Here is a 54768-nt window from a genome sequence, read left to right on the forward strand (position 1 = left end):
TGAAGGAGATGCTCCTGGACGCCAAGGAAGAGCTGACAGCCTTCGCCGACTTCCCCCACCAGCACTGGAAGAAGATCCAGTCGACCAACCCGCTGGAGCGCTTAAATCGTGAGGTCAAACGCCGGGCCGACGTCGTCCAGGTCTTCCCCAACGATGCCGCCGTCGAACGCCTCGCCACCGCCGTCCTGATCGAGATGCACGACGAGTGGATCGCCTTCCCCCGCCGCTACCTCTCCAACGAGAGCATGGACAGCCTCTATCCAGACAAGACCACCCTGCTGCCCGCCACCGACGAATGATCGCCTACACCACACCACGGGGCACGACCTGCGCGGGGCTTCGGCGATGCAACCGCAATGAAGTATCTCCAAGCGGCTCATCATCCGCACCGCTTTAAACAGGACCCAACACAGGCCTGACCAGCGCTGGTCTCCGGCGGCATGCCGCCGGAGAACACAGGACGATCAGACTGTCAGGTGCTTCGCGAGGTCGGTGAGGCTGCTGAAGATCGGAGTGTTGAACTCCTTGTCGAGATGGGCACGGTTGACCGCGGTGTCCCACGCCTTCTTATCCGTGACGACCACGTCGCAGTACGGAATCGCGATCGACAGCGCGGCTATGTCGCGCAGATCGTTGATCGTCCAGTTCCGGTGCACGTCCTTGAGATAGTGGAAGTGCATCATCGTGACGACCTTGCGGGACGGAAGTGCCATCAGGAAACTCGTGAGATCGTCCCGGCTGTGAAACGGACCCTGCTTCACGAAGCCGGCGCTCATGAGCGCACGGGTGTAGTTGTCGATGATGTCGAAGCTGAGCTGGCGGGCGACGATGGCGTCCATCGATCGCTTAGCGATTTCCGGGACGGTGCGCAGTGTGTTGATCATGACGCTGAAACTGGCGAGCTGATCGTCCGCGACGCGCCGGGCCGCATAGGGGTCATAATCCGGGATCGCGGACCGAAGAGTCCCGGGTGGCCCCCTCAGGACCCAGTACTCGGTGGTCGCGTTCGCCGAGGCCTCGAACTCCGACACTGACATCCCCAGGCGGGTCTCCAGCTCTTGGCGGTTCTCCTCCGTGATTCCGTTCAGCACCATCCGCTTGGCCTCGCCGAACGCGAACCCCACGCCGATACCGAATTTCGTCACCTTCTTGGGGAAGGCGGGGCGGCCGAGCCGGCGGTTGAGCTCCAGCGCCAGTTCCTCATCGACGATCTTAGACCTGGGTGCCATGGTCACGAACCTGGACAACAAGGCCATCGCGTCCGCCGCCCGCTCGCGGTGAGCGTCGCGGGGATTCTCGGTCAACTCCATGTAGTGCACGGTCGAGAGGGGAAATATGACCTCTCCCCGCTCGACATGGCCCTGGAACTGCTTCAGAGCCGTGACGTGGTCGGGGTTCTGCGGGTTGCCCGCGAGTGCGTCTCCGAGGGCATACCAGTGGTTCAGGTCGAGATAGACCATCAGCGGAAGGGGTGTTGCCATGCCCGCGATGCTAGGTCGCCCAATCGCCTGATGCATCGGACTTTTCCCGTTGCGCGAAGCCCGTCCGGCAACGAGTGGATCAGCTGGTATATCTCCATCTTGAAAACGGGAACCCGCCGGTCTCTTCGCCCTGAAGAGCTCCGACACCTCCGAGTTCGGCGCGACAGGGCCTCAGGAATCCGCGAACCCGTCGGCTTCCACGGCCGCCGCGCTGGACGACCTCACCGGTGCTACCTGGGGCACGGTGGATGAGCGGCTGCGTTTCCGCCTGGCGAGGGTCGCGGCCTGGGCCGGACATGAACCTCAGCTGACCCACTCCACCCTCTGTACGGAAGGGCCCGCACGGCTTGCCGTGCGGGCCCTTCCGTGTCATCCCTGCTTTGCGGACGCACACGCCCTAGGGGGAGTGCGTCCCGCCTCCCAGGTGGGAGACAAGTGGGAGATGATCATGGCGTGGTGCTGCAATCAGGCGCTAGGAAATGCTAGATAGCGCTACCTGCGCGGCCCTGGTTCAGCCGCCGGATTCGCCCGCGTGCGGGCTCAGCGCACCCATGCTGACCAGCATAATCACCACTATGCCGAGGGCGATGCGGTACCAGACGAAGGGCATGAAGCTCTTGGTCGAGATGAACTTCATGAACCAGGCGATCACCGCGTACCCGACGGCGAAGGCGATCACCGTCGCGAAGAGCGTCGGGCCCCAGGAGACGTGCCCGCCCTCCGCGGCGTCCTTCAGCTCGAACGCCCCGGAGGCCAGCACCGCGGGGACGGCGAGCAGGAAGGAGTAGCGGGCCGCGGCCTCGCGCCGGTAGCCCATGAACAGACCGCCGCTGATGGTGGCGCCGGAGCGGGAGACACCCGGGATGAGGGCCATGGCCTGGCAGATGCCGTAGATCAGGCCGTCCTTGACGCTCAGATCCTTGAGTTCCTTGCGCTGCTTGGCCACACGGTGCCGGCCGCCGCTCTCGCTCCGCGCCGCGAGGCGGTCGGCGACGCCGAGCACGATGCCCATGCCGATCAGCATCGTCGCGGTGAGCCGCAGATCACGGAACGGCCCCTCGATCTGGTCCTTGAGCGTCACCCCGAGCACGCCGATCGGGATCGAGCCGACGATGACGAGCCAGCCCATGCGCGCGTCCTGGTCGCGGCGCATCTCCTTGTTCGTCAGCGAGCGGGTCCAGGCCGACAGGATCCGCCCGATGTCCTTGCGGAAGTAGATCAGGACCGCGGTCTCCGTGCCGATCTGGGTGATCGCGGTGAAGGCCGCGCCCGGGTCCTCCCAGCCGGAGAAGGCCGCGGTCAGCCGCAGGTGCGCGCTGGAGGAGACGGGCAGGAACTCGGTCAGCCCCTGGACGAGTCCGAGGATGAGTGATTCGAACCAAGACATGAGGTAACGGAGTCCAAGTGCCGATCGTGGGACGGGCGACGGCGCACCGCACCGCCGTGAGCGGTGACCAGGGGCGCCGAGGGGGAAGCGTAGCGCCCCAAGATGAACAGCCCCGACACAGGGGCTTCACGGCCCCGCCCCTGACGGAAGGCGACGGCTCAGGCCGCCGTGGGGCCGCCCACCGTCCACCCCGGCGCCTGCGGATGCGAGGTCAGGTCCTCGTGACGCGCCTCGTCGCCACAGGCCCGGCAGGTGACGACCGGGACGAATTCGCTGCCGCAGACGTGCTCGAGCACCATGGGCAGGTCGCCGTCCCGGTGCAGATGGCGGTCGCCCCACTCCTTGAGGGTCAGCAGGACGGGCTCCAGTTCCAGCCCCGCCTGGGTGGGCCGGTACTCGAAGCGCTGCGGGCGCTCGCTGTAGGGGTGCTTGGCCAGGATCCCGGCGTCGACCAGCCGCCGCAGCCGGGCGGCCAGGATGTCGCGCGGAGCGCCGATGTTGCGCACCAGCTGGTCGAAGCGGCCGTTGCCCAGGCACACCTCGCGCAGGACGAGCAGGGAGTACTTCTCGCCGACCAGCGCGAGCGTGTCGGCGATCGAGCAGGGACGCGGGTCTTTGGAGGCGGCCATGCGGCCGAGTCTAGAGGAGGGTTTGTTTTTCCAACTCACAGGGCTATGGTGAGTTCGGATTTCCTACTCACTGGTACGTCGTCCTGAACCGGTCCCGGCCAAGGAGGCCCGCACCATGCGTGACGCAGTCGTCGTCGAAGCCGTACGCACCCCCATCGGCAAGGGCAGGCCGCAGGGCGCCCTCGCCCACGTCCACCCCGTCGAACTCCTCGCCCACACCCTGCGCACCCTCGTCGAGCGCTCCGGTGTGGACCCCGCGCTGATCGACGACGTCATCGGCGGCACCGTCGACCAGGTCGGCGAGCAGGCCATGAACACCACCCGCTACGCCGTCCTGTCCGCCGGCCTGCCCGAGTCCGTCCCGGCCACCACCGTGGACCGCCAGTGCGGCTCCTCCCAGCAGGCCGTGCACTTCGCGGCGCAAGGGGTCATGTCCGGCGCGTACGACCTCGTCGTCGCCTGCGGCGTGGAGTCCATGAGCCGGGTGCCGATGTGGTCCAACGTGCCCGCGGGCAAGGACCCCTTCGGTCCCGGAGTCGCCGAGCGCTACCCGGAAGGGCTCGTCCCGCAGGGCATCGGCGCCGAACTCATCGCCGCCAAGTGGTCGATCACCCGCGAGCAGATGGACGCCTTCGCCGTCTCCTCGCACCGCAAGGCCGCCGGGGCCTGGAGCACCGGGCTGTTCGACGCCGAGGCCGCACCGCTCGACGGCGTCACGCGCGACGAGTGCGTACGGCCGGACAGCACCACCGAGACCCTGGCCGGCCTGCGTCCCGCCTACCACGACCCGGTCTTCGCCGAGCGCTTCCCGCAGATCGAGTGGAACGTCACCGCGGGCAACGCCAGCCCGGTCAACGACGGCGCCTCCGCCGTCCTCATCACGTCGAGCGAGACCGCCGCCCGCCTCGGACTGCGCCCGCTGGCCCGGCTGCACAGCTTCGCCGTCACCGGATCCGATCCGCTGCTGATGCTCACCGGTGTCGTCCCGGCCACCGAGAAGGTGCTGCGCCGCGCCTCCCTGTCGCTCGACGACATCGACCTGTTCGAGGTGAACGAGGCGTTCTCCAGTGTGGTCCTGGCCTGGCAGCAGGAGACCGGCGCCGACCTGGCCCGGGTCAACGTGCACGGCGGCGCCCTCGCCCTCGGCCATCCGCTCGGCGCCAGCGGCACCCGGCTGACAACGACCCTGGTCCACGCGATGCGCGAACGCGGCGCCCGCTACGCCCTGCAGACCATGTGCGAGGCCGGCGGACTCGCCAACGCGATGGTCCTGGAGCGGGTCTGACGTACCGCCGGCCGACTCACCGTCCGCGCAACCGGTGCCGCTTGCGCCACGCCACCACCGCGCCCGCCAGGCCCGGTACGGCGATGCAGGCCAGCGCGATCAGGAAGGCCGGGGACGTCGGCGTCGACGCGCGGGCGCCGGCCACCACGTAGGCGGCGGTGTTCGGGACCGACCCGAGCGCCGTCGCCAGCAGGAACGGCAGCAGGCCCATGCGGGAGACGGCGGCGCAGTAGTTCGAGGCGGCGAACGGGATGCCCGGGAACAGCCGGGCCGCCAGCATCGAGCGGAAGCCGTGCCGGCTGAGCTGCTCGTCCGCGGCCTTCAGCCAGCGTCCGCGCAGCAGTGGACGGAGCGCCTCCTGGCCGAGCGCCCGCCCCAGGCAGAAGGCCAGCCCGGCGCCCAGCACCGTGCCGCCCAGCGCCGCGCCCAGGCCGAGCTGGGAGCCGAACAGCGCGCCCGCGGCGAGGTTCAGCAGCGGGCGCGGCACGAACGCCACCGTGCACACCCCGTAGGCCACCGCGTACGCCACGACCGCCGCGGCCCCGCCGAGCTGTGCGGGCCAGCCGTCGGTCAGCAGCCGCTGTGGCTCGAACGCGAGCACCAGCGACGCGGCGGTGAGGAGCAGGGCGACCAGCAGGGACAGCCGTGACCACGGCGACAGCAGGATTCTGGCGCAGCGGGCGGCGAATCCCGTGGCGGTGGCCGGCGGGAGCGGTACCGCGAGGTCCGTGGCGGTGGCCCGGGGAGAGGCCGTGGCGGCGGTGCCCCCAGAGCGGGTGGTGGCATCGAGCATCCGGTGACACTAACCGACATATGTGTGTGATCGCCGTAGTGTTCGTCTCATGCGCGTCACAGAGGACGGTACGGCGGCACCGCGTGTGCCGGGCAGTCCGCTCGCCGACACCGTGCTGGAACGGCTCACCGCCACGTACGGGCCCGCGGCCGATCCGGAGCGGGCCGTGGCGATGCGCGCCTACATGAAGGACGTCGCCCCCTTCCTCGGCCTGACCGCCCCGGCCCGCCGCGCCCTGTCCCGCACCGTCGTGGAAGGGCTGCCCCGCCCCGACGAGGCCGACTGCGCGGCCGTCGCCCTGCGCTGCTGGGAGCTGCCCGAGCGCGAGTACCAGTACTTCGCCGTGGACTACCTGCGCCGCCACGTACGGCACTGCTCCTCCGGCCTCCTGCCCGTCGCCCGGCACCTCGTCACCACGGTCCCCTGGTGGGACACCGTCGACCCGCTCGCCGCGCACGTCGTCGGGGCGCTGGTCGCCGCCGACCGGAGCCTCACCGCCGAGATGGACGAGTGGATCGGTGACGACGACCTGTGGCTCGGCCGCACCGCGCTGCTCCACCAACTGCGCTACAGGGAACGCACCGACACCGCGCGCCTCTTCGACCACTGCCTGCGCCGCTCCGGACACCAGGACTTCTTCATCCGCAAGGCCATCGGCTGGTGCCTGCGCGAGTACGCCAGGACCGACCCCGACGCCGTACGGGCCTTCCTGGCGCGCGAACAGGGACGGTTCGCGCCGCTGTCGGTACGGGAGGCGCTGAAGAACATCGGCGCGTAGCGGCCCGGCGCGGAAAACCATTCGACGCGGGGCGGACCGTCGGCAAGGATCGACGCCATGTTCCGGTACGCCTTCCACCTCGCAGCATCCGCGGTCGCGGATGCCCCGAAGGCTGCCGTTCCCACCTTCCTCGCCGCAGTCGACGGCGCCCGAAGCTGACCCTCCCCGGATCGTCCGGCGGACCCCCCAGGGGGAGGGTCGGCCAGGTTCCTGGGGTCCCCGTCCCGGCCGCGCGCCGATCCGCCGCGCCCGGGGCCGTCACGCGTCACCGCGCGTCATCACCGAGAGGCTTCGAGGTACCGCCATGTCCAAGACGGCGTACGTCCGCACCAAACCGCATCTGAACATCGGCACGATGGGCCATGTCGACCACGGCAAGACCACCCTGACCGCCGCCATCACCAAGGTCCTCGCCGAGCGCGGCTCCGGCAGTTTCGTCCCGTTCGACCGCATCGACCGGGCGCCGGAGGAGGCCGCGCGCGGCATCACCATCAACATCGCGCACGTCGAGTACGAGACCGACACCCGGCACTACGCCCACGTCGACATGCCCGGCCACGCCGACTACGTCAAGAACATGGTCACCGGCGCCGCGCAGCTCGACGGGGCGATCCTCGTCGTCTCCGCGCTCGACGGGATCATGCCGCAGACCGCCGAGCACGTGCTGCTCGCCCGGCAGGTGGGCGTGGACCACATCGTCGTGGCGATCAACAAGGCCGACGCGGGCGACGAGGAGCTCACCGACCTGGTCGAGCTGGAGGTCCGCGACCTGCTCTCCGCGCACGGTTACGGCGGGGAGTCCGCGCCCGTCGTACGGGTCTCCGGGCTGAAGGCGCTGGAGGGCGACCCGCGCTGGACGGCGTCGATCGACGCGCTGCTCGACGCGGTGGACACGTATGTGCCCATGCCCGAGCGGTACCTGGACGCGCCGTTCCTGCTGCCGGTGGAGAACGTGCTCACCATCACCGGCCGGGGCACCGTCGTGACCGGCGCGGTGGAGCGCGGCACGGTCCGCGTCGGCGACCGGGTCGAGGTGCTCGGCGCCGGGGTGGAGACCGTGGTGACCGGTCTGGAGACCTTCGGCAAGCCCATGGAGGAGGCGCAGGCCGGTGACAACGTGGCGCTGCTGCTGCGCGGGGTGCCGCGCGACGCGGTGCGGCGCGGGCACGTGGTGGCCGCGCCGGGCAGCGTGGTGCCGAGCCGGCGTTTCACCGCGCGGGTGTACGTGCTGTCGGCCCGCGAGGGCGGCCGTACGACACCGGTGTCGACCGGGTACCGCCCGCAGTTCTACATCCGCACGGCGGACGTCGTGGGTGACGTCGACCTCGGCGAGGCGGCGGTGGCGCGGCCCGGGGACACGGTCACGATGACCGTCGAACTGGGACGGGACGTGCCCCTGGAGTCCGGGCTCGGGTTCGCCGTCCGTGAGGGCGGCCGCACCGTGGGGGCGGGGACCGTGACCGCCGTCGGGTGAGGGCGGTGCCCGTGCGCGGGGGACTGCCGGCCGGTGCGTGACCGGTCGCGCGGTGCCCCGCGCCTCCGCCGGCGTCGGCCGCCCGCACAATGAGGGGGTGAACGAAGCCATACCCGTCAGCCGCGTCACCGACCACGGCACCGCGAAACTCATGCCCGACGTGGACCGGGAGCGGGCCTGGCTGCTGACCGTCGACGGGGCACCGCAGTCGTACGTCGACCTCGACGAGCCGACGCATCTGGAGTTCGAGTACGCGCGTCGGCTCGGGCACGTCCTCGACACCGTGGGTGAGCCGGGGCGCCCCCTGGACGCCCTGCACCTCGGCGGCGGCGCGCTCGCCCTGCCCCGCTACCTGGCCGCCACCCGCCCCGGCTCCCGGCAGCACGTCGTGGAGTTCGACCGGGGGCTGCTGGAACTGGTCGCCGAGCACCTGCCCCTCCCCGTCGACGCCGATGTCACCCTGCACGCGGCGGACGCCCGCGCCTGGCTGGAGTCGGCCCCCGACGACAGCGCGGACGTCCTGGTCGCCGACGTCTTCGGCGGCTCACGGGTCCCGGCGCACCTGACGTCCGTCGCCTACGCGCGGGAGGCCGCCCGCGTCCTGCGGCCCGGCGGGGTCTATCTCGCCAACCTCGCGGACGCGGCCCCGTTCGCCTTCCTCCGCTCCCAACTCGCCACCCTGGGAACGCGGTTCGAGGAGCTGGCGCTGATCGCCGAGCCGGGAGTGCTGCGTGGCCGCCGCTTCGGCAACGCGGTCCTGGCCGCCGCCCACCGCCCCCTGGACATCGCCGGCCTGTCCCGCGCCACCGCCGCCGACGCCTTCCCCGCGCGGGTCGAACACGGCGCGGCCCTGCGGGACTTCACACGCGGTGCGCGTCCGGTGCGCGACGAGGACGCCGTACCGTCCCCGGAACCTCCGGAGGGGGCGTTCGGCATCGGCTGACCCGGCGCCCGTACCGATCCCGCGCGCGGCGCACGCCGTCACCGGGGCCCGTCGATGAGCGTCCGGTGTCGGCCGGCGTGGTGCGCGCCCGTCATCCGAGCCCGCCGACGGGGCGTTCGGTGTCGGCCGGCGCGGTGTCCGTGTCCGGGGCCGCGCCGGTGACCCGGAGGGTTCGGCGGCGCAGGTTCCGTACGTCCGGGACGCACAGCACCGCCGCCGTGACGACCACGACCAGCGCGGCGCACCCCCACAGCGCCTCCGGGCGGCCGAAGGCCGTCTCCGCCGGGCCCGCCAGGGCCATCGCCGTCGGCACCAGCGCGACCGAGCCGAACCAGTCGTACGCCGAGACCCGGGACAGCTTCTCCTCCGGTATCTCCTGGTGCAGCGCGGTCATCCAGGAGACGCCGAACACCTCCAGCGACACGCCGGTCACGAACATCACCGCGCACAGCACGGCGACCGGCGCCGGCACGGCGAGCGCGGCGGACGGCAGGGCCAGCGGGAACACGCACAGGGTGCCGACGAACAGCAGACGGCGCGGCTGCCAGCGGGTCATCAGCAGCGCGCCCACCACCGTGCCCCCGCCGAAGAACGCCAGCGCCACGCCCCACGGACCGGCGCCGCCCAGATGGTCCCGGGCGACGAGCGGCCCGTAGACCGCGTCGGCCGCGCCGACGACCGCGTTGGCGACGGAGAACTGGACGACGATGCCCCACAGCCAGGGCCGGCCGATGAACTCCCGCCAGCCCTCCTTCAGATCGGCGAGCATGCCGCCGCCGGGGGCGCGCGGCGGTATGTGCTTCACATCGAGGAACGCCCGCAGCGCCGCCGCGACCGCGAAGGCCGCCGCGTCCGCCGCCAGCACCCAGCCGGGCCCGATCGCGGCGACCATGGCGCCGCCCAGCGCGGCCCCGCCGAGCGTCGCTCCGTGCATCGCCATCCGGAACACCGCGAACGCCCGGCCGGCCTGCTCGCCCTCGACGGAGGACAGCAGCATGCCCTCGGCGGCCGGGTTGAAGAACGCCTGACCGGTACCGCCGAGCGCGCTGAGCAGCATCATCTGCCACAGCTCCGCCTCGCCCGCCAGGACCAGCGCCGCGAACGCGGCCTGCGAGACACAGTTCAGGGCGTTGGCCGCGACCATCACCCGGTGCCGCGGCAGCCGGTCCGCGACGGCACCGCCGATCAGCAGGAACAGCACCAGCGGCAGGGTGCGGGCGGCGGCCACCAGACCCACGTCGCCGCCGTCGCCGCCCGTGCCCAGCACGGCGAACGCGGCGGCGATCAGCGCGCCGTGACTGCCCAGGTTGGTCACCACGGCGGCGGCGGTCAGCAGGGAGTAGTTGCGGCCGGCCCAGGCGGGACGGCGGCGGATGACGGTGGTCGGCACCCCGTGACTATCGCCGGGCCGGGGCCGACTTGCCAAATGGGCCGCCGCCCTCCCGACCTGCTACGACCCCTGCGGCCCGTCCTCCGTCAGACGCACCGTGCTGAGGATCTTCTGCACGGTCGCGTCCGGGATCTCGTCCTTGACGCCCTTGGCGCCGTACAGGTTCCAGGTGACGAAGTCCCCGGCGCCGTTCTTGAAGGCGAACGTGATCGCCTTGCCGTCGCTGTCGCACTTGCCGTTCTGCGGCGTGTTCTCCGAGTGCGCCGTGGCCACGCTGCCCTTGATGCCGGACGCCGTGGTGTACGCCTTCGGCTTCTCGTACTTGATGCTCTTCTTGTCGGGCTGCGTGTACCCGCCGTAGACCCACCACGGCACCCGGGTCTCGGCCGCCATGTCCGTGTCCTTGGCGCCGTTCTCGCCGCGGGTACCGGCGGTGGCGAGGGAGGTGTTCTCCTCGCGGCCGTCCTTGTTGTCGTCGCTCGTGCACCACTCGGACTTCAGATAGGCGGGGGCGGTGACGGTGGTGCGGTCCAGCTCACCGTCCTCCTTCTCCCACTCGAAGCCCACGCTGGTGCCGGGCGTCTCGATCTCCCAGTCGGCCGGGACGTCGAACTTGGTGCCGAAGCGGGTGTTGACGACGACCTGCCAGCCCGGAACGGTCGCCTTCTCCCCCTCGCCGCCGCGCGGGTTGTCGTCCGAGGCGGAGGCGCTCGGTTCGGCGGAGGTGTCCTTGGTCGCCGTCGCGGTCGGCTTGGCGTCCTTCTTGCCGTCGGCCTCGTCGTCCTTGTCGCCGCCGAGCACCAGGAACCCGGTGACACCGGCGGCCACCACCACGGCCGTCGCCGCCACGATCGCCACCAGCTTCGTCCGGTTCCCGCCGCCCCCGCCCTGCGGTGGCTGCGGTCCGCCCGCCACGGTCTGCGCCCCCCAGTCGGACTGCTGCTGGTACGGGTTCGGCTGCTGGTAGCCGGGCTGCTGGTACGGATTCGGCTGTTGGTACCCCGGCTGCTGGTACGGGTTGTTCGACTGCGGGTTCTGCTCGCCCCCGGGCGGCTGCTGTCCTGGCCACATGGGCAGCAACCCTAGCCGTGCCAGGGACACGATTGGGTCACCGCCCTTTGACGGGGACGTAGCGAACCGGATGCCGCGCGGCATGGCGAGTTGAGGCTACTCGTGGGTAACCTGCGGCCATGAGCGCAGACCAGATGTCCATCGGCGAGATGCTCGCCGCCACGGTGCCCATGGCCCGGACCCTCAACCTCCAGTTCCTGGAGACCACGCCCGAGCGGGCCGTGGTGGCCCTGCCGGACCAGGCCGACTACCACAACCACGTGGGCGGTCCGCACGCCGGTGCGATGTTCACCCTCGGTGAGTCGGCGAGCGGCGCGATCGTGCTCGCCGCGTTCGGGGACCAGCTCGCGCGGGCCGTGCCGCTGGCCGTCAGCGCCGAGATCGCCTACAGGAAGCTGGCCATGGGCCCGGTCACCGCCACCGCGACCCTCGGCCGCCCGGCCGCCGAGGTCGTCGCCGAACTCGACGAGGGCGTGCGCCCCGAGTTCCCGGTCTCGATCGCCATCCGCCGCGAGGACGGCGCCGTCACCGGCGAGATGACCGTCGTCTGGACCCTGCGCCCCAACGGCTGACCACCGGCACACCGGCGGGGCCCGGTAGGCTTCCCGTTCGTGCGCCGGTCCCGGCGCACGAACGGCGGACCGGGAGGACGGGGCGTTGCACGTGCAGGAGTGGCTCGAGACCGTACCCGCGGTCGCCGTGTACGCCCTGGTGGGGCTGGTCATCGGGCTGGAGAGCCTGGGCATCCCGCTGCCGGGCGAGATCATCCTGGTCTCCTCCGCGCTGCTCGCCTCCCAGCACGGCGACATCGACCCGGTGGTCCTCGGCGCCTGCGCCACCGCCGGCGCGATCATCGGCGACTCGATCGGCTACGCCATCGGCCGCAAGGGCGGACGGCCACTGCTGGCCTGGCTGGGCGCCAAGTTCCCCCGCCACTTCAGCGAGGGGCACATCGCGGCCGCCGAGCGCTCCTTCAAGAAGTGGGGCATGTGGGCCGTCTTCTTCGGCCGCTTCGTGGCCCTGCTGCGCATCTTCGCCGGCCCGCTCGCGGGCGTGCTGCGGATGCCGTACTGGAAGTTCCTGATCGCCAACGTCCTCGGCGGCATCGTCTGGGCGGGCGGCACCACCGCCGTCATCTACTACGTGGGCATCGTCGCCGAGTCCTGGCTGAAGCGCTTCTCCTGGCTGGGCCTGGTACTGGCGGTACTGATCGGCGCGACATCGATGCTGGTGCTGAAGCGCAAGGCGAAGAGGGCGACAACCCCCGAGCCCGCCATCGCGGGCGACTGAAGCGCGGTCCTCAGGGGCGCGGGGCCGTGCCGACCTGCGGCTCCGCCGCGTGGGCGGGAGAAACCACGGTCGACCCGCAGACCGCCCACGACCGTCACGCCCCGTGCTCTTCCCGGTGAACCTTCGCCAACTCCGCATACATCGTCCCGTTGAGCGTGAGCCCCTCCCGCTCCTCGGAGGTCAGCTCCCGCCGGACCTTCGCCGGCACCCCCGCCACCAACGACCCCGCCGGCACCCGCATCCCCTGCGGCACCAACGCCTGCGCGGCGACAAGGGACCCCGCGCCGATCACGGCGCCGTTCAGCACTGTCGCCCCCATCCCGATCAGACAGTCGTCCTCGACGGTCGCCCCGTGCACCACGGCGTTGTGCCCGATCGACACCCGCTCACCCACGCTGACCGGAAACCCCGGATCGGCGTGCAACGTGCAGTTGTCCTGCACATTGCTGCTCGCCCCGACGGAGATCCGCTCCACGTCACCGCGCAGCACCGCCCCGTACCAGACGCTCGCCCCCGCGTGCAGCGTCACGTCCCCGATCACCGAGGCCGTGGGTGCCACGAAGGCGTCCCCGTCCACCTTCGGCTCCCTGCCTCCGATACCCGTGATCAGCGCGCGGTGCGTCATCGGCCTCTCCTCCACACGACGTCGTAGACACCCCGCACCGTACGCCAACCCGGTAGGGTGAAGATCACAGGGCCACCGGCCCGTCGGTGAGCCGCCCGCCGACTACGGTGAGCGGGTGCCGAAGCGCAAGAACACGTTCTCGTCCCGGCCGCGCCGCCTCGCCCAGCGCGTGGTCCACGCGGGCTGGGCCTGGGTGCAGCGCACGGGCTCGGTGACCGCCGAGCACCCCGGCCGCTTCCGTTTCGGGGCGATGGGAACAGGTACCAGGCTCGCCTTCCCGCTCGGCACGGTCTTCGGCGAGCCCTGGATCCGGATCGGCGCGCACTGCATCGTCGGCGAGCAGGTCACCCTCACCGCCGGCCTGATGCCCGGCCTCGACCTCGGCCCCGAGCCGATCCTGCGCATCGGCGACGGGGTCGTGCTGGGCCGCGGCAGCCATGTCATCGCCGACACGACGGTCACCATCGGCAGCGACTGCTACTTCGGGCCGTACGTCTACGTCACCTCCACCAATCACTCCTACGACGATCCGCACGAGCCCATCGGCAGGCAGTGGCCGCGGATGGAGCCGGTGGAGATCGGCCCCGGCTGCTGGATCGGCACCGGCGCGGTGATCCTGCCGGGGGCGCGCGTCGGGCGGAACGTGGTGGTGGCCGCGGGCGCGGTGGTCCGGGGCACGGTGCCCGACCACGCCGTGGTCGCGGGCGCCCCCGCCCGTGTCGTACGCCGCTGGACCCCCGCCGACGGCTGGCAGCCGCCGCTGCGCACCCCGGCGCCCGTACCGATCCCGGAGGGCGTCACCCCGGAGCAGTTGCGGGCGCTGTCGGAGCTGGACGAGGAGGGCGTCGCGCGGCTCGCGGAACTGGACGAGGAGGACGTGGTCCGGCTCGCGGAGCTGGAGCCCGAGGGCTGAGCGGCCCATTCCGGTCGCAGTACAGTGCGGTGGACGATCGGGTTCACCCCCGCGGGAGCCGGACACATGGAACCCTGTCGCCCATGACGCCGGACGAATTGGACGGAACGTGTCGGACCTCGACCTGCTGACCCAGTCCCTGGCGCGCAACGTCAGACGCTGGCGCACCGAGCGCGGCTTCACACTGGACACGCTCGCCGCGCGGGCCGGTGTCAGCCGCGGCATGCTCATCCAGATCGAACAGGCCCGCACCAACCCGAGCATCGGCACGGTCGTCAAGATCGGCGACGCGCTCGGCGTCAGCGTCCCCACCCTGCTCGACTACGAGCGGGGCCCGAAGGTCCGGATCGTCCCCGCCGACCAGACCGTGCGGCTGTGGCACACCGAGGGCGGCAGCTACAGCCGGCTGCTCGCCGGCACCGAGGCGCCCGGCCCGCTGGAGATGTGGGACTGGCGGCTCATGCCGGGCGAGAGCAGCGACTCCGACCCGCACCCCGCCGGCACGGTCGAACTCGTCCACGTCACGTCCGGGGAACTGACCCTCACCGTCGACGGAGCGGAGCACCGGGTGCCGGCCGGCGCCAGTGCCTCCTTCGAGGCCAACACGCCGCACACGTACGGCAACCGGGGCGATGCCCCGATGGAGATGATCATGACGGTCTCGGTGCCGCCCGTGCACTGAGGCACCCCTGTTACGGTGCGGCCATGCGCGCACCCATCGGAGACTTCGACCACGCCACCCCCACCCCCGACTGCCTCGACGAACTGACCGCCCCGGTCGCCGCCGCCGTCCGCGCCTGGAGCGGCAGCGTCCCCGCGGACCAGATCCTCTACGTCGACACCGACCCGCGCTGGGCGGACACCGCCGTCTTCGTCGAGCACTACGGCCGGGACCTGCTGGAGCGGTCGGCGAACTGCGTGGTGGTGGCGGGCAAGCGGGGCGGAGGGACCACGCTCGCCGCCTGTGTCGTCCTGTCCACCACCCGGCTCGACGTCAACGGCGTCGTACGGCGTCACCTCGGCGCCCGCAAGGCGTCCTTCGCCCCGACGGACACGGCCACGGGGGAGACCGGCATGGAGTACGGCGGCATCACCCCGGTCGGACTGCCCGGCGAGTGGCCGGTGCTGGTGGACGCGGCCGTCGTGGACCTGCCGTACGTGCTCGTCGGCAGCGGCCGGCGGCGCGGCAAGCTGCTGGTGCCGGGCAAGGCGTTCGCGGAGCTGCCCGGAGCGGTCGTACTGGAAGGGCTGGGTGTGGCCTGACGGGTCACCTCACCGCGTGGTGGGCGAGCGGCAGGTGCGGGTCCGCCGCGCCGGGCACCGGTTCCGGGTCGGCGTGGACCAGGGCCGCGGTCAGCCGGGGGACGGCGTGCAGCAGCGCGTGCTCGGCCTCGACGGCGACGCGATGGGCCTCGCGCACCGTCGCCTCGCCGTCCACCACGACCGCCACCTCCGCGCGCAGCCGATGGCCGATCCAGCGCAGCCGCAGCTCACCCACCCCGCGCACACCCGGAACCGCCGTCAGGGCCCGCTCGGCCCGGTCCACCAGCGCGGGGTCGACGGCGTCCATCACCCGCCGGAACACCTCCCGCGCGGCGTCCCGCAGCACGAACACGATCGCCGCCGTGATCGCCAGCCCCACCACCGGGTCGGCGTACCGCCATCCCAGGGCCGAGCCGCCGGCGCCCAGCAGCACCGCCAGTGAGGTGAAGCCGTCCGTACGGGCGTGCAGCCCGTCGGCGACCAGCGCGGCCGAACCGATGCCACGCCCGACCCGGATGCGGTACCGGGCCACCCACTCGTTGCCCGCGAACCCGACCAGCGCCGCGACGGCGACCACCGGGACGTGCGCGACCGGGCGCGGGTCCAGCAGCCGGTCGAACGCCGTCCAGCCGGCGAAGGCCGCGGACGCGGCGATCGTCAGCACGATCGCGATGCCCGCCAGGTCCTCCGCGCGCCCGTAGCCGTAGGTGAAGCGGCGGGTGGCGGCGCGCCGCCCCAGGACGAAGGCGATGCCCAGCGGTACGGCGGTCAGCGCGTCCGCGGCGTTGTGCACCGTGTCGCCGAGCAGCGCCACCGAGCCCGACACGACCACCACGGCCGCCTGCGCCAGCGCCGTCACGCCCAGCACCGCGAGCGAGACCCACAGGGCGCGCATGCCCCGGGCCGAGGACTCCAGCGCGGAGTCGATTTTGTCGGCCGTCTCGTGGGAGTGCGGGGTGAGGAGGTGGGCGAGGCGGTGGAGCGGCGAAGCGCGGTGGTGCTCGTGCTCATGGCCGTGGTGGCGGTCGTTCACGATCGTCCCCTTCCGGTGCGCGAGGTGGACGCGGCGGCGCCCACACCGTCATTATGTGCGTATGAGCGCACGCATGCACCTGTCACCTGCGCACGACGCGCACCCGCGCACACCCGGCGAGGAGCACTTCGCGCTCGCGGCGGAGCTGCTCGCCCTGCTCGGCGACCGCACTCGGCTGACCCTGCTGCACGCCCTGACCGGCGGCGAGGCCGATGTCACCACACTCACCGAGGCCTGCGGCGCGGCCCGGCCGGCGGTCAGCCAGCATCTGGCGCGGCTGCGGCTCGCGGGTCTCGTGGACACCCGCAAGGAGGGACGCCGGGTGGTCTACTCCCTGCGCGACGGCCATCTGCGGCGGCTGGTCGACGAGGCGCTGAACGTGGCCGACCACCGGATCGGCGACCGGCCGCCGCACGACTGACGGGGCCGCGGCCTCGGGCCGATCGCGTGCAGGAGGTCGCCGACGGTGAGCCCGGCGCCCGCCACGACAGCCGGAGAACGTTGCGGAGAAGGGGAGCCGAGGAGGGGAGAGCTCTGGCTCGTCGCGCCATCGTGGCGGCACGGCCCCTGTGCCAGGCCCTAGCCGAGCCGGGGTATCTCGATCGCCGGGCAGCGGTCCATCACCATCTCCAGGCCCGCCGCGCGGGTCCGCTCGTAGGCCGCCTCGTCGATGACGTCGAGCTGGAACCACACCGCCCCGGCGCCCTTGGCCACCGCCTCGTCCGCGACGGCCCCGGCCAGGTCGCTGTTGACGAACACGTCCACGACGTCCACCTCGAAGGGGATGTCCGCGAGGGAGGCGTAGCCCTGCTCGCCGTGTACGGTCTCGGCCTTCGGGTGCACCGGCACCACGCGCTTGCCGAACCGCTGGAGCACCTGGGCGACCCCGTACGCCGCGCGCTGCCGGTTCGACGACAGGCCGACCACGGCCCAGGTGTCACCGAGTCCGGTGAGGATCTTGCGGACCGTCGCCTCGTCGCCGTACACCGTCGGCCTCCCGGGGGTCGTGAAAGAGCTGTCGCCCCGCACAACGAACCGGGATGCCCGGTGATTCCCGGTGCCACCGGTCCTCCCAGGGGGCGGTGGACTGTACCGGCCACTGGGCCGTCCGGCGCCGGGAACCGCACACGGCGACCCGAAAAGCGGCCCGGATACCTGCGTACGACCGCTCACGCGCCTACGCTCGCCTCGTGCTGCGCATCACCGACGCCCGAACCGGCGAACCCGTGGACGCCGCCCCCGCCCGGCGGGGCCTGACCCGGGTCGAGGCCCACACACAGGGGGCCGACCCGACGAACCTGCGTGTGCTGCTCGTCGCCGACCTGCTCGTACGCGCCCTGGAACTCGGCGGCACGCCGGTCTGGGCGCTGCTCACCGGCGATCGGCAGCGGGCGGAACTCCGCGCGGCGGGCGCGGCCCTCGGGGTCCGGCCCTTCGAGGACGGCGGGGACACCGGCACCGGCCTGGGCGAGGCCCAGGTGCTGCACGTGGTGAGCGAGGGCGGCGCGACACCCGACGGGGTGCGCGTCGCCGTGGCCCCCGTGCACGGGGAGGCGGGCGGCGCCGACCCCGCCGCCCTGCGCCTGACCCTGCTCGCCCACCCCAGAAGCGAGGCCGTGACGGTCGGCCCGGCCGCCCTGGACGACGCCGCCGGAACCCTCGACCGCTGGCGCCGCGCGGTCGCCGACTGGGCGCGACGGCCCTCGAAGCCGGTACCCGACGCGGTGCGCGCCGATCTGCGCACCGTGTGGGAGGACGATCTCGACACGGCCGGCGTGCTGGGCGTCCTCCGCGCGGTGGAGGCGGACCCCGGCCTGGCGGACGGCGCCCGCTTCGAGACGTACGCCTACGCCGACCGGCTGCTCGGCCTCGACCTCGTCCGAGACCTGGGAGCCCCGGAATGATCGAGCGTGCCGGGCGGGGACCGCTGCGCCGCCTGGTCGTCCTGCGCCACGCCAAGTCCGCCCGGCCGGAAGGCGTCACCGACCACGAGCGCCCCCTCACCCCGCGCGGCCTCCGGGACGCCCCCGCCGCCGGGCGCGCGCTCGCCGAGGCCGACTGCCTGCCGGGCCTCGCGCTGTGCTCCACCGCCGTCCGGGCCCGCCGCACCTGGGAGCTGGCCGCCGCGCAGTGGGGCACGCCCCCGCCGGTCCGCCACGACCCCCGCCTGTACCACGCCGACGTCCCCGAACTGCTGGACGTGGTGCGCGGGACACCGGCCGAGGTCGAGACGCTGCTGCTGGTCGGACACAACCCGGGCCTCGAGGACCTCGTCCTGACCCTGGCCGGCGACGGCCTGGACGACACCCTGGACCGGGTCCGCGCCAAGTTCCCGACCTCCGCGATCGCCGTACTGTCCTGGCGCGGCGCCGCATGGCGGGACCTCGCCCCGGGAGCAGCCCTCCTGACGTCGCTGACCGTGCCCCGGGGCGGGCGCCGGTAGCCCGCGCGGGGACGCATAGGCTGGCCGGATGCAGGACGAGTACCGCACCATCGCCCGCGCGGGTGTGCACGAGACCGAGATCAACCGCTCCCGCTTCCTGTGCGCCCTCGCCCCGGCGGGCACCGAGCAGGAGGCGCAGGACTTCGTCGCGGCCGTCCGCAAGGAGCACGCCGACGCCACCCACAACTGCTGGGCGTACGTCATCGGCGCCGACGCCTCCACCCAGAAGGCCAGCGACGACGGGGAGCCCGGCGGCACCGCCGGCGTCCCCATGCTCCAGATGCTGCTCCGCCGCGACATGCGGTACGTCGTCGCCGTCGTCACCCGCTACTACGGCGGCGTCAAGCTCGGCGCCGGCGGCCTCATCCGCGCGTACGGCGGCGCCGTCGGCGAGGCACTGGACACCCTCGGCACGATCACCCGGCGCCGCTTCCGGCTGGCCACGGTGACCGTCGGCCACCAGCGGGCCGGCAAGGTCCAGAACGACCTGCGCGCCACCGGACGCGAGGTGCGGGACGTGCGCTACGGCGAGGAGGTCACGATCGAGATCGGCCTCCCGGACGCCGACGTACCCGCCTTCCGCGCGTGGCTCGCCGACGCGACCGCCGGGACGGCCGGGTTCGAGCTGGGCGGGGAGGCGTACGGGGACGCGTGACCGGTACGTATTCGACCTCTTCGGGCGCATGACGGGGGGAATGCGCACCGGGTCATGACGGAGCGATACGGGAGTAACCGCCCGTGCCGTCGGGCCCTCCGGTTACGCTGCGGGGATCATGAGACTGCTGCACACTTCCGACTGGCACCTCGGCCGGTCCTTCCACCGGGTCGGCATGCTCGGTGCCCAGGCCGGGTTCATCGGCCACCTCGTCAGCACCGTGCGTGAGCGCGAGGTGGACGCCGTGGTCGTGTCGGGAGACGTGTACGACCGCGCGGTGCCGCCGCTCGCCGCGGTCGAGCTGTTCGACGACGCCCTGCACCGTCTCGCCGGCCTCGGCGTGCCGACGGTGATGATCTCCGGCAACCACGACTCGGCCCGCCGCCTCGGCGTCGGCGCCGGGCTCATGGGGAGCGCGGGCATCCATCTGCGGACCGACCCGGCCGCGTGCGGCACACCCGTGGTGCTGTCCGACGGGCACGGGGACGTCGCCTTCTACGGGCTGCCGTACCTCGAGCCGGCCCTGGTGAAGGACGAGTTCGCGGTGGAGAAGGCCGGCCACGAGGCGGTGCTCGCCGCCGCCATGGACCGGGTCCGCGCGGACCTCGCCGCCCGCGCGCCCGGCACCCGCTCGGTCGTCCTCGCGCACGCCTTCGTCACCGGCGGCGAACCCAGCGACAGCGAGCGGGACATCACCGTCGGCGGGGTGGCCGCCGTGCCCGCCGGGGTGTTCGACGGCGTCGACTACGTGGCGTTGGGGCACCTGCACGGCTGCCAGACCCTCACCGAGCGGGTGCGCTACTCCGGCTCCCCGCTGCCGTACTCCTTCTCCGAGGCCGCGCACCGCAAGAGCATGTGGCTCGTCGACCTGGCCGCCGACGGGGCGGTCACCGCCGAGCGCGTGGACTGCCCGGTGCCGCGCGCGCTGGCCCGGATCCGCGGCACCCTGGAGGAACTGCTGGCCGACCCCGCGCTGGCGCGGCACGAGGAGGCGTGGGTCGAGGCGACCCTCACCGACCCGGTCCGCCCGGCCGACCCCATGGCCCGGCTCACCGAGCGCTTCCCGCACACCCTCAGCCTCGTCTTCGACCCGGCCCGGACGGCGGACGACCCCGCGGTCTCCTACGCCCGCCGCCTCGCCGGCCGCGACGACCAGCAGATCGCCGAGGACTTCGTCGCCCACGTGCGCGGCGCCGGCCCCGACCCGCACGAACGGGCCGTCCTGCGGGACGCCTTCGACGCGGTCCGCGCGGACGACACGGTGCGGGAGGTGGCGCGGTGAGGCTGCACCGATTGGACATGACGGCCTTCGGACCCTTCGGGAGCGCCCAGAGCGTCGACTTCGGCGAGCTGTCCGCCGCGGGGCTCTTCCTGCTGCACGGCCCCACCGGCGCCGGCAAGACCTCCGTCCTGGACGCCGTCTGCTACGCGCTGTACGGCTCCGTCCCCGGCGCCCGGCAGAGCGGTCAGGGCATGACCCTGCGCAGCGACCACGCCGCCCCGGGCGTCCGCACCGAGGTCACCCTCGAACTCACCGTCGCCGGACGCCGGCTGGAGATCACCCGGCAGCCGCCCTGGGAGCGTCCCAAGAAGGGCCGCCGTGCGGGCACCACGGTGGACAAGGCCCAGACCTGGCTGCGCGAACGCGACGCCGCCTCGGGCACCTGGAAGGACCTCAGCCGCTCGCACCAGGAGGTCGGCGAGGAGATCACCCAGCTCCTCGGCATGAGCCGGGAGCAGTTCTGCCAGGTCGTGCTGTTGCCCCAGGGCGACTTCGCGCGCTTCCTGCGTGCCGACGCCGAGGCCCGCGGCAAGCTGCTGGGCCGCCTCTTCGACACCCGCCGCTTCGCCGACGTGGAGAAGCGCCTCGCCGAACGCCGGCGGGCCGCCGAGTCCCGGGTGCGCGAGGGCGACGCCGGCCTGATCGCCGACGCGCACCGGATGCAGCAGGCCGCGGGCGGCTCCATGGAGCTGCCCGAGCTGACGCCCGGCGAACCGGGACTGGCCGAGGCCGTGCTGGGCGCCGCCGCCGTCGCCCGCAGCACCGCGCGGGAGCAGCTCACCGCCGCCCGCTGCCGCCTCGCCACCGCCGAGTCCGCCCTCGCCGACGCCGACCGCGTCCTGGACGTCGTACGCGAACGGGACCGGCTGCAACGGCGGTTCGCCGAGGCACGGGAGCGGGCGGACCGGCTTCGGGAGCGGTCCGGCGCCCACCACGAGGAACGGACCCGCATGGAGCGGGCCCGCAAGGCCGAGGCCGTCGCCCCCGCCCTGGACCTGCGGGACTCCGCCGGGGCCGAGCACGCACGGGCGGCCGGTGCCGAGCTGCGCGCGCGTGCCCTGCTCCCGGCGTCCCTCGCGGACGCGGGAGCGGCCGGGCTCGCGGCCGCCGCACGCCGGGCCGCCGAGGAACTGGGCGGGCTGGAGTCGGCCCGTCGCGCCGAGCGGCGGCTGACGGAACTCCTCGGTGAGCGTGCCGACCTGGACCGCCGGGAACGCGCCGACGACGAAGCGAGGGAGGACGCGGAGACCTGGCTCGCGGACTGGGAGGAGACCCGCGCGGGTCTGCAGGCCGGCATCGAGTCCGCTCAGCAGGCCGCGACCACGGCCCGTGAACTCGCCGTGCGGCGCGACCCCGCGCGGCAGCGGCTGAACGCCGCGCGGCTGCGCGACCGGCTAGCCCGGGAGACGGAAGCAGCCGAGGAGCAGGCCCGCGCCGCCCGGGAACGGGCGCTCACGGCGCAGCGGCACTGGCTCGACCTCAAGGAACAGCGGCTGAACGGCATCGCCGCCGAACTGGCCGCCGGTCTCACCGACGGCGAACCCTGCGCGGTCTGCGGGGCCACCGAACACCCCGCCCCCGCCCGCAAGGTCGCCGGGCACGTCGACCGCGAGACGGAGGAACGCGCCCTCGCCGGCCACCAGCGCGCCGAGGACCACCGCGCGGAGGCCGAGCAGCGGCTCGGCGCCGTACGGGAGGCGCTGGCCGCCGCGAGCGCCGAAGCCGGGGACACCACCACCGAACAGCTCTCCCGCGAGGCCGACGAGTTGGAGCGGCAGTACGCGCAGGCGCGGGACGCCGCCTCCGTGCTGCACGCCGAGCAGGAACGGCTGCGCCGCGCGGAGGACGAGTACGAGCAGCGGATCACCGCCCAGCGCGAGGCTGCCGTCCGGGCCGCCTCCCGCGTGGGCCACCGCGAGCGGCTGGACCGGGAACACGCGGCGCTGGAGGAGGAGTTGGCGCAGGCGCGGGGGGACGCCACCAGCGTGGCCGCGCGCGCCGCGCAGCTGGAGCGGAGCGTCGGGCTGCTCACGGACGCCGCCGACACCGCCCGCGCCGCCGAGGACGCGGCCCAGCGGCTCAAGGAGGCCGACGCCCGGCTCGCCGACGCCGCCTTCCGCGCGGGCTTCGACACCCCGGGGGCCGCCGCCGAAGCCCTCCTGGACGACGCGGCCCACCGCGAACTCCAGCGGCGCCTGGACGCCTGGCAGCAGGAGGAGGCCGCCGTACGGGCCGTCCTCGCCGAGCCGGAGACCGTCGCCGCCGCACAGCGGCCGCCCGCCGACCTCGGCTCCGCGCAGCGGGCCGCCGAGGACGCGGACCGCAGGGTGCGCGAGGCGGCCTCCGCGCGGGACGCCGCCGACCGGCGCCGCGCCGAACTCGACCGGCTCTCCGCGCGGGCCGCCGCCTCGGTGCGCCGGCTGGGACCCCTGCGCGAGGAGTACGACCGGGTGGCCCGCATGGCGGGACTCACCGCGGGCACCTCGGCGGACAACGAACGGAAGATGCGCCTGGAGTCGTACGTCCTCGCCGCCCGCCTGGAACAGGTCGCCGCCGCCGCGACCGTACGGCTGCACCGCATGTCGTCCGGCCGGTACACCCTCGTCCACTCCGACGACCGCACCGGCCGCGGCCGCAGCGGGCTCGGACTGCACGTCGTCGACGCCTGGACCGGACGGGAGCGCGACACCGCGACCCTCTCGGGCGGTGAGACCTTCTTCGCCTCGCTCGCCCTCGCGCTCGGTCTCGCGGACGTCGTCACCGACGAGGCGGGCGGGGTCCGGCTGGACACCCTCTTCATCGACGAGGGCTTCGGCAGCCTCGACGACCAGACCCTCGACGAGGTCCTGGACGTCCTGGACTCCCTGCGCGAACGCGACCGCAGCGTGGGCATCGTCAGCCATGTCGCCGACCTGCGGCGCCGGATACACGCCCAGCTGGAGGTCGTGAAGGGCCGCTCCGGCTCGGAGCTGCGCCGGCACGGCACCCGCTGAGGGCCGCGGCTCAGCGCCCCAGCGGGCGGCGCGGCAGCGGTGAGGAGTAGACGACGCTGGTGGTCACCGAGCCGAGCGTGCCGATCCGGCCCGCCACCTCCTCCAGGTGCCGCATCGAACGGGCGGCGACCTTGATGACGAAGCAGTCCTCGCCCGTCACATGGTGCGCCTCCAGGATCTCGGGCGTCACGGCGACGAGGTCGTGGAACGGCTTGTAGTTCCCGGTCGGGTAGCGCAGCCGTACGAAGGCCAGGATCGGCAGCCCGATCCGCTCCGGATCCACCACCGCCGCGTAGCCCTGGATGACCCCGGCCTCCTCCATGCGGCGCACTCTCTCGGTGACCGCGCTCGCGGACATCGAGACGGCACGGGCGAGTTCGGCGAAACTGGCACGTCCCTCCCGCTGGAGGACGTCGAGGATGCGCCAGTCGGTGGCGTCCGGGGAATACGCGGTCATGGCTGAGAAGTACCAGGGGAATCCCCGGCCGATCAAGGCAGAGGCCGGGGTTCTCCGCTTCAGGTCCGGATCCCGCGGTCGTAGTTTCTCTCCCATGACCACCACCACCGTGAACTCCGTCCTGCGCGTCGCCCCCGCCTCCCCGGCGGAGGCCGCCGCCCACTTCCGCGCGAGCCTCGCCTTCCACACCGATGTCTCCGACGTGGCCGCCGCGCTCGCGGCCGGCGGCGACCCCGGGTTCGTCCTGGTGGACTCCCGTTCCACCGAGGCATGGGACCAGGGCCATGTCCCCGGCGCGGTGCACCTTCCCACCGCGCTCGTCCCCGAGCAGGCCGCGGAGCTCCTGGATCCGTCGGTCCCGGTCGTCACGTACTGCTGGGGCCCAGGCTGCGACGGCGCCACCCGGGCCGCGCTCGCCCTCGCCGAACTCGGCTACCGGGTCAAGGAGATGCTCGGTGGATTCGAGTACTGGGTGCGTGAGGGCTTCGAGTTCGAGACCTGGCGGGGCCGGGAGCGCCGTACCCCCGACCCGCTGACGGCGCCCGTGGGTTCCGGCGACTGCGGATGCTGAACCCCCGGTTCCGGTAAGGGAGCCGGCCCGGTAGGTTCTGCGCATGGTGCGATACGCGGAGCCGGGCACGGTCGAGTGGGTGGAGTCGGGCGGCGGTCCGCTCGTCGCGGTGCCGGAGACGGTGCTGCCGTTCTGGACGGGCGCCGACGGCGAGGAGACGGCCTCGGACTACGACCGGGCCTGCGAGGTGGACGGACTCGTCGGACTCCTCCCGGTCGGCGACGCGACGGCCCTGGTCCTGGGCGACGAGCCCGCCGCGACCGCCTTCCTCCCCGAGCACGGCACCCTCGTCCGCTGGATCGCCGGTGACTCCGAGGCGGAACTCCTGGCGAGCGTCCCGGCCGCGCTGCACACCGCGCGGTGGCGGCCCGAGGCGCACTGGAAGGTGCCCGGCACGGTCGTCCTGTTCGACGCGGCCTGGCCCGGCACCGGCTCCACGGGCACCGACCATGTGAGCCTCGCACTCACCCCGGGCCGTTACGCGGTCCGCGCGGCGCAGGTCCAGCCGGGCCCGGAAACCTGGCTGGTCCTCGTCCAGCTCCGACCGCTGCCCTGACCCGGCGGCCCGCCGTCACGGCGGTCGCGCCCGTGGGCGGCCGACCCCGCCGGCCTCGGTCCGTGCGCACCGTGGACGGCCACGGCGCGCCCGGACCGAGGCCAGGAGCACGGTGGCGGCCGCACCGCCGCGCGGGCGGGGCGTCCGGCCGATATCCGCGTGCGCCGGCCCGCCCGGCCCCGCATCATGGACGATCATGCCCAAGCTCCCGCACCCCGCGCCCGAAGCACTCCGCCGTGACCCCCTGCCCCTGCGGGGCCGGACCGCGCTGGTCACCGGGGCCAGCCGGCGCGGCGGCATCGGTCATGCCGTGGCCCGGCGTCTCGCCGCCTACGGGGCGAGCGTCTACCTGCACCATCATGTGCCGCACGACGCCGCCATGCCCTGGGGCGCCGACCGGACCGAGGCCGTGACCGCCTCCGTGCGCGACGCCCTCGGCGACCCCGACGCGACCGTGCTCGCCGGTCCCGGCGACCTCACCGACCCCGCGGCCCCCGCCGAGTTGCACGCCCGCGCGGCCGAGGCGCTCGGCGGACGGCTCGACATCCTCGTCGCCAACCACGCCCTCAGCGGCTCCGACGGCGACCTCGACACCGTCGACGCCGCCATGCTCGACGCGCACTGGGCCGTCGACGCCCGCTCGGTGCTGCTGCTCGTCCAGGCCCACGCCCGGCACCGCGCCGCCCTGCCGCCGCGCACCCCGGGCGGGCGTGTGGTGATGATGACCTCCGGGCAGGACATCGCCGGCGGTATGCCGGGCGAGATCGCCTACGCCCTCCAGAAGGGCGCGCTCGCCTCCGTCACCCGCTCCCTGGCGACCACGCTGGCCGAGCACGCGGTCACCGTGAACACCGTCAATCCCGGCCCGGTGGACACGGACTACCTGACCGGCGACACCTACGACGCCATCGCCGCCCTCTTCCCCGCGGGCCGCTGGGGCATGCCCGACGACCCCGCCCGCCTCATCGCGTGGCTGGCCACGGACGAGGCGGACTGGATCACCGGTCAGGTCATCGACTCCGAGGGCGGCTTCCGGCGCTGACGGCGCAGGACCGGCTCACAGCGCCGACAGCTCGTCCACCAGGTCGTCCAGACCCAGCGACCCCTGGGACAGCGCGGCCATGTGCCACGCCTTGAGGTCGAAGGCGTCGCCGTGCCGCTCGCGGGCGTTCTCCCGGCCCAGCAGCCACGCCCGCTCGCCGAGCTTGTAGCCGATCGCCTGGCCCGGGATCGTCAGATAGCGGGTCAGCTCGCTCTCCACGAAGTCCGCCGGGCGGCTGCTGTGCGCCCCGAAGAACTCCTCGGCCAGCTCCGGCGTCCAGCGCTCACCCGGGTGGAACGGCGACTCCGCCGGGATCCGGAGCTCCAGGTGCATGCCGATGTCGACGACGACCCGGGCCGCCCGCATCATCTGCGCGTCCAGGTAGCCCAGCCGCTCCTCCGCGTCCGCGAGGAAACCGAGCTCGTCCATCAGCCGCTCCGCGTACAGCGCCCAGCCCTCGGCGTTGGCGCTGACCATGCCGACGGAGGCCTGGTAGCGGGAGAGGTCCTCGGCCATGTGCACCCACTGCGCGAGCTGGAGGTGATGGCCGGGCACGCCCTCGTGGTACCAGGTGGAGACCAGGTCGTAGACCGGGAAGCGGGTCAGGCCCATCGTGGGCAGCCAGGTGCAGCCCGGCCGGGAGAAGTCCTCCGAGGGCTGCGTGTAGTACGGGGCCGCCGCGCTGCCCGCCGGCGCGATCCGCGACTCCACCTTCCGTACCCGCTCGGCGAGGTCGAAGTGCGTGCCGTCCAGGGACTCGATCGCCCGGTCCATCACGCCCTGCAGCCACGCGCGGACCTCGTCGACGCCCTCGATGTGCCGGCCGTGCTCGTCCAGGTGCGCCAGCGCCACCCACGGGGTCGCGGCCCCGGGCAGGATCTTCTCGGCCTCCTGCTTCATCTCGCCCAGCAGCCGGTGGTACTCGGACCAGCCGTACGCGTACGCCTCGTCCAGGTCGAGATCGGTCCCGTTGTAGTAGCGGGCCCAGCGGGCGTACCGCTCCCGGCCCACCGTGTTCGGCGCGCCCTCGACGGCCGGCGCGTACACGTCGCGCATCCAGTCCCGCAGCTCCACGACGGCCGCGGTCGCCGCGCGGGCGCCCTCGTCCAGCTCCGTGCGCAGCGCGTCCGGTCCCGCGGCGGCGAAGTCCTCGAACCAGCCGCGGCCCTCACCGGTGTCCGCCCACTCGCCGAGCTGCCCGACGAACGTCTCCGTCGGGCGTGGAGCCGCGTACAGCTTGCGCTCCAGGCCCAGCGCGAGGGACTCCCGGTAGCCCGCCAGCGCGGCCGGCACCGCGCGCAGCCGCTCGGCGATCGCCGCCCAGTCCTCCTCCGTCCCGGCCGGCGTCACGGTGAACACCTCGCGCACCGAATGCGCGACCGTGCCCAGGTTGCCGACCGCGCGCAGGCCCTCGTCGGCCTCGTGCACGGCGAGTTCCGCGGTGAGCCGCTCGCGCAGCAGGCGGGCGCAGCGGCGCTCGATGTCGCTGTCCGCGCCGGGCCGCCGCTCGGCCTCGTCGAGCCGCGCGAGGGTGGCCCGCTGGAGTTCGGCGACCGCCTCCTGTCCGGCGGGCGAGAGATCGGGCAGCCGGGAGGAGCTCTCCTTCACTCCGAGGAACGTCCCGGTGACCGGGTCGAGGGCGATGAGCTCGTCGACGTAGGTGTCGGCGACCTGACGGGGAAGCGCGCTGTTGGTCTGAGACATGCGGACCATCCTGGTACGCGGCCCCTCGCACGTCACCCGGTTTGAGCTGTGGGCGAAGGCGGCAGCAGGGGGCCGCAGTCCCACTGCTGGAAGATCAGCCGGGTCTCCACGCGGGCCACCTCCCGCCGGGCGGTGAACTCGTCGAGCACCAGCCGTTGCAGATCCGCCATGTCCGCGACCGCGACATGCACCAGATAGTCGTCGGGGCCGGTCAGGTGGAACACGGTCAGTGATTCCGGCAGCGCCCGGATCCGCTCCACGAACGGCCCCACCAGTTCCCGCCGGTGCGGTCTGACCTGCACCGACAGCAGCGCCTGGAGCCCGCGCCCCAGTTTGGCGGGATCCAGCTCCAGCCGGTGCCCGAGGATCACGCCGGAGCGGCGCAGCCGGGTCACCCGGTCCAGACAGGTCGACGGCGCGACCCCGACCTGCGCGGCGAGATCCCGGTACGTCGTCCGGGCGTCGTTCTGCAACAGCCGCAGCAGATGGAGGTCCACCGGATCCAGTACGACAGATTCGGCCACCGGCCGAACGTAGCACGGGGGTCAGCCATCGGTATCCGCTCAGTGTTCACCCTTCCGTCCATGGACTTGGGCATGGACACGCGACGCACCACACGAGCACTCGCCACCGAGGCCGTGCACGCAGGCCGCGACGACCTCGCCGGACTGGGACTGCACGCCCCGCCGATCGACCTGTCGACCACGTACCCCTCGTACGACAGCCGGGCCGAGGCCGCCCGCATCGACGCCTTCGCCACCACCGGAGCCGAGCCGGAGGGCCCGCCCGTCTACGGGCGGCTCGGCAACCCGACCGTCGCCCGTTTCGAGACCGCTCTCGCCCGCCTGGAGGGGACGGAGTCGGCGGTCGCGTTCGCCAGTGGCATGGCCGCGCTCAGCGCCGTCCTGCTGGTCCGCGGCTCGATGGGGTTGCGGCACGTCGTCGCCGTACGCCCCCTGTACGGGTGCAGCGACCATCTGCTGACCGCCGGACTGCTCGGCTCCGAGGTGACCTGGACCGACCCGGCCGGGGTCGCCGACGCGCTGCGCCCCGACACCGGCCTGGTGCTGGTGGAGACCCCGGCCAACCCCACGCTCGCCGAGATCGACCTGCGGGCCGTCGCCCACGCCTGCGGCTCCGTGCCGCTGCTCGTCGACAACACCTTCGCCACGCCGGTCCTCCAGCGCCCGGCCGAGCACGGGGCGCGCCTTGTGCTGCACAGCGCCACCAAGTACCTCGGCGGGCACGGGGACGTACTGGCGGGCGTGGTGGCCTGCGACGAGGAGTTCGCCGGGCGGCTGCGCCAGGTGCGGTTCGCCACGGGCGGCGTACTGCACCCGCTGGCCGGCTATCTGCTGCTGCGCGGCCTGTCGACCCTGCCGGTACGGGTGCGGGCCGCGTCCGCGAACGCCGCCGGACTCGCCGGCCGGCTCACCGCCGATCCGCGCGTGGCCCGGGTGCACTACCCGCGCATCGGCGGGGCGATGGTCTCCTTCGAGGTGCACGGGGACCCGCACGAGGTGATCGCCGGCGTACGCCTGATCACCCCGGCCGTCAGCCTGGGCAGCGTGGACTCCCTCATCCAGCACCCGGCCTCCATCAGCCACCGCATCGTCGACGCCGAGGACCGCAGGGACGCCGGGGTGAACGACCGGCTGCTGAGGCTCTCGGTCGGCCTGGAGGACGTCGAGGACCTGTGGGCCGATCTGGACGCGGCCCTGGGGGAGCGGGCCGGGACGCCCGCACCGGCGGAGGCGTCGGTCCGGGGCTGAGGCCAGGCACACGGGGAGCGGCCCGCCGGGCCGCTCCCCGGACGCCCGCGCGGTGGCCGGGGTCCCGTGCTCGTGGTGTGCCGGCCGGCACGCTGTGGCCGTCGTCCCGTGGCCGCGTGCTCGTGGTGTGCCGGTCGGCACACTGTGATCGTCGTCCCGTGGCCGCGCGGCGGCCGGAGCCCCGTGTCCATACGCTCGCCGTGTGCCGACTGGCGCGTTGTGACCATCGCCCCCGTGCCCGCGCGGTGGCCATGGCCTCGCGTTCGCGTGTGACGGGCTACGACCGGCCGACCCGTTCGCCGTGCTCCCGCCCCTCCTCCGCGCGGCGGTCCGGTACGGCGTCCAGGCGGGCCGTGACGACCAGCGTGCCCTCCTCGATCTGGTAGTCGAGCGGCAGCCCCAGGCCGCGCATCGCGGCGACCATGCCGGTGTTCGACGCCTGCGTCACGGCGTACACCTGGGCGCAGCCGTCCTCGGCCGCCATCGCCACCAGCCGGGAGAGCAGCTCGGCGCCGATGCCCCGGCGCTGCCAGGCGTCCTCCACGACCAGCGCGACCTCGGTCTCGTCGCCGTCCCACAGCAGATGGCCGAGGCCGACGATGCGGCCCGAGGCGGTCTGCGCGGCGAGCGTGCGGCCGAAGCGCGGGCTGAGCAGGTGGTTCAGATAGCGGTCGGCGTCGCCGACCGGCCCGTGGTACCGCATGCGCAGGGTCTCGGTGGAGCACCGCTCGTGCATCGCCCGCGCGGCCGCCAGATCGCCGGTGTCCGCGCGGCGCACGGAGACGGCACTGCCCTCGGGCAACGTGAGGACGTCACGGCCGCGCGGGATCCGCGGACCGAGCCGGGCGTCCAGCTCCACGAGTGCCCGCGCGCGGGCGAACTCGGTGGGTGTGAACGGCAGATACGGCCGCTCCACGGTGATCACCCCGCCCTCCGGGGCGCGCAGCCGGATCACGGTGTCCTCCAGGGTGCCCTCCTCGGGCACGGTCGTGGCCGCCCGGTGACCGCCGCCCGGCAGGGAGCGGATCGTGCACCGGCCCAGCAGCTGGCGCAGCGCGAGCGGCAGTTCGGCCGCGTCCTGTGCGGTGCGGGCGGCCAGCCCGAGGACCCGGGTCGGCGCGTCCACCAGATCGTGGGCGTCGGCCCGCTCGGTCCAGGTGTCCGCACCTCCGGCGAGCGACACGGCGGTGACGAGGTCCGTCCCCTCCGGCGCCCGCAGCAGGAACTCGTCGATGGTGTCCTCGCCCAGCGGGTGCGTCTGCAGGCTCAGGATGTCGACCCGCAGCTCGGCCAGCGCCGTGCAGAGCGTGGCCAGCGCGCCCGGTTCGTCCTTCACCGTCGTCCGCATCCGCCACAGCACGCTGCCCCCGGCCACGGCGGAGGGCGGCGGGGCATCGCCGGTATCGTGCGCCGGCGGTGCGTGGCCGTGGCGGCGTACCCACCATGCGTGGAACGCCGCCGTGCACCGTGCGGCGAGTCCGGCCGGGTCCCGGCGGCCGTTCGTGGGGCCGCCGTGCGGGGTGTTCGTCACTTCAGACATGTCTCGACTCATACAGCCACTGTGAAGGAACCGTGTTTCGTGATCACGAACGTACTGTGACTGATGGGTAAAGCGCGCTTCTGTCCGTTTTGTTGAGTCGCTGACCGAAGTTACTGACCGACCAGGCCCGGCCGCAGCGTCTTCGTGAACAGCACGGTGCCGTCCTGCTCCCGCATCCGCACCGTCAACTCGCCGCTGTCGCCGTCGATGTCGACCTCGCCGAAGAACTGGTAGCCGCCGGCGGGTGAGACGTTCGAGGCGCTCGGCGCCTTCACCCACACCCGCTCCGGGCCGAAGGTGCCGTCGAGCGCGCTGGCCGGGAAGGCGCCCGCGTTCAGCGGACCGGAGACGAACTCCCAGAACGGCTCGAAGTCGTCGAACGCGGCCCGCGAGGGCTGGTAGTGCTGCGCCGAGGTGTGGTGCACGTCGGCCGTCAGCCACACCGTGCCGGTGATCCGCCGGTGCTTGACGAACCGCAGCAGCTCCGCGATCTGCAGCTCCCGCCCCAGCGGCGCCCCCGGGTCGCCCTGGGCCACCGCTTCGACGTGTCGACTGCCCTCGGTCGTGTCGGGCACGACGAGACCGATCGGCATGTCGGCGGCGATCACCTTCCACACCGCCCGCGACCGCGACAGCTCCCGCTTGAGCCAATCCAGTTGCTCCCGCCCGAGGATGCCCTGCGGGTCCACGGTCTGGTCACCGGAGGAGTTGGCGTTGCGGTACGTCCGCATGTCCAGCACGAACACGTCGAGCAGCGGCCCCTGCCGCAGCACCCGGTACACCCGGCCCTCCCGGGCGCCCGGCCGCAGCGTGGACATCGGGAAGTACTCGCCGAACGCGCGCCGCGCGCGGGCCGCCAGCACGTCGACGCTCTTCTCCGTGTACCGGGCGTCCGTGTCGGCGATCCGCTGGCCCGGGTACCAGTTGTTGCGCACCTCGTGGTCGTCCCACTGCACGATGGACGGCACCTGGGCGTTGAACCGGCGCAGGTTCTCGTCGAGCAGGTTGTAGCGGAAGTTGCCCCGGAACTCGGCCAGGGTCTCGGCGACCTTCGACTTCTCCTCGGTGGTGACGTTCCGCCAGACGCTGCCGTCCGGCAGGGCGGCGGTCGCGGAGACGGGGCCGTCGGCGTAGACGGTGTCCCCGCTGAACAGGAAGAAGTCGGGGTCGAGCCGCGCCATCGCGTCGAAGATGCGGTAGCCGCCGAAGTCGGGATTGATGCCCCAGCCCTGTCCCGCCAGGTCGCCCGACCACAGGAACCGCACACCGTCCCGGCGCCGGGCGGCGACCGTGCGGAACGTGCCGGTGACCGGCTCGCCGGTGCGGCGCGGGTCGTCGGGGTCGGCGAGCAGCACCCGGTAGTGGATCTGCTCGCCGGACGGCAGCCCGCGCAACCGGGTCGTTCCGGTGAAGTCGGTGCCCGCGCCGAGCAGCGGACCGTGCCATCTGCGCGGACGGCGGAACGACTCGGTCGCCGACGTCTCGACGATCATCCGCGCCGGACGGTCGGAGCGCACCCACACCAGCCCCGAGTCACGGGTGACGTCGCCGGTCTGCACGCCCCATTCGGCCCGCGGGCGCCCGGAGAGGGCGAAGGCGGGCGCCGCGCCGAGCGCGGTGGGCAGGGTCAGGGCCGCCGAGGCGGCGAGCGAGCCGCGCAGCACGGCGCGACGGCCGGGGAGCGGACGGTGTGACATGGATGCGCCTCCAGGGACGGGATCCGGCCAGTGTGCGCAACCACACCTACGCGGGCGGCGCGGCGCGCACACCAACCCCGGGTGAACAATCGATCACACGCGCGGGCGAGCGGGTGCCTGTCCGGCGGTGGCCTCCGCCATGAGACGGACACCTTCACGGATCCGCGCGGGCGTCATGTGCGCGTAGCCCAGCACGAGCCGTACGCCCTCCTCCGGCTCCTCGCGGTGGGCGTGGTCCGTGAGCGGGCGCACCGCGACACCGGCGGCCGCCACCCGCGCGAGGAAGCGTTCTCGCGGCCCGTAGCGTCCGGGCAGCGAGACGATGACGTGCAGCCCCGCCGCGATCCCGGAGACCCCGGCGCCCGGGAAGTGCTCCCCGAGCGCGGAGACCAGGGCGTCGCGCCGCTCGCGGTAGGCGCGCTGGCAGCGGCGCAGCTGACGGTCGTAGTCGCCGCGTTCCAGGAGCCGGGCGAACAGCGCCTGGTCCAGGGTGGGGTGGCCGAGGTCCATGGTGCGCTTGCGCTCCACCACCTCCTCGGCCCACCCCTGCGGCACCAGCAGCCAGCCGAGCCGCAGCCCGGGGGCGAGGGACTTGCTGACCGAGCCGGTGTAGGCCACGTGCTCGGGGTCGAGCCCCTGAAGGGCGCCGACGGGCGCCCGGTCGTAGCGGAAGTCGCCGTCGTAGTCGTCCTCCAGGACGATCCCGTCCACGGACCGGGCCCAGTCGAGCAGTTCGGCCCGGCGCCGCGCGGAGTACGCGATGCCGGTGGGGAACTGGTGCGCCGGCGTCACGACGGCCGCCCGCGCCCCGGAGGCCCGCAGCGGCGCCATGACGAGCCCTTCGCCGTCCACCGGTACGGGTACGGCGGTGACCCCGGCGGCGGCGTACAGGGACTCGTGCTGCGGGCTGCCGGGGTCCTCCACGGCGACGGCGCGCAACCCGCGTGCGTGGAGGGCGAATCCGAGCAGCGCCATCGCCTGCGCCACTCCGGATACCACCACGATCCGCTCGGGATCGGCCACCACACCCCGGCGCCGCGCGAGCAGTCCGGCCAGCGCCGTGCGCAGCCGGGGCAGCCCGCGCGGATCGGGATACCCCAGCTCCTGGTGCGGAAGGTCCGCGAGCACGCCGCGCTGCGCCGCCGCCCATGCCGCGCGGGGGAACAGCGACAGATCGGGGGTGCCGGGGACGAAGTCCGCGCGGGTGCCGGGGGTGCGCGGGGCGAGGTCGTGGGCGCGCGGGCGGGCGGCCCGTACCGCCGCCCCCACCCACGTCCCGGCGCCCCGGCCGGAGCGGAGATAACCCTCCGCCGTCAGCTGCTCGTACGCCTCCGTGATCAGCCCCCGCGACACACCGAGGTCGGCGGCCAGGTCACGGCTCGACGGCAGCCGGGTCCCCGGCGCGAGCCGCCCCGACCGCACCGCCTCGCGCAGCGCGGCCTGCAGCGAACGGCCACGCGCGCGGGCCGGTGCGGAGGCGGCGGGCAGCAGCAACTCCCAGGCGGAGGAGGCGGCGGGCCCCTCGGGGCCGGTCTGCGGTGACGTCATGACAGGGCCACACTAGGCCGTCCGGGGGTACGTTCCCGCCCTCAGCGACTGCCGTCGAGGATGACGCGCGCGACCAGCGCCGGGTCGTCGTTCATCGGGACGTGACCGCAGCCGGGCAGCCGGACCAGCCGGGCCCGGGGGATGATCCGCTTGGCGCGGACGCCCTGCCGGGGGATCAGCAGCCGGTCCCGGGCGCCCCAGGCGACGGTCACCGGGATGCCGGGCACGTCGTCGGTGAACCGTACGGCGGTGCCCGCGCGGAGGGTCTCGGCGAAACCGGTGGCCCCGGCGAGCGCGAGCGTCTCGGCGACCACGGCCTCGGGGGAACGGCGCCCGGGACGGGCGTAGATGGTGCTGGTCAGCGCCGCCCGGCCGGCCGCGGAGCGGGCGAGGCGCTCGACCAGCGGAAGCGGCATCCGCTCCGCGATCCGCCGCATGCCGATCAGCACGCCGAAGGCGTACCGCCGCTCGGCCTGCGTCCAGAAACCCGCCGGGGACAGGGCGGTGACGGACCGTACGAGCCGTTTGCGGCCGAGTTCCAGGGCCAGCAGGCCGCCGAGCGAGTTGCCCGCGACATGCGGTCGGTCGAGCTCCAGCTCCTCGCACAGGGCGCCCAGGGCGGCGTTCATGGTCGGCAGGTCGTGGGCGAGGCCGTCGGGCAGCGACGGGGAGGCGCCGAAGCCGGGCAGGTCCACGGCGATCACCTCGCGCTCGGTCGCCAGGATGTCCACCACCGGGTCCCAGGCCTGGCGGTGATGGCCGATGCCGTGCAGCAGGAGCAGCGGTTCGCCGCGGCCCACGCGCGCGTAGGACAGGGTCACGGACTGCGGGCCGAGGGGAGAGGTGACCTTGAAGGAGACGGTCGCGGACATGAGGGTGCTCCTCGTCTGGGACTCGCGGAAACGGACGCCGCCCGGCGTCGTAGACAGCTTGTCAGCAATTGCTACCGACGGGTAGCCCCGCGGTCGGTGTGTCCCGCCGGCCGGCGGCCGGTGCCGCCTGGACACGGCCGCGCGGGTCGGCTGGGATGGTGCCGTGACCACCGACACCGTGACCGATGTCTTCGAGGAACACCGCCCCGTCCTCCTGGGGGTCGCCTACCGCATGCTGGGCCGGGTGGCCGACGCGGAGGACGTGGTGCAGGACGCGTGGCTGCGCTGGTCGGGCGGCGACCGGACCGAGGTGTGCGAACCGCGCGGCTACCTGGTGCGCGTCACCACCCGCCTCGCCATCGACCGGCTGCGCCAGATCAAGGCGCGCGGCGAGACGTACGTCGGCCCGTGGCTTCCCGAGCCCTACGTCACCGACTTCGGCGACACCGTCCCGGACGCCGCCGGGCGGGCCGTCCTCGCCGACTCCGTCTCCCTCGCCGTCCTCGTCGTCATGGAGTCCCTGTCGCCCCTGGAACGCGCGGTGTTCGTACTGCGGGAGGCGTTCGGCTACCCGTACGCCGACATCGCGGCCGTGCTCGACCGCGGCGAACCGGCCGTGCGTCAACTCGCCGGCCGCGCCCGCAGACACGTCGAGGAGCGCCGCCCGCGCTACGAGGTCGACCCCGCCCGGCGCCGCGACCTCACCGAACGCTTCCTGGCCGCGGCGGCCGACGGAGACCTGGAGGGCCTGCTGCGACTGCTCGCCCCCGACGCGCGTCTGGTCGGCGACAGCGGCGGCAAGTCGCGCGCCCCGCTGCGGGTCCTGGAGAGCGCCGACCACGTGGGGCGCTTCCTCCTCGGCGTCGCCCGCAAGGGCGTGCCGGACCTCGCCTTCCGCTTCCTTGAGCTCAACGGCGGCCCCGCGGCGCTCGTCCTGTCCGGTGACAAGCCCGACTCCGTCGTCCAGCTCGACGTCGCCGACGGGCGCGTCCGGACGGTGTACGTCATCCGCAATCCCGACAAGCTGCGTTCGCTCGCCGAGGTCCGGTAGGAGTCCCCGCACCGAAGCCCCCGTCGCGACGAGGGCCCGTCGTCGTGCCCGATTGGTATTGACCAAGGGTGAGGGGCGCCTTATGGTCGCAGATAAGTGAAACAACCTTTAATAAACAAGGGCGCTAAAACGCGGCCGGACACGGCGATCGTGGAGGACAGGGTGGGGACCACGCAGCTGGAAACGGTGCCGGAACCGAAGTACTGGCACCTCAGGACCGTGCTCAGCGAGGCGCTGGACTCGGAGTTCTCCGTGGGCGAGATCCTGCCCAACGAGCGCGACCTCGCCGCCCGCTTCGGCGTCGCCCGCGCCACGCTCCGGCAGGCCCTGGAGCAGCTCGAACTCGAAGGCAGGCTGCAGCGCCGCCGCGGTGTGGGCACGACGGTCGCCCCGCCGCGCATGGGCGTGTCCGTCGGCGCGGCACAGCACGCCTGGCCCGGCGGGCCGCACGACGCCTGGCAGACCCTCGACTGTGCGCCCGAGGTACCGCCCGCCGCCGTCGCCGAGACGCTGGTGACCGGCCGCGACGAGTCCGTGCACGTCGTGCGGCGCTCCCGCGTCTCCCAGGGCCAGCCCGTCGCCGCCGAACTCCTCTACATCCCGGCGGACTCGGTACCGGACCTGTCCGGCATCGACGCGCCGTCCGGTACCGCACGCGCGCGTGCGGTACTGCGGGAACTGCAGCGCCTGGAGCTGGAGCGGCAGGAGAACGCGGTGGAGCTCGGCTCCGCCCGCGCGGACGACGCGCGCGAACTGGACCGCCTGCCCGGCGCGCCCGTCCTCGTCGTCACCACCCGCTTCATCGCCCGCGGCCGCACCGCCGCGCTCTCCGTGGCCACGTACCGCGCGGACACCTGCCGCCTGACCTTCGGTGACTCCGGTGGCGTCGAGATCCACCACGGCCCGGAACGCCACGCGTCCTGACCCCACCCCCCCCATAGCCGCGTGCCGCGGCGCCGCCGTAGCCACCCCGCAGCCGAGGGCAGCCGCACCGCCGTAGCTGCGGGCAGTCGTGCCGCTGGGGCGGCACGGGTGGGCGCAGCGGCACCCCTCCAGCGGGGCGAGCGCAAACCCACCCCCGCTCAGCCGCCGCCGGGGTGTCCACTGGGCGGGGGTGTCACGCAGCCCGGCGTTCGCGGGGTGCCGTCGCGCCCACCCGTGCCGCCCTGCGGCACGACTGCCCGCGGGAGCGGGGACGCGGGGACGGGGAGCCGGCCCCCCGGGCGCTGGGCGCCGATGCGGCGTGCCCGCTACCGGCGGGCCGTCACCGTGCCGTCCACCGCGAAGAGTTGGCCCTCCACGTGGTCGAGGGCCAGGCGCACCGCACCCGTGGCGACCACCGCCTCACCGAGGTGGGACAGGGTGACCTTCGGCGGGCGCAGACAGTAGCGGGCCAGTTCGCGGCGCAGCGGCTCCAGGACGCCGTCCAGGCCGGCCGCCCAGCCGCCGATCACGACCAGTTCCGGGTCGAGGGCCAGCACCAGCGCCGCCACGTCGTGGACGAGCCGGCGGATGAACCGGTCCATGGCCGCCAGCGCCCGCTGGTCGCCCTCGCGGGCCTGCGCGAACACCTCGGCGACCGCCTGCTCGTCGAGCGGGTGCAGCGGCTCGTCCGTGGTGGACAGCAACGTCTCGGGGGTCGCCTCCCGGCCCAGCAGATGCAGCGCCCCGATCTCCCCGGCCGCCCCGCCGTACCCCCGGTGCAGCCGCCCGCCGATCAGCGATCCGGCGCCCGGACTCAGCCCGGCCAGCACGAACACCACGTCGTCGGTCCCCCGGGCGGCGCCCTTCCAGTGCTCGGCGACGACCGCCGCGTTGGCGTCGTTCTCCACCAGCACCGGACACTTGAAGGACCGGCTCAGCCGCTCGCCGAGGCCGAGGCCCGTCCAGCCGGGCAGCGCCGTGCCCAGCCGCACCGTGCCGTCCGCCTCCACGATCCCCGGCGTGCCCACGCCCACGGCCCGCAGCGAGCCGCGCGGGACACCGGCCCGCCGCAGCAGCTCCGCGACGGCCGTGCTGATCCGCTCCAGCCGCTCGTCGGCGTCGACCGTCTCGTCGACGTCCCGCGCCTGCGCGCCGATCACCCGGCCGTCCAGATCGGCCAGCAGCGCGGCCACCCGGTGCGCGCCGATCTCCAGACCGAGCAGATGCCCGGCCTCCGCCCGGAACCGGAACCGCCGCGCCGGCCGCCCCTGCCGCCGCGCGGCACCCTCCTCGGCCGCCGTCTCCACCACGAGACCCGCCTCGACGAGCCCCTCCACGACGCCCTCGACGGTCGGCCGGGACAGCCCCGTCACCCGGGTCACCTCGGTCAGCGTCGCGCAGTCCGTCGCCCGCAACGCGTGCAGCACCACCGCGGAGTTGATCCTTCGCAGCAGCGAGGGGTCCCCGCCGGTCAGCCGACCCACCGTCCGTCCTCCCAGCTCGTGCGCGTGTTGGGCGGATCGTACTCGGCGCCGCGGACCCCGGCGACCTCCGGGCACGGCCGCCCCGGGGGCGCGGGTTCAGCCCGGCGCCACGAAGCCCGACTCGTAGGCCGCGATCACCGCCTGGGTCCGGTCGCGCGCCCCCAGCTTCGCCAGCACGGCGCTCACATGGGACTTCACGGTCTCCGTCCCCACCACCAGTCGCGCGGCGATCTCCGCGTTGGTCAGGCCCCGCGCCATCAGCCGCAGTACCTCCCCCTCGCGGTCGGTCAGCCGCGCCCGCTCCAGCACGTCGCGCGCCGCGCGGTTGCCGTCGCCGTCGGCGTACTCGGCCGCGAGCCGGCGCACCGAGGCGGGGAAGAGCAGCGACTCGCCCTCGGCGACCAGCCGCACCGCGTGCACGATCTCCGCGGGCCGTGCCCGCTTCAGCAGGAACCCGTCGGCGCCCGCGCGCAGCGCCCCGTACACGTACTCGTCGTTCTCGAACGTCGTCACGACGAGGATCTTCGGCGGCGCGTCGACCGTCCGCAGCAGCGCCCGCGTGGCCTCGATCCCGTCCAGCAGCGGCATGCGTACGTCCATGGCGACCACGTCCGGCCGCAGTTGCCGTACGAGCGGAATGACCGCCGCACCGTCGGCCGCCTCCCCGACGACCTCGATGTCCGGCTGCGCCTCCAACACGGCCCGCAGACCCGCGCGTACGAGGGGTTCGTCGTCGACGAGCAGAACGGTGACCGGCATGCGGCCAGCGTAGATCAGCGCAACGGCAGCTCCACCCGCACCCGCCAGTCACCCCGGTCGGGACCGGTCTGCGCCCGCCCGCCCAGCAGCGCCGCGCGCTCGCGTATGCCGCGCAGACCGCTGCCCCGGCCGGGCCCGGGTACCGCCCCGGTGAGCGGATTGCGGACCTCCAGGCCGAGCGAGCCGTCGTCGACCGCGATACGGACCCGCACGGGGACGGCGCCCGCGTGCCGCAGCACATTGGTCAGGGCCTCCTGGAGGATGCGGTACCCCTCGCGGGAGACCGGCCCGGGCACGGTGTCCAGGGGCCCGGTCACGGCGACGTCGACCTCCGCGCCGGAAGCCCGCGCGGACTCCAGCAGCCGGTCGGCGTCCGTGAGGGCAGGCCGGCCGCCGGCCGGCCTCCCGGACTCGCGCAGGACGCCGAGGACCCGCTCCAGGTCCTCCAGCGCGGCCCGGCCGGTCTCCTCGATGGCGTCCAGCGCCCGCTCGGTGAAGGCGGGATCGCCGGCCGCGCGGGCGGCGCCCGCCTGCACGACGGCCACGGTCAGGGCGTGACCGATGGAGTCGTGGAGCTCCCGGGCGATACGGGTGCGCTCCAGGAGCCGCTCGGTGCGTTCCTCCATGGCGGCCAGCCGCTCGGCGGGGGAGGGGCCGAGCAGACGGCGGGCCAGCGCCGTGATCAGCCGGCCCGAGCCGACCACGGTCGCCGCCAGGGTCACCGACACCAAGGGCAGCAGGAGTACGTGCCACCGGCTGTGGCCTTCGAGGAGGAACGACTCGCCGGAGGCCGTGTCCCCGCCGAACGCCGCCGCCCCCAGGTCCACCGCGGCCATGAGCAGGTTCGCGGTGAACACGGAGGTCGCGCAGCCGATCAGCAGCCGTGCCTGAAGCCATACGACGAGCCTGCCCCGGTCGCTCCAGGAGGCGGACGGCGCGACGACGATGCCGGCGCTGTCGCTGTCGCTGTCGTGCCGCTGACCGGTCAGCAGCAGCCTGGCCTGCAACCCCTCCACGGTGCGCATCGCGGGCACCAGCCCGACGGGCACGAGCACCAGGGCCGCCGCCACCCAGGTCCACCACGCCTCCTCGAGGAACAGCCACATCGACGGCCACACGATCGCGATGAACAGATGCAGCAATCGTGTGTACGTCACCGTCCGGCCGAACGGGCGCAGCAAGCGGATCATGCCGTCATCGTGCCAGCCGCCACGGACGACGGACCTCCCCCGCGCGGGGGAGACGATCTCCACCGGCGGGTGAGGCCCCGCCCCCGTACGAGCCGTCACGCTGCTGCCATGACCAGCATCGACGTCCAGGACCTCACCAAGGAGTACGGCACCCGGCGAGCCGTCGACCACCTCACCTTCCGCGTCCTGCCCGGCCGCGTCACCGGCTTCCTCGGCCCCAACGGCGCCGGCAAGTCCACCACCATGCGCCTGGTGCTCGGCCTCGACCACCCCACGTCCGGCTCCGCCACCCTCGGCGGACGCGCCTACGCCGCCTTCGAGGAACCCCTGCGCCAGGTCGGCGCCCTGCTCGACGCGCAGGCCGCGCACGGCTCCCGCACCGGCCGCGACCATCTGCGCGTCCTGGCGGCGAGCCACCGCATCCCGGACCGCCGGGTCGACGAGGTGCTGGAGGAGACCGGCCTGGGCCCCGCGGGGCGCCGCCGGGTGCGGACCTACTCCCTGGGCATGCGCCAGCGGCTGGGCATCGCCGCCGCGCTGCTCGGCGACCCGGAGGTGATCATGCTCGACGAGCCCTCCAACGGCCTCGACCCCGAAGGCATCGTGTGGATCCGCACCCTGCTGCGCCGGCTCGCGGACGAGGGGCGGACCGTCCTGGTCTCCAGCCATCTGATGAACGAGACCGCCTCCTTCGCCGACCACCTCGTCGTCCTCGGACGGGGCCGGCTCCTCGCCGACACCCCGATGCGGGAGTTCGTCGCCGCGCGCGTGCGCCCCACGGTCCGTATCCGCACCTCCGACCCCACCGCCCTCAGAAGGGTCCTCGCCGGGCACGGTCACGACGCCGTGGAACACCCGGACGGCCACTGGACCGTGCCGGACGCGCGCGTGGACGACATCGGACGCCTCGCCTCCGCCGCCGGGGTGCCGATCCTCGAACTCACCGCGGACGAGGGCACGCTGGAACAGGCCTATCTGGACCTGACCGCCGCCGAGACCGAGTTCGCCGCACTGCCCCAGGAGGCCTGACCATGCAGTTCGCACCCGTGCTCCACGCCGAGTGGCTGAAGATCCGCACCGTCCGTTCGCTCCCCGGGGCCCTGGTCGCGCTGTTCGCCGCGACCACGGCGTTCTCCGCGATCGCCGGGTCGGACGGAGCGTCGGATCCGGAGTCCGACCCGCTGTTCACCGCCCTGTCCGGTGTCACACCGGGCCAGATCGCCGCCATCTCCTTCGGAGCCATGGCCGTATCGGCGGAGTACCACAACGACGCCCTGCGGCTCTCACTGGCCGCGGTCCCGCGGCGCGGACGCTGGTTCGCCGCGAAGGCCACGGCGATCGCCGTCCCCACGCTGGCCGTGAGCCTGCTGACCGCCCCGGCCGCTCTCCTCGTGGCGCGGGTGGGGCTCGGCGGGGCGGCGAGCGGCCTCACCCCGGCCGAGCAGATCCGGGGCGTCGTGGGCTGCGCCGTCTACCTCACGCTGATGGCCCTGTTCGCCGCGGGCCTCGCTACCCTGCTGCGCAGCGGCGTGGCCACGCTGTCCGTGCTGATCCCCTTCATCCTCGTCGTGTCCTTCGTGATCGGCGACGCGGCCGGCACCGTCGCCGACTTCCTGCCCGACCGGGCCGGACAGGTGGTCCTGCACGAGACCCACGACGGAACACTCGGCCCCTGGTCGGGACTGGCGGTGACCGCGCTGTGGACGGCCGCCGCGCTGGCGGCCGGGGCGTGGAGCCTGCGCCGCCGCGACGCCTGACCGGAAGTCGGCCGACGCCCCGCCGACCGCCCGTGCCGGCGGGTTTACTGGGCCCATGAACATCGCCCGGCACATCGCCCTCATCGACGAGCTGTGCTTCCGTCCCTTCCCGGCGGAGCACGGCCCGTCGGACGTCGGCTTCGGGGGACCGGGCCACCATGTCGCCGTACTGGAGACCGAGGACGGCCCGGACGGGGACCCCGCGCGGCGGGCGGTCACGGTGGACCGGTTCGAGAAGGACCACGACGCCGTGTACGAGGTGCTGGCCTCGCGCTGGGGAGACACCGGCCCCTGGAACCCGCGCGCCGGGCGGAAGGAGGTGCCCGAGCCGTGGGCCTGGCTCGCCGACCGCGCCGGCGTGGCCCGGGTGTGGGAGGTGCAGGGCACCGGCCGCTGGGTCGCCGTCGCGGTCGCCGACCGGGACCCGGACGACGCGATCCGACTGCTGGCGGTGGTCACGGAAACGCCCCCGCGCTGACCACCGGCCGTCACTGCCCGGCCGCGGCCTCCCGCAGCCGGCCGAACTCCTCCGCCAGCGTCGCCGGCGTCCAGTGCGCGTTCAGCCCGCTCGGATTGGGCAGCACCCACACGCGGGTGTCGCCGATCGTCCGCTCCTGCGGTCCGATCCGGGCTTTCCTGTCGTCGAACGCCGCGCGGTACGCGGTGACCCCCACCACGGCCAGCCACCGCGGCCGCAGCCGGGCCACCTTCAGGGCGAGCAGCCGCCCGCCCTCCCGGTACTCCTCGGCGCTCAGCTCGTCGGCCCGCGCGGTCGCCCGCGCCACCACGTTGGTGATCCCGAGCCCGTACGACAGCAGCTCCCGCTGCTCGGACGGCAGCAGCAGCCGGGGCGTGAAACCGGAGCGGTGCAGCGCCGGCCAGAAGCGGTTGCCGGGACGGGCGAAGTGGTGGCCGGTCGCGGCCGTCATCAGACCGGGGTTGATGCCGCAGAACAGCACGCGCAGGCCGTCCGCGACCACGTCCGGTACGAGACGGTCGCGGGCGGCCTCCAGCTCCTCCTGGGTGAAGCGCGTCAGAGGATCGCCCCGGGGGTGTACCCGGCGGCCTCCGGGTGCCGCTTGACGATCTCGTCGACGCGGCCGACCACGGTGGCGACCTGGTCGCCCGCGGCGCCGGTGAAGGACAGCTTGTCCGCCATCAGCGCCTCCAGCTCCGCGCGGCCGAGCGGCAGCCGCTCGTCGGCGGCGAGCTTGTCGAGGAGGTCGTTGCGCTCGGCGCCCCGCTCCCGCATGGCGAGGGCGGTGGCGACGGCGTTCTCCTTGATCGCCTCGTGCGCGACCTCACGGCCGACGCCCGCGCGCACGGCGCCCATCAGCACCTTGGTGGTGGCGAGGAACGGCAGGTAGCGGTCCAGCTCCCGGGTCACGACCGCCGGGAAGGCACCGAACTCGTCGAGCACCGTCAGGAACGTCTCCAGCAGCCCGTCCAGCGCGAAGAACGCGTCGGGGAGGGCCACCCGGCGCACCACCGAGCAGGACACGTCGCCCTCGTTCCACTGGTCGCCGGCCAGCTCACCGGTCATCGAGGCGTAGCCGCGCAGGATCACCATCAGGCCGTTGACGCGCTCGCAGGAGCGGGTGTTCATCTTGTGCGGCATCGCGGACGAGCCGACCTGGCCCGGCTTGAAGCCCTCGGTCACCAGCTCGTGCCCGGCCATCAGCCGGATCGTCTTCGCCAGCGACGACGGCGCGGCGGCGAGCTGCACCAGCGCGGTGACGACCTCGTAGTCCAGCGAGCGCGGGTAGACCTGGCCGACGCTGGTGAACGCCTGCGCGAAGCCCAGGTGCCCGGCGATCCGCCGCTCCAGCTCCGCGAGCTTGCCCGCGTCGCCGCCGAGCAGGTCCAGCATGTCCTGTGCGGTGCCGACCGGGCCCTTGATGCCGCGCAGCGGGTAGCGGCCCAGCAGCTCCTCCACCCGGCCGTACGCGACGAGCAGCTCGTCGGTGGCGGTGGCGAACCGCTTGCCGAGGGTGGTGGCCTGCGCGGCCACGTTGTGCGAGCGGCCGGCCATGACCAGCTCGCCGTACTCACCGGCCAGCTTGCCCAGCCGGGCCGCCACGGCGACCGCGCGGTCGCGGATCAGCTCCAGCGAGAGCCGGATCTGCAGCTGCTCGACGTTCTCGGTGAGGTCGCGGGAGGTCATCCCCTTGTGCACGTGCTCGTGCCCGGCGAGGTCGTTGAACTCCTCGATCCGCGCCTTCACGTCGTGCCGGGTGACCTTCTCGCGCTCGGCGATCGAGGTCAGGTCGACGGTGTCGAGGACACGCTCGTAGTCGGCGATCGCCGCGTCGGGCACCTCGATGCCGAGGTCCTTCTGGGCCCGCAGCACGGCGAGCCAGAGCTGCCGCTCCAGCCTCACCTTCTGCTCGGGCGACCAAAGCGTGGCGAGCTCGGCGGAGGCGTAGCGTCCGGCGAGGACGTTCGGGATACGGGGCTTGGCGGGCGCAGCAGTCACGTACAGGGAGTCTACTGGCGATTCCTGCAGGCCGGCGCCACCGGGTGGCCTGGAGGAAAGCACAAGGCGGCGCTACAGGCCCTCGTACGGCAGCAGCTCCGGGCGCTTCGGCGGCAGGCCGTCGCCCGAGGAGCGGCCGGTGAGGCGGCGGCCGATCCACGGCAGCAGGTGCTGCCGAGCGAACCGGGCGTCCGCGACCCGCCGGGCCATCCAGCGCGGCGGCAGCGTCGCCTCCGGGGGCAGATGCCACTCGGGGTCCTCCGGCGCGTGGCCCAGCGTCTGCCAGACCGCCTCCGCGACCCTGCGGTGCCCGTCCGCGGTCAGGTGCAGCCGGTCCACGTCCCACAGCCGGGGGTCGGCGAGCGACGGCGCCCCGTACAGGTCGACGACCAGCGCGCCGTGCTTCTCGGCGAGCTCGTCGACACACTCGAACAGCGCCTCCATGCGCGGGCGGAAGCGCTCCAGGACCGGCCCCTGGCGGCCGGGGCTGCGCATCAGCACCAGCTGCCCGCAGTGCGGTGCCAGCCGCTCCACGGCCTCGGTCAGCAGATCCCGCACCCTCCCCATGTCGCACTTGGGCCGCAGGGTGTCGTTGAGCCCGCCGACCAGGGTGACGACGTCGGCCCGCATGGCGGCGGCGACCTCGACCTGCTCGTCGACGATCTGCTGGATCAGCTTGCCGCGCACCGCGAGGTTGGCGTACCGGAAACCGGGAGTGCCGGCCGCCATCCGGTCGGCGAGGAGGTCGGCCCAGCCCCGGTAGGTGCCGTCGGGAAGGAGGTCCGACATGCCTTCGGTGAAGGAGTCGCCGAGGGCGACGAGGCTGCTGTACGAGGGAGTGGGATCAGTCTGCATGGCGACACAGATGGTATCCCGCGGCACATACCCGTCGGTCGGTCGCCCTCCCCCGTGCTCAGGCCCGCTGCCCGAACAGCTCCTGCAGCACGTCCTCCATGGTCACCAGCCCGGCCAGCCGCCCGTCGGTCCCGAGGACGGCCGCCAGATGCGTACGGCTGCCCCGCATGGCGGTGAGGACGTCGTCCATCGGCGTGCTCTCCCGCACCCGCGCGATGGACCGCATGTCGCCCAGCCGGAACGGCAGGTCCCGCGGCGAGGTGTCGAGGGCGTCCTTCACATGCAGGTAGCCGACGATCCGCCGCTGCTCGTCCACCACCGGGAAGCGGGAGAACCCGAACTCCGCCGACAGCCGTTCCAGCCCCTCCGGGGTGACCCCCACACTCGCGTAGACGACGCGCTCCAGCGGCATCACCACGTCCCGCACGGGCCGCCGGCCCAGCTCCAGCGCGTCGTGCAGCCGTTCCCGCGCGCGGTCGTCGATGAGGCCCGCCTCGCCGGAGTCCTTCACGATCTGGGCCAGCTCGGAGTCCGAGAAGGACGCGACGACCTCGTCCCGGGTCTCGACCCGCATCAGCTTCAGCAGCGCGTTGGCGAACGCGTTGATCGTGAAGATCACCGGGCGCAGCGCGCGGGACAGCGCCACCAGCGGCGGACCCAGCACCAGGGCGCTGCGCACCGGCTCGGCGAGCGCGATGTTCTTCGGCACCATCTCGCCGAGCAGCATGTGCAGATACGTCGCGAGCGCCAGCGCGATCACGAACGACACCGCGTGCCCCGCGCCCTCCGGGACACCCACCGCGTGGAACACCGGTTCCAGCAGATGCGCGATGGCCGGCTCGGCGACGATGCCGAGGACCAGCGTGCACAGTGTGATGCCGAGCTGAGCGGCCGCCATCAGCGCGGACACGTGCTCCAGACCCCACAGCACGCTCTTCGCGCGCCGGTCGCCCTTGTCGGCGTACGGTTCGATCTGGCTGCGGCGGACCGAGATCAGCGCGAACTCGGCGCCGACGAAGAAGGCGTTGACGACCAGCGTCGCCAGACCGATCAGCAGCTGTACGACGGTCATCGCCGTGCCCCCCTGTCATCCGTGGTCCCGGCCGTCCGCCGTTCCGTCGTCCGCTGTTCCGCCGCGTGCCGGTCGTCCAGGGGCGCGTGCAGCAGAACGCGTGCCGCGCGGCGGCCGGTGGCGTCCACCACGTCCAGGCGCCAGCCGGCGACCTCGAAGGTGTCGCCGGCGGCCGGTATCCGGCCCAGCTCGGCCGCCACGAGTCCGGCGAGGGTCTCGTACGGCCCCTCCGGCGCGCGCAGGCCGACCCGGGCGAGCTGGTCCACCCGCGCGAAGCCGTCGGCCGAGAACAGGGCGCGCCCGCTCTCGTCGGTGCCGGCCCGGGCCAGGTCGGGGGTCTCGTGCGGGTCGTGCTCGTCGCGGACCTCGCCGACGACCTCCTCGACGATGTCCTCCAGCGTGGCCACACCGGCCGTGCCGCCGTACTCGTCGATCACCACGGCCATGGTGCGCCGCCCGGAGAGCCGGTCGAGGAGACGGTCGACGGTGAGCGATCCGGGGACCAGCAGCGGCTCGCGCATCAGCTCCGACACGGGCACCCGGGCGCGGCGCTCCGCGGGCAGTGCCAGTACGTCCTTGACGTGCGCGGTGCCGACGACCGCGTCGAGGGTGTCGCGGTAGACGGGGAACCGGGACAGCCCGGTCGCCCGGGTCACGTTGGCCACGTCCTCACAGGTGGCGTGCACGTCCAGCGCGATGACCTGGACGCGCGGTGTCATCACGTTCTCGGCGGTGAGGTCGGCGAGGTTCAGCGTGCGGACGAAGAGCTCGGCGGTGTCCGGCTCCAGGGCGCCCTCCCTGGCGGAGTGCCGGGCGAGCGCCGCGAGTTCCTGTGGTCCGCGCGCGGACTCCAGCTCCTCGGCGGGCTCCACGCCGAGGCGGCGCACTATGCGGTTGGCCGTGTTGTTCAGGTGCGTGATGAACGGGCGGAAGACGGCGCTGAACCAGCGCTGCGCGTTGCCCACCCGTCTGGCGACGGCCAGCGGCGAGGAGATCGCCCAGTTCTTGGGCACCAGCTCGCCGACCACCATCAGGAACACCGTCGACAGGGCCGTGCCGATCACCAGGGCGAGGGAGCTCGCCACCGAAGCGGAGACGCCGATGTCCTCCAGCGGGCCCGCGATCAGCGCGGCTATCGACGGTTCGGCCAGCATGCCGACCACCAGGTTGGTGACCGTGATGCCGAGCTGCGCGCCGGAGAGCTGGAAGGTCAGGTTCCGTACGGCCTTGAGGGCGCCCGCGGCCCCCCGCTCGCCGCGCTCGACGGCCCGCTCCAGCTCGGCCCGCTCGACCGTGGTGAGGGAGAACTCGGCCGCGACGAAGGCGCCGCAGGCGAGCGAGAGCAGGATCGCCGCCAGGAGGAGGAGCACTTCGGTCATCGGGTCACCTCTGTCCCATGGTCGGACAGGACGGGAACAGATGCGCGACGTCGCGGACCGGGAGGCTCGCCCATGGGCGGACGCACACCACCTTTCATGGAGGACCGAGTGGCCCTACAAGGGTAAAGGACCGGCAAAGGCGTGCTGTCGGGCCGTGGATCACCCGGTGAGGGGCTTCACCCAGCGCCGCCAGCGTTCCTCCCGCGCATACCCGGCGGCGCCCCATGCATGGTGGGCGGTCTCGTTGCTCTCGAGGACCATCGCGTCCGCGCGACGCCCGCCGAGCCGTACGAACCGCTCCTCCGCGGCGGTCAGCAGCGCGGAGGCGACGCCCCGACGGCGGCGGTCCGGGTGCACCGCCAGCCGGTAGAGATGGCACCGCCAGCCGTCGAAGCCCGCGATCACCGTGCCGACCAGCTCACCACCGCTCTCCGCGAGGATCAGCGCCTCGGGATCGCGGGCGACCAGCCGCTCCACGCCGTCCCGGTCGTCACTGATGCTCGTGCCCTCGGCGGCCACCTTCCAGAAGGCCAGCACGGTGTCGAGATCCTCGGGCGTCGCGGCCCGTGTACGCAGCTCGGTCATGCGGTGATCACAGCACGTGTGCTCCCGCACGGCACGACATTCCACGATCCGGACCACCCGGCCACGTCTCGTCGCGCGGGTCCGACGACGGCTCCGTGCACCGGTCCCCGGGCGCGCCGTACCCCGTGGGTGCAGGTCCCCGATATCGACGCAAGGGGCACGTTCTTCGCGTTCCTCGGCCACGCCGCGGCACTTGCCGTCGCTAGCACTCCGGCGCTAGCTTCGAGACATGGCGAAGACCCAGCTGAACGTGCGCGTGGACGAGGGCACCGCCCGCGCGGCACGGGAACGTGCCCTGGCGCGCGGGATGAGCGTGAACCGCTACATCGAGGAACTGGTCCGGCAGGACACCGGCGAGGCGGGCCGCGCCTTCGTCGAGGCCGCCGCCGACTTCATGAAGCAGTACGAGAGCGTCTTCGCCGAAGAATTCGGCAAGGAACGCGAAGGCACGCGCGAAGGTCGCCGCTGAGCCGTTGAACGACCTGCGCATCGACCTCGCGTGGCTGCTCATGCTCGCCGAGCGGCAGACCCCGGGGGACCCCCAGGTCACCGACTGGGGCGCCCTCGTCGCCGCCGTCGCACGCCACGAGGCCGAGATATTCGACGTCCCCGTCTACGACAGCCCGCACGCCCGCGCCGCCTCGCTGCTCCAGCTGCTGATCCACGTCCCCGCACTGGAGCGCTCCAACGCCCTGTTCGCCTCCGCCGTCGCGTACGCCTATCTCGTCGCCAGCGGTCTGAAGGTCGTCACCTCGCCGGAACAGGTGCGTGATCTGGCCCGCCTGGTCAAGGACGGCGAGGCGACCGTGGACGACATCGCCGCCGAGCTGCGCCGCTGGTGCGAGTGATCAGCTCCCGTCGGCCACCGCGTCGCCCGTCGGCCGCCACGCGGTGCCCATGACGCAGTACGAGGTGGGCAGCGCCGGACCCTTCTCCGGCATCAGCATCCGCCGGTAGGGGCCGAGCTCGAACCCCGCCCGACGCAGCGCGCCGACCGGGTCCCGCGCCACATGACAGCCCCCGGCCAGCGGCGGCCACACCGTGCGGTCCAGCGCCCGCTGGGTGAGGTGCATGACCCGGCCGCCGCCTTGGCCGTGCTCGAAGAACCGCACCTCGCCGCCCGGCCGCAGCACCCGCCGCAGCTCCGCGAGCGCCCGCGGCACGTCCCGGACGCTGCACAGCACCAGCGAGAGCACTGCCGCGTCGAACGCCTCGCTCTTGACCGGCAGCGCCTCCGCCGCACCCGGCACCACGTCCACCGGCACCTGGGCGCGCAGGGCGGCCTCCACGGCCAGCGCCCGCAGCCCACGCTCCGGTTCGATGGCGACGACCTCCGAGACGGTGCCCGGATAGTGCGCGAAGTTCAGACCGTTGCCCGCGCCGACCTCGATCACCCGGCCGGACAGCCCGCCGAGCAGTCCGCGCCGGACCTCGGCCATCCCCGCGCGGGTCTCGGCGGCGACGCTGAACCGGGCGTAGCACCGCGCGAACACCGGATGGTGCACGGCGTCCCGCCGCACCTTCGTGGACCGGCCGGACCGTAGCTGCATGAGGACCTCCCCGGAACGGGCCTACGGCGATTCTCCCCCGAACGGATGATCCACACCCCCGCCCGCCGTCAGGGCGCCTCGCGCACCCGGAACGTCTCCGCGTCCCAGGTCCCCTCGAGCCGGGGCGCCAGCCAGTGCGATGCCGAGGCCCGGAACCCGGCGGGCTCCAGCGTGCCCGCCCCGGCCGGTACGGCGCCCAGCAGCGGGGCACCGGTCACGTCCGGCAGGTCCAGCAGGTTGCACCGCGAGGCCAGGTCCGGCTCGGCGGGCCAGCTGCCGATCACCACACCCGCCAGGTCCAGCCCCCGCCCGCGCAGCTCACGGGCCGTCAGCTCCGTCACGTTCAGGGTGCCGAGCCCGGCCGACGCCACCACCAGCACCGGCGCGGCCAGCAGCGCCGCCGCGTCCGCCAGCGTCCCGCCGGCCGCGTCGAACCGTACGAGCAGCCCGCCCGCGCCCTCCACCAGCACCAGATCGTGCTCCGTGGCCAGCTTGGCGGCCCGCTCCGCGACCTCGTGCGGATGCACCGGCGCCCGGCCGGCCCGGCGGGCCGCCGTGGCAGGCGCCAGCGGATCCGGATACCGGGCCAGTTCGGCCGTCGTCACCGCACCGGCGAGCCGCGCGACCTCCTCGGCGTCCCCGGCCTCCTCCGGCCGCACACCCGTCTGCGCCGCCTTCAGCACCGCCACCGACCGGCCGGCCGCCAGCGCCGTCGCGGCGAGGGCGGCCGTCACCACCGTCTTGCCGACCTCGGTGCCCGTGCCCGTGATCACCATCACCGACATGTCATCCCTCCTCCGCCGCCGCGCACACCGCGCGGGCGATGCGCGCCACGTCCGCGTCACCCGTGACGTACGGCGGCATGGTGTAGATCAGATCGCGGAACGGCCGCAGCCACACACCCTCGCGCACCGCGGCCTCCGTGGCCGTCCGCAGGTCGACGGCGTGATCGAGCTGGACCACCCCGATGGCGCCGAGCACCCGCACGTCCCGCACCCCGGGCAACCCGGCCGCCGGGGCCAGCCCTTCCCGCAGGCCCGCCTCGATCCGCTTGACCTCCGCCCGCCAGTCCTGGCCGAGCAGCAGCCCGACGGAGGCGCAGGCCACGGCCGCCGCCAGCGGATTGCCCATGAACGTCGGCCCGTGCGCCAGCACCGGCACCTCACCGCGCGAGATGCCCTCGGCCACCCGCGCGGTGCACAGCGTCGCCGCCATGGTCAGATAACCACCGGTCAGCGCCTTGCCCACACACATCACATCCGGCGTCACCGCCGCGTGCTCCGCCGCGAACAGGGCGCCCGTGCGCCCGAACCCGGTCGCGATCTCGTCGAACACCAGCAGCACGCCGTGCGCGTCGCACGCCTCGCGCAGCACCCGCAGATACGCGGGGGAGTGGAACCGCATCCCGCCCGCGCCCTGCACCACCGGCTCCACGATCACCGCGGCCAGCTCGCCGGCGTGCCGTTCGACCGCCGACCGCAGGTGTTCCGCGTATTCCTCCTCGTACCCGGCCGGCGGCGCGTCCGCGAAGACCTGGCGCGGCAGCGCGCCGGACCACAGCTCGTGCATCCCGCCCTCGGGGTCGCACACCGACATCGGCTGCCAGGTGTCGCCGTGGTAGCCGCCCCGCCAGGTCAGCAGCCGCCGCTTCTCCGGCCGGCCCAGCGAACGCCAGTACTGCAGACACATCTTCACCGCGACCTCGACCGACACCGACCCGGAGTCGGCGAGGAACACATGCTCCAGACCGTCCGGCGACATGTCGACAAGAAGCTTCGCCAGCCGCACGGCGGGCTCGTGGGTGAGCCCGCCGAACATCACATGGCTCATCCGCTCCAACTGCCCGCGCGCGGCCTCGTTGAGCACCGGGTGGTTGTAGCCGTGGATCGCCGACCACCAGGACGACATCCCGTCGACCAGTTCGCCCGAGCCGTCGGCGAGCCTCAGCCGCACCCCGCTCGCCGACTCCACGACGAGCGGTTCCTGACGGCCCGGCATGGGCCCGTACGGGTGCCAGACATGCCGCCGGTCGAGCTCCAGCAGCTCGGCGACGGACCGCTCAGGCATTGGGCGCGAGGTCCGTTCCGGCTCCCCGGCGGCGCACGGCGACCAGGTCCGTACGGGGCTCCTCGGGCGCACTCCCACAGGGGCCCGCGGCCGCCGGACCGCACGCGCCGCCGCCCTCGTGGGAGCCGCAGCCGCCCCCCGCGCGGTGCTCGGGCAGCGTCACCTCGCCGGTGCCCTCCACCTCGAACCCGGCGTCCGCGATCATCTCCAGGTCCGCCTTGCCGGCCTGGCCCTCGCTGGTGAGGTAGTCGCCGAGGAAGATGGAGTTGGCCAGGTGCAGCGCGAGCGGCTGCATCGTGCGCAGGTGCACCTCACGGCCGCCGGCGATCCGCACCTCGACGTCCGGGCAGACGAACCGCGTCATCGCCAGGATGCGCAGGCACCGCTGCGGGGTGAGGTTCCACTCCTTGGCGAGCGGCGTCCCCTCGAACGGGATCAGGAAGTTGACCGGCACCGAGTCCGGGTCCAGCTCCCGCAGCGAGAGGACCACGTCGACCAGGTCCTCGTCGGACTCGCCCATGCCGGCGATCAGACCCGAGCAGGCCGACAGTCCCGCCGCGTGCGCCTTCCGCACCGTGTCCACCCGGTCGGCGTACGTGTGGGTGGTCGTGATGTCCCCGTACGTCGACTCGGACGTGTTGAGGTTGTGGTTGTAGGCGTCCGCGCCCGCCTCGCGCAGCCGCTCCGCCTGGCCGTCGGAGAGCAGACCGAGACAGGCGCACACCTCGACGCCCTCGTTCTGCTCCTTGATGGCCTTGATGGTGTCGGAGACCCGGTCCACGTCACGGTCGGTGGGACCCCGGCCGCTGGCCACCAGGCACACCCGTTTGGCGCCGCCCGCGAGACCGGCGGCCGCCGCCTGCGACGCCTGGTCCGGCTTGAGCCAGGTGTACTTCAGGATGTCGGCCCTGGAGCCGAGCCGCTGGGAACAGTAGGAGCAGTCCTCCGGGCACAGGCCGGACTTGAGGTTGACGAGATAGTTGAGTTTCACCCGTCGGCCGAACCAGTGCCGCCGCACCTTCCCGGCCGCGGCCACCACATCGAGCAGGTCGTCGTCGGAGGTGGCCAGCACGGCCAGAGCTTCCTCGCGGGTCGGCGTCTCACGCCGAAGCCCCTTGTCCACCAGCGTGTTCAGCAGGTTCATGAGAGCCGATCCTGTCCTACCCGACCCGCCCGGGCCAAGGAGGGTTCGTACAACAGGGGCACTTCGAGGTGTGGGTATCGCCACACAGTGGCCCGTCCGGCCTCCCGCTAGTGTCTGTGCACTGCCTACAAAAACCCCGGAGGACCCATGGCGTTCGGCTGGATCGACGAGCAGGCGGAACTGCGCCGCCGGGCCGGACTCGTACGCACCCTGCGTCCCCGGGCCGCCGACACGCCGCTGCTCGATCTGGCGAGCAACGACTACCTGGGCCTGGCCCGGCATCCGGAGGTCACCGAGGGTGCCGCGCGGGCCGCGCGGACCTGGGGCGGCGGGTCGACCGGTTCCCGGCTCGTCACCGGCACCACCGGGCTCCACACCGAACTGGAACGCGAACTGGCCGCCTTCTGCGGCTTCGAGGCGGCCCTGGTCTTCTCCTCCGGCTACGCGGCCAACCTCGCCGCCGTCACCGTGCTGGCCCCGCACGGCTCCAGGATCGTCTCCGACGCGGGCAACCACGCCTCGCTGATCGACGGCTGCCGGCTCGCCCGCGGTACCACGCAGGTCGTGGCGCACTCCGATCCCGACGCCGTGCGCAAGGCGCTGGACGGGCACGACGGGCCCGCGGTCGCGGTGTCCGACACGGTGTTCTCGGTGGACGGCGACGCCGCTCCGCTCACCGGGCTCGCCGAGGCGTGCCGGGAGCACGGCGCGGGTCTGGTGCTCGACGACGCGCACGGTCTCGGTGTGCTCGGCGACGGCGGACGCGGGGCCCCGCACACGGCGGGACTGGCGGGCGCCGACGACGTCGTCGTGACGGTGACGCTGTCCAAGTCGCTCGGCAGTCAGGGCGGAGCGGTGCTCGGCCCGGCCCGGGTGATCGAACACCTGGTCAACGCGGCCCGGACGTTCATCTTCGACACGGGACTCGCCCCCGCCGCGGCGGGGGCGGCCCTGGCGGCCCTGCGGCTGCTGCGCCGTGAGCCGGGGC

General features: G+C 73.5%; 57 protein-coding genes (1 of these 57 only partly in view). 28 read left to right on the top strand and 29 right to left on the bottom strand.

The features are described 5' to 3' along the window. A partial coding sequence (locus tag ACIA6T_RS19475; protein WP_399447718.1) for a transposase occupies window positions 1–299 on the top strand: 299 nt, incomplete at its 5' end. Between the two features lie 165 nt (window positions 300–464). On the opposite strand, the gene ACIA6T_RS19480 is transcribed toward ACIA6T_RS19475, so the two are convergent. From ACIA6T_RS19480 to ACIA6T_RS19490, 3 genes are all read right to left on the bottom strand, one after another. Then, entirely contained in the window at window positions 465–1481 is a 1017-nt protein-coding gene (locus ACIA6T_RS19480) for a hypothetical protein (protein ID WP_399447719.1), read from the bottom strand. A 511-nt stretch (window positions 1482–1992) separates the two neighbouring features. Beyond that, the gene (locus ACIA6T_RS19485; RefSeq protein WP_399447720.1) at window positions 1993–2868 is read right to left on the bottom strand and encodes an undecaprenyl-diphosphate phosphatase; all 876 of its coding nucleotides are present in this window, start codon (window positions 2866–2868) and stop codon (window positions 1993–1995) included. 158 nt (window positions 2869–3026) lie between these two features. Then, window positions 3027–3497 carry a winged helix-turn-helix transcriptional regulator gene (locus tag ACIA6T_RS19490; RefSeq protein WP_399447721.1) on the bottom strand — a complete coding sequence of 157 codons (471 nt, stop codon included), beginning with the start codon at window positions 3495–3497 and terminating at the stop codon, window positions 3027–3029. Between the two features lie 115 nt (window positions 3498–3612). Between ACIA6T_RS19490 and ACIA6T_RS19495 the strand changes: the two genes are divergently transcribed. Further along, window positions 3613–4782, top strand: coding sequence for a thiolase family protein (locus ACIA6T_RS19495; RefSeq protein ID WP_399447722.1), 1170 nt, complete (start codon window positions 3613–3615; stop codon window positions 4780–4782). Window positions 4783–4798: 16 nt separating this feature from the next. Here ACIA6T_RS19495 and ACIA6T_RS19500 read toward each other — a convergent pair whose 3' ends face one another. Further along, entirely contained in the window at window positions 4799–5575 is a 777-nt protein-coding gene (locus ACIA6T_RS19500; RefSeq protein ID WP_399447723.1) for a TVP38/TMEM64 family protein, read from the bottom strand. A 49-nt stretch (window positions 5576–5624) separates the two neighbouring features. On the opposite strand from ACIA6T_RS19500, the gene ACIA6T_RS19505 reads away from it, so the two are divergent. The 3 genes from ACIA6T_RS19505 to ACIA6T_RS19515 all read left to right on the top strand — a co-directional run bounded on the left by ACIA6T_RS19505 (window position 5625) and on the right by ACIA6T_RS19515 (window position 8770). Beyond that, on the top strand, window positions 5625–6353 hold the full coding sequence (locus ACIA6T_RS19505) for a DNA alkylation repair protein (RefSeq protein ID WP_399447724.1): 729 nt from the start codon (window positions 5625–5627) through the stop codon (window positions 6351–6353). A gap of 304 nt (window positions 6354–6657) precedes the next feature. Then, a complete protein-coding gene (gene tuf, locus ACIA6T_RS19510; RefSeq protein ID WP_399447725.1) occupies window positions 6658–7827 on the top strand; it encodes an elongation factor Tu in 1170 nt (389 codons plus the stop codon). 97 nt (window positions 7828–7924) lie between these two features. Then, a complete protein-coding gene (locus tag ACIA6T_RS19515) occupies window positions 7925–8770 on the top strand; it encodes a spermidine synthase (RefSeq protein ID WP_399447726.1) in 846 nt (281 codons plus the stop codon). Window positions 8771–8861: 91 nt separating this feature from the next. Here the strand turns inward: ACIA6T_RS19515 and ACIA6T_RS19520 are convergent, their stop codons facing one another. Beyond that, a complete protein-coding gene (locus ACIA6T_RS19520; protein WP_399447727.1) occupies window positions 8862–10160 on the bottom strand; it encodes an MFS transporter in 1299 nt (432 codons plus the stop codon). A 60-nt stretch (window positions 10161–10220) separates the two neighbouring features. Next, a complete protein-coding gene (locus ACIA6T_RS19525; protein WP_399447728.1) occupies window positions 10221–11231 on the bottom strand; it encodes a hypothetical protein in 1011 nt (336 codons plus the stop codon). Window positions 11232–11365: 134 nt separating this feature from the next. On the opposite strand from ACIA6T_RS19525, the gene ACIA6T_RS19530 reads away from it, so the two are divergent. Beyond that, complete coding sequence (locus ACIA6T_RS19530) at window positions 11366–11803, top strand: DUF4442 domain-containing protein (RefSeq protein ID WP_399447924.1); 438 nt, start codon at window positions 11366–11368, stop codon at window positions 11801–11803. Window positions 11804–11888: 85 nt separating this feature from the next. After that, window positions 11889–12521, top strand: a complete 633-nt coding sequence (locus ACIA6T_RS19535) for a DedA family protein (protein ID WP_399447729.1) — start codon at window positions 11889–11891, stop codon at window positions 12519–12521. Between the two features lie 94 nt (window positions 12522–12615). On the opposite strand, the gene ACIA6T_RS19540 is transcribed toward ACIA6T_RS19535, so the two are convergent. Then, window positions 12616–13146 (bottom strand): gamma carbonic anhydrase family protein, encoded by a 531-nt coding sequence (locus ACIA6T_RS19540; RefSeq protein ID WP_399447730.1) that lies wholly within the window; start codon window positions 13144–13146, stop codon window positions 12616–12618. 115 nt (window positions 13147–13261) lie between these two features. Here ACIA6T_RS19540 and ACIA6T_RS19545 point away from each other — a divergent pair, with 115 nt between their 5' ends. From ACIA6T_RS19545 to ACIA6T_RS19555, 3 genes are all read left to right on the top strand, one after another. Next, complete coding sequence (locus ACIA6T_RS19545; protein WP_399447731.1) at window positions 13262–14059, top strand: acyltransferase; 798 nt, start codon at window positions 13262–13264, stop codon at window positions 14057–14059. Window positions 14060–14168: 109 nt separating this feature from the next. Beyond that, on the top strand, window positions 14169–14741 hold the full coding sequence (locus tag ACIA6T_RS19550; RefSeq protein WP_383462331.1) for a helix-turn-helix domain-containing protein: 573 nt from the start codon (window positions 14169–14171) through the stop codon (window positions 14739–14741). A gap of 23 nt (window positions 14742–14764) precedes the next feature. Then, complete coding sequence (locus ACIA6T_RS19555) at window positions 14765–15322, top strand: YbaK/EbsC family protein (RefSeq protein ID WP_399447732.1); 558 nt, start codon at window positions 14765–14767, stop codon at window positions 15320–15322. Between the two features lie 4 nt (window positions 15323–15326). Here ACIA6T_RS19555 and ACIA6T_RS19560 read toward each other — a convergent pair whose 3' ends face one another. After that, window positions 15327–16355, bottom strand: coding sequence for a cation diffusion facilitator family transporter (locus ACIA6T_RS19560; protein WP_399447733.1), 1029 nt, complete (start codon window positions 16353–16355; stop codon window positions 15327–15329). Window positions 16356–16416: 61 nt separating this feature from the next. Between ACIA6T_RS19560 and ACIA6T_RS19565 the strand changes: the two genes are divergently transcribed. Beyond that, window positions 16417–16776: an ArsR/SmtB family transcription factor gene (locus ACIA6T_RS19565; protein ID WP_399447734.1), complete on the top strand. Its 360-nt coding sequence runs from the start codon at window positions 16417–16419 to the stop codon at window positions 16774–16776. A 158-nt stretch (window positions 16777–16934) separates the two neighbouring features. Here ACIA6T_RS19565 and ACIA6T_RS19570 read toward each other — a convergent pair whose 3' ends face one another. After that, window positions 16935–17342 carry a CoA-binding protein gene (locus ACIA6T_RS19570; protein WP_399447735.1) on the bottom strand — a complete coding sequence of 136 codons (408 nt, stop codon included), beginning with the start codon at window positions 17340–17342 and terminating at the stop codon, window positions 16935–16937. Window positions 17343–17545: 203 nt separating this feature from the next. On the opposite strand from ACIA6T_RS19570, the gene ACIA6T_RS19575 reads away from it, so the two are divergent. The 5 genes from ACIA6T_RS19575 (at window position 17546) to ACIA6T_RS19595 (ending at window position 23728) form a co-directional block, all read left to right on the top strand. Further along, window positions 17546–18259 (top strand): hypothetical protein, encoded by a 714-nt coding sequence (locus tag ACIA6T_RS19575; RefSeq protein WP_399447736.1) that lies wholly within the window; start codon window positions 17546–17548, stop codon window positions 18257–18259. Beyond that, window positions 18256–18798 (top strand): SixA phosphatase family protein, encoded by a 543-nt coding sequence (locus tag ACIA6T_RS19580; protein WP_399447737.1) that lies wholly within the window; start codon window positions 18256–18258, stop codon window positions 18796–18798. Before ACIA6T_RS19575 ends, ACIA6T_RS19580 begins: the two co-directional genes overlap by 4 nt. Before the next feature lie 28 nt (window positions 18799–18826). After that, window positions 18827–19453 carry a YigZ family protein gene (locus ACIA6T_RS19585; protein ID WP_399447738.1) on the top strand — a complete coding sequence of 209 codons (627 nt, stop codon included), beginning with the start codon at window positions 18827–18829 and terminating at the stop codon, window positions 19451–19453. A gap of 118 nt (window positions 19454–19571) precedes the next feature. Then, window positions 19572–20735, top strand: coding sequence for an exonuclease SbcCD subunit D (locus tag ACIA6T_RS19590; protein ID WP_399447739.1), 1164 nt, complete (start codon window positions 19572–19574; stop codon window positions 20733–20735). Continuing rightward, a complete protein-coding gene (locus tag ACIA6T_RS19595; protein ID WP_399447740.1) occupies window positions 20732–23728 on the top strand; it encodes an AAA family ATPase in 2997 nt (998 codons plus the stop codon). The genes ACIA6T_RS19590 and ACIA6T_RS19595 overlap by 4 nt, the downstream gene beginning before the upstream one ends. A 10-nt stretch (window positions 23729–23738) precedes the next feature. Here ACIA6T_RS19595 and ACIA6T_RS19600 read toward each other — a convergent pair whose 3' ends face one another. Continuing rightward, on the bottom strand, window positions 23739–24185 hold the full coding sequence (locus ACIA6T_RS19600; protein ID WP_385197724.1) for an Lrp/AsnC family transcriptional regulator: 447 nt from the start codon (window positions 24183–24185) through the stop codon (window positions 23739–23741). A 94-nt stretch (window positions 24186–24279) separates the two neighbouring features. On the opposite strand from ACIA6T_RS19600, the gene ACIA6T_RS19605 reads away from it, so the two are divergent. From ACIA6T_RS19605 to ACIA6T_RS19615, 3 genes are all read left to right on the top strand, one after another. Then, window positions 24280–24756: a rhodanese-like domain-containing protein gene (locus ACIA6T_RS19605; RefSeq protein ID WP_399447741.1), complete on the top strand. Its 477-nt coding sequence runs from the start codon at window positions 24280–24282 to the stop codon at window positions 24754–24756. A gap of 43 nt (window positions 24757–24799) precedes the next feature. Further along, window positions 24800–25312 (top strand): immunity 21 family protein, encoded by a 513-nt coding sequence (locus tag ACIA6T_RS19610; RefSeq protein ID WP_399447742.1) that lies wholly within the window; start codon window positions 24800–24802, stop codon window positions 25310–25312. 196 nt (window positions 25313–25508) lie between these two features. Continuing rightward, window positions 25509–26354, top strand: a complete 846-nt coding sequence (locus tag ACIA6T_RS19615) for an SDR family oxidoreductase (RefSeq protein WP_399447743.1) — start codon at window positions 25509–25511, stop codon at window positions 26352–26354. Between the two features lie 15 nt (window positions 26355–26369). Here the strand turns inward: ACIA6T_RS19615 and ACIA6T_RS19620 are convergent, their stop codons facing one another. Continuing rightward, window positions 26370–28058, bottom strand: a complete 1689-nt coding sequence (locus ACIA6T_RS19620; protein ID WP_399447744.1) for a DUF885 domain-containing protein — start codon at window positions 28056–28058, stop codon at window positions 26370–26372. Between the two features lie 32 nt (window positions 28059–28090). After that, window positions 28091–28582, bottom strand: coding sequence for an Lrp/AsnC family transcriptional regulator (locus ACIA6T_RS19625; protein ID WP_399447745.1), 492 nt, complete (start codon window positions 28580–28582; stop codon window positions 28091–28093). A 72-nt stretch (window positions 28583–28654) separates the two neighbouring features. Between ACIA6T_RS19625 and ACIA6T_RS19630 the strand changes: the two genes are divergently transcribed. Further along, the gene (locus tag ACIA6T_RS19630; RefSeq protein ID WP_399447746.1) at window positions 28655–29830 is read left to right on the top strand and encodes a trans-sulfuration enzyme family protein; all 1176 of its coding nucleotides are present in this window, start codon (window positions 28655–28657) and stop codon (window positions 29828–29830) included. A 277-nt stretch (window positions 29831–30107) separates the two neighbouring features. Here ACIA6T_RS19630 and ACIA6T_RS19635 read toward each other — a convergent pair whose 3' ends face one another. The 4 genes from ACIA6T_RS19635 to ACIA6T_RS19650 all read right to left on the bottom strand — a co-directional run bounded on the left by ACIA6T_RS19635 (window position 30108) and on the right by ACIA6T_RS19650 (window position 35487). Further along, the gene (locus ACIA6T_RS19635) at window positions 30108–31370 is read right to left on the bottom strand and encodes a GNAT family N-acetyltransferase (protein WP_399447747.1); all 1263 of its coding nucleotides are present in this window, start codon (window positions 31368–31370) and stop codon (window positions 30108–30110) included. A gap of 110 nt (window positions 31371–31480) precedes the next feature. Then, on the bottom strand, window positions 31481–33067 hold the full coding sequence (locus tag ACIA6T_RS19640) for an alkaline phosphatase D family protein (RefSeq protein ID WP_399447748.1): 1587 nt from the start codon (window positions 33065–33067) through the stop codon (window positions 31481–31483). Window positions 33068–33160: 93 nt separating this feature from the next. Beyond that, window positions 33161–34615: a PLP-dependent aminotransferase family protein gene (locus ACIA6T_RS19645; RefSeq protein ID WP_399447749.1), complete on the bottom strand. Its 1455-nt coding sequence runs from the start codon at window positions 34613–34615 to the stop codon at window positions 33161–33163. Between the two features lie 41 nt (window positions 34616–34656). Next, on the bottom strand, window positions 34657–35487 hold the full coding sequence (locus ACIA6T_RS19650; protein ID WP_399447750.1) for an alpha/beta fold hydrolase: 831 nt from the start codon (window positions 35485–35487) through the stop codon (window positions 34657–34659). Window positions 35488–35650: 163 nt separating this feature from the next. On the opposite strand from ACIA6T_RS19650, the gene ACIA6T_RS19655 reads away from it, so the two are divergent. Together ACIA6T_RS19655 and ACIA6T_RS19660 are read left to right on the top strand one after the other, a co-directional pair. Beyond that, on the top strand, window positions 35651–36538 hold the full coding sequence (locus tag ACIA6T_RS19655; protein ID WP_399447751.1) for an RNA polymerase sigma-70 factor: 888 nt from the start codon (window positions 35651–35653) through the stop codon (window positions 36536–36538). Window positions 36539–36700: 162 nt separating this feature from the next. Then, complete coding sequence (locus tag ACIA6T_RS19660; protein ID WP_399447752.1) at window positions 36701–37462, top strand: GntR family transcriptional regulator; 762 nt, start codon at window positions 36701–36703, stop codon at window positions 37460–37462. Between the two features lie 326 nt (window positions 37463–37788). Here the strand turns inward: ACIA6T_RS19660 and ACIA6T_RS19665 are convergent, their stop codons facing one another. The 3 genes from ACIA6T_RS19665 to ACIA6T_RS19675 all read right to left on the bottom strand — a co-directional run bounded on the left by ACIA6T_RS19665 (window position 37789) and on the right by ACIA6T_RS19675 (window position 40895). Then, on the bottom strand, window positions 37789–38946 hold the full coding sequence (locus tag ACIA6T_RS19665; protein WP_399447753.1) for an ROK family transcriptional regulator: 1158 nt from the start codon (window positions 38944–38946) through the stop codon (window positions 37789–37791). A 96-nt stretch (window positions 38947–39042) separates the two neighbouring features. Next, window positions 39043–39705 (bottom strand): response regulator transcription factor, encoded by a 663-nt coding sequence (locus tag ACIA6T_RS19670; RefSeq protein ID WP_073934654.1) that lies wholly within the window; start codon window positions 39703–39705, stop codon window positions 39043–39045. Window positions 39706–39719: 14 nt separating this feature from the next. Then, window positions 39720–40895 carry a sensor histidine kinase gene (locus ACIA6T_RS19675; protein WP_399447754.1) on the bottom strand — a complete coding sequence of 392 codons (1176 nt, stop codon included), beginning with the start codon at window positions 40893–40895 and terminating at the stop codon, window positions 39720–39722. Between the two features lie 108 nt (window positions 40896–41003). On the opposite strand from ACIA6T_RS19675, the gene ACIA6T_RS19680 reads away from it, so the two are divergent. The 3 genes from ACIA6T_RS19680 to ACIA6T_RS19690 are packed head-to-tail and all read left to right on the top strand — an operon-like array spanning window position 41004 to window position 43130. After that, on the top strand, window positions 41004–41924 hold the full coding sequence (locus ACIA6T_RS19680) for an ABC transporter ATP-binding protein (protein ID WP_399447755.1): 921 nt from the start codon (window positions 41004–41006) through the stop codon (window positions 41922–41924). A 2-nt stretch (window positions 41925–41926) separates the two neighbouring features. After that, on the top strand, window positions 41927–42652 hold the full coding sequence (locus ACIA6T_RS19685; protein ID WP_399447756.1) for an ABC transporter permease: 726 nt from the start codon (window positions 41927–41929) through the stop codon (window positions 42650–42652). Window positions 42653–42707: 55 nt separating this feature from the next. Beyond that, entirely contained in the window at window positions 42708–43130 is a 423-nt protein-coding gene (locus ACIA6T_RS19690; RefSeq protein WP_399447757.1) for a hypothetical protein, read from the top strand. A gap of 10 nt (window positions 43131–43140) precedes the next feature. On the opposite strand, the gene mug is transcribed toward ACIA6T_RS19690, so the two are convergent. The 6 genes from mug to ACIA6T_RS19720 all read right to left on the bottom strand — a co-directional run bounded on the left by mug (window position 43141) and on the right by ACIA6T_RS19720 (window position 49019). After that, the gene (mug, locus tag ACIA6T_RS19695) at window positions 43141–43689 is read right to left on the bottom strand and encodes a G/U mismatch-specific DNA glycosylase (RefSeq protein ID WP_399447925.1); all 549 of its coding nucleotides are present in this window, start codon (window positions 43687–43689) and stop codon (window positions 43141–43143) included. Next, window positions 43686–45128: an adenylosuccinate lyase gene (gene purB, locus ACIA6T_RS19700; RefSeq protein WP_399447758.1), complete on the bottom strand. Its 1443-nt coding sequence runs from the start codon at window positions 45126–45128 to the stop codon at window positions 43686–43688. Before purB ends, mug begins: the two co-directional genes overlap by 4 nt. 72 nt (window positions 45129–45200) lie before the next feature. Further along, window positions 45201–45983, bottom strand: coding sequence for an SGNH/GDSL hydrolase family protein (locus ACIA6T_RS19705; protein ID WP_399447759.1), 783 nt, complete (start codon window positions 45981–45983; stop codon window positions 45201–45203). Between the two features lie 58 nt (window positions 45984–46041). Further along, complete coding sequence (locus ACIA6T_RS19710; RefSeq protein WP_399447760.1) at window positions 46042–47055, bottom strand: hemolysin family protein; 1014 nt, start codon at window positions 47053–47055, stop codon at window positions 46042–46044. After that, entirely contained in the window at window positions 47052–48434 is a 1383-nt protein-coding gene (locus ACIA6T_RS19715) for a hemolysin family protein (RefSeq protein ID WP_399447761.1), read from the bottom strand. Before ACIA6T_RS19715 ends, ACIA6T_RS19710 begins: the two co-directional genes overlap by 4 nt. A gap of 159 nt (window positions 48435–48593) precedes the next feature. Next, window positions 48594–49019, bottom strand: a complete 426-nt coding sequence (locus tag ACIA6T_RS19720; RefSeq protein WP_399447762.1) for a GNAT family N-acetyltransferase — start codon at window positions 49017–49019, stop codon at window positions 48594–48596. Window positions 49020–49248: 229 nt separating this feature from the next. On the opposite strand from ACIA6T_RS19720, the gene ACIA6T_RS19725 reads away from it, so the two are divergent. Then, window positions 49249–49488: a toxin-antitoxin system HicB family antitoxin gene (locus ACIA6T_RS19725; RefSeq protein ID WP_344561835.1), complete on the top strand. Its 240-nt coding sequence runs from the start codon at window positions 49249–49251 to the stop codon at window positions 49486–49488. Between the two features lie 4 nt (window positions 49489–49492). Next, window positions 49493–49867, top strand: coding sequence for a fic family toxin-antitoxin system, toxin component (locus tag ACIA6T_RS19730; protein ID WP_073934849.1), 375 nt, complete (start codon window positions 49493–49495; stop codon window positions 49865–49867). Here the strand turns inward: ACIA6T_RS19730 and ACIA6T_RS19735 are convergent, their stop codons facing one another. The 4 genes from ACIA6T_RS19735 to bioB all read right to left on the bottom strand — a co-directional run bounded on the left by ACIA6T_RS19735 (window position 49868) and on the right by bioB (window position 53780). Beyond that, complete coding sequence (locus ACIA6T_RS19735; RefSeq protein WP_399447763.1) at window positions 49868–50569, bottom strand: class I SAM-dependent methyltransferase; 702 nt, start codon at window positions 50567–50569, stop codon at window positions 49868–49870. It lies immediately after the preceding gene. A gap of 68 nt (window positions 50570–50637) precedes the next feature. Beyond that, a complete protein-coding gene (gene bioD, locus ACIA6T_RS19740; RefSeq protein ID WP_399447764.1) occupies window positions 50638–51354 on the bottom strand; it encodes a dethiobiotin synthase in 717 nt (238 codons plus the stop codon). Between the two features lies 1 nt (window position 51355). Further along, window positions 51356–52636, bottom strand: coding sequence for an adenosylmethionine--8-amino-7-oxononanoate transaminase (locus ACIA6T_RS19745; RefSeq protein ID WP_399447765.1), 1281 nt, complete (start codon window positions 52634–52636; stop codon window positions 51356–51358). Next, window positions 52629–53780: a biotin synthase BioB gene (bioB, locus tag ACIA6T_RS19750; protein ID WP_399447766.1), complete on the bottom strand. Its 1152-nt coding sequence runs from the start codon at window positions 53778–53780 to the stop codon at window positions 52629–52631. Before bioB ends, ACIA6T_RS19745 begins: the two co-directional genes overlap by 8 nt. A gap of 147 nt (window positions 53781–53927) precedes the next feature. Between bioB and ACIA6T_RS19755 the strand changes: the two genes are divergently transcribed. Then, window positions 53928–54768, top strand: partial view of an 8-amino-7-oxononanoate synthase gene (locus tag ACIA6T_RS19755; RefSeq protein ID WP_399447767.1) — the 5' portion only. Its footprint extends 287 nt past the window's final position; 841 of the gene's 1128 nt are visible here — the first part of the coding sequence; the start codon lies at window positions 53928–53930; the stop codon falls past the right edge of the window.

The organism is Streptomyces sp. NPDC051740, assembly GCF_044453165.1.
GTDB lineage: Bacteria > Actinomycetota > Actinomycetes > Streptomycetales > Streptomycetaceae > Streptomyces > Streptomyces atrovirens.

Excerpts from the sequence above, each read along its gene's own strand:
- ACIA6T_RS19480 (WP_399447719.1), bottom strand. The coding sequence starts at position 1,481 with ATGGCAACACCCCTTCCGCTGATGGTCTATCTCGACCTGAACCACTGG.
- ACIA6T_RS19485 (WP_399447720.1), bottom strand. The coding sequence starts at position 2,868 with ATGTCTTGGTTCGAATCACTCATCCTCGGACTCGTCCAGGGGCTGACC.
- ACIA6T_RS19490 (WP_399447721.1), bottom strand. The coding sequence starts at position 3,497 with ATGGCCGCCTCCAAAGACCCGCGTCCCTGCTCGATCGCCGACACGCTC.
- ACIA6T_RS19495 (WP_399447722.1), top strand. The coding sequence starts at position 3,613 with ATGCGTGACGCAGTCGTCGTCGAAGCCGTACGCACCCCCATCGGCAAG.
- ACIA6T_RS19500 (WP_399447723.1), bottom strand. The coding sequence starts at position 5,575 with ATGCTCGATGCCACCACCCGCTCTGGGGGCACCGCCGCCACGGCCTCT.
- ACIA6T_RS19505 (WP_399447724.1), top strand. The coding sequence starts at position 5,625 with ATGCGCGTCACAGAGGACGGTACGGCGGCACCGCGTGTGCCGGGCAGT.
- tuf (WP_399447725.1), top strand. The coding sequence starts at position 6,658 with ATGTCCAAGACGGCGTACGTCCGCACCAAACCGCATCTGAACATCGGC.
- ACIA6T_RS19525 (WP_399447728.1), bottom strand. The coding sequence starts at position 11,231 with ATGTGGCCAGGACAGCAGCCGCCCGGGGGCGAGCAGAACCCGCAGTCG.
- ACIA6T_RS19530 (WP_399447924.1), top strand. The coding sequence starts at position 11,366 with ATGTCCATCGGCGAGATGCTCGCCGCCACGGTGCCCATGGCCCGGACC.
- ACIA6T_RS19540 (WP_399447730.1), bottom strand. The coding sequence starts at position 13,146 with ATGACGCACCGCGCGCTGATCACGGGTATCGGAGGCAGGGAGCCGAAG.
- ACIA6T_RS19555 (WP_399447732.1), top strand. The coding sequence starts at position 14,765 with ATGCGCGCACCCATCGGAGACTTCGACCACGCCACCCCCACCCCCGAC.
- ACIA6T_RS19565 (WP_399447734.1), top strand. The coding sequence starts at position 16,417 with ATGAGCGCACGCATGCACCTGTCACCTGCGCACGACGCGCACCCGCGC.
- ACIA6T_RS19580 (WP_399447737.1), top strand. The coding sequence starts at position 18,256 with ATGATCGAGCGTGCCGGGCGGGGACCGCTGCGCCGCCTGGTCGTCCTG.
- ACIA6T_RS19585 (WP_399447738.1), top strand. The coding sequence starts at position 18,827 with ATGCAGGACGAGTACCGCACCATCGCCCGCGCGGGTGTGCACGAGACC.
- ACIA6T_RS19590 (WP_399447739.1), top strand. The coding sequence starts at position 19,572 with ATGAGACTGCTGCACACTTCCGACTGGCACCTCGGCCGGTCCTTCCAC.
- ACIA6T_RS19600 (WP_385197724.1), bottom strand. The coding sequence starts at position 24,185 with ATGACCGCGTATTCCCCGGACGCCACCGACTGGCGCATCCTCGACGTC.
- ACIA6T_RS19605 (WP_399447741.1), top strand. The coding sequence starts at position 24,280 with ATGACCACCACCACCGTGAACTCCGTCCTGCGCGTCGCCCCCGCCTCC.
- ACIA6T_RS19610 (WP_399447742.1), top strand. The coding sequence starts at position 24,800 with ATGGTGCGATACGCGGAGCCGGGCACGGTCGAGTGGGTGGAGTCGGGC.
- ACIA6T_RS19615 (WP_399447743.1), top strand. The coding sequence starts at position 25,509 with ATGCCCAAGCTCCCGCACCCCGCGCCCGAAGCACTCCGCCGTGACCCC.
- ACIA6T_RS19620 (WP_399447744.1), bottom strand. The coding sequence starts at position 28,058 with ATGTCTCAGACCAACAGCGCGCTTCCCCGTCAGGTCGCCGACACCTAC.
- ACIA6T_RS19630 (WP_399447746.1), top strand. The coding sequence starts at position 28,655 with ATGGACACGCGACGCACCACACGAGCACTCGCCACCGAGGCCGTGCAC.
- ACIA6T_RS19635 (WP_399447747.1), bottom strand. The coding sequence starts at position 31,370 with ATGTCTGAAGTGACGAACACCCCGCACGGCGGCCCCACGAACGGCCGC.
- ACIA6T_RS19640 (WP_399447748.1), bottom strand. The coding sequence starts at position 33,067 with ATGTCACACCGTCCGCTCCCCGGCCGTCGCGCCGTGCTGCGCGGCTCG.
- ACIA6T_RS19645 (WP_399447749.1), bottom strand. The coding sequence starts at position 34,615 with ATGACGTCACCGCAGACCGGCCCCGAGGGGCCCGCCGCCTCCTCCGCC.
- ACIA6T_RS19650 (WP_399447750.1), bottom strand. The coding sequence starts at position 35,487 with ATGTCCGCGACCGTCTCCTTCAAGGTCACCTCTCCCCTCGGCCCGCAG.
- ACIA6T_RS19670 (WP_073934654.1), bottom strand. The coding sequence starts at position 39,705 with ATGCCGGTCACCGTTCTGCTCGTCGACGACGAACCCCTCGTACGCGCG.
- ACIA6T_RS19675 (WP_399447754.1), bottom strand. The coding sequence starts at position 40,895 with ATGATCCGCTTGCTGCGCCCGTTCGGCCGGACGGTGACGTACACACGA.
- ACIA6T_RS19680 (WP_399447755.1), top strand. The coding sequence starts at position 41,004 with ATGACCAGCATCGACGTCCAGGACCTCACCAAGGAGTACGGCACCCGG.
- ACIA6T_RS19685 (WP_399447756.1), top strand. The coding sequence starts at position 41,927 with ATGCAGTTCGCACCCGTGCTCCACGCCGAGTGGCTGAAGATCCGCACC.
- ACIA6T_RS19690 (WP_399447757.1), top strand. The coding sequence starts at position 42,708 with ATGAACATCGCCCGGCACATCGCCCTCATCGACGAGCTGTGCTTCCGT.
- ACIA6T_RS19705 (WP_399447759.1), bottom strand. The coding sequence starts at position 45,983 with ATGCAGACTGATCCCACTCCCTCGTACAGCAGCCTCGTCGCCCTCGGC.
- ACIA6T_RS19710 (WP_399447760.1), bottom strand. The coding sequence starts at position 47,055 with ATGACCGTCGTACAGCTGCTGATCGGTCTGGCGACGCTGGTCGTCAAC.
- ACIA6T_RS19715 (WP_399447761.1), bottom strand. The coding sequence starts at position 48,434 with ATGACCGAAGTGCTCCTCCTCCTGGCGGCGATCCTGCTCTCGCTCGCC.
- ACIA6T_RS19720 (WP_399447762.1), bottom strand. The coding sequence starts at position 49,019 with ATGACCGAGCTGCGTACACGGGCCGCGACGCCCGAGGATCTCGACACC.
- ACIA6T_RS19725 (WP_344561835.1), top strand. The coding sequence starts at position 49,249 with ATGGCGAAGACCCAGCTGAACGTGCGCGTGGACGAGGGCACCGCCCGC.
- ACIA6T_RS19735 (WP_399447763.1), bottom strand. The coding sequence starts at position 50,569 with ATGCAGCTACGGTCCGGCCGGTCCACGAAGGTGCGGCGGGACGCCGTG.
- bioD (WP_399447764.1), bottom strand. The coding sequence starts at position 51,354 with ATGTCGGTGATGGTGATCACGGGCACGGGCACCGAGGTCGGCAAGACG.
- ACIA6T_RS19745 (WP_399447765.1), bottom strand. The coding sequence starts at position 52,636 with ATGCCTGAGCGGTCCGTCGCCGAGCTGCTGGAGCTCGACCGGCGGCAT.
- bioB (WP_399447766.1), bottom strand. The coding sequence starts at position 53,780 with ATGAACCTGCTGAACACGCTGGTGGACAAGGGGCTTCGGCGTGAGACG.